47 protein-coding genes and 4 pseudogenes (1 of these 51 only partly in view) are annotated in these 56724 nt (G+C 70.3%); 27 read left to right on the forward strand and 24 right to left on the reverse strand.

The window, feature by feature from the left end:
• From treS to glgB, 3 genes are all read left to right on the forward strand, one after another.
• Positions 1–1601: maltose alpha-D-glucosyltransferase (gene treS / locus ACFWXQ_RS38955; RefSeq protein WP_386270284.1), on the forward strand; the 1601-nt coding region annotated here is incomplete at its 5' end.
• Between the two features lie 14 nt (positions 1602–1615).
• On the forward strand, positions 1616–3034 hold the full coding sequence (locus tag ACFWXQ_RS38960; protein ID WP_383956816.1) for a maltokinase: 1419 nt from the start codon (positions 1616–1618) through the stop codon (positions 3032–3034).
• An 85-nt stretch (positions 3035–3119) separates the two neighbouring features.
• Entirely contained in the window at positions 3120–5294 is a 2175-nt protein-coding gene (gene glgB / locus ACFWXQ_RS38965) for a 1,4-alpha-glucan branching enzyme (protein WP_383956819.1), read from the forward strand.
• 225 nt (positions 5295–5519) lie between these two features.
• Here the strand turns inward: glgB and ACFWXQ_RS38970 are convergent, their stop codons facing one another.
• Positions 5520–6899, reverse strand: a complete 1380-nt coding sequence (locus tag ACFWXQ_RS38970) for an MFS transporter (RefSeq protein ID WP_386270285.1) — start codon at positions 6897–6899, stop codon at positions 5520–5522.
• Between the two features lie 132 nt (positions 6900–7031).
• Entirely contained in the window at positions 7032–7691 is a 660-nt protein-coding gene (locus tag ACFWXQ_RS38975) for a TetR/AcrR family transcriptional regulator (RefSeq protein ID WP_383957041.1), read from the reverse strand.
• 91 nt (positions 7692–7782) lie between these two features.
• Here ACFWXQ_RS38975 and ACFWXQ_RS38980 point away from each other — a divergent pair, with 91 nt between their 5' ends.
• On the forward strand, positions 7783–8763 hold the full coding sequence (locus ACFWXQ_RS38980; RefSeq protein WP_383957038.1) for a DMT family transporter: 981 nt from the start codon (positions 7783–7785) through the stop codon (positions 8761–8763).
• Here the strand turns inward: ACFWXQ_RS38980 and ACFWXQ_RS38985 are convergent.
• Positions 8741–8908, reverse strand: a pseudogene (locus ACFWXQ_RS38985) (LysE family transporter); the annotation flags it as partial. The gene ACFWXQ_RS38980 and the pseudogene ACFWXQ_RS38985 overlap by 23 nt on opposite strands.
• Here ACFWXQ_RS38985 and ACFWXQ_RS38990 point away from each other — a divergent pair.
• Positions 8906–9217: pseudogene (locus ACFWXQ_RS38990) on the forward strand (ArgP/LysG family DNA-binding transcriptional regulator); the annotation flags it as partial. The pseudogenes ACFWXQ_RS38985 and ACFWXQ_RS38990 overlap by 3 nt on opposite strands.
• 33 nt (positions 9218–9250) lie before the next feature.
• On the opposite strand, the gene ACFWXQ_RS38995 reads toward ACFWXQ_RS38990, so the two are convergent.
• Positions 9251–9784, reverse strand: a complete 534-nt coding sequence (locus tag ACFWXQ_RS38995; RefSeq protein WP_386270286.1) for a hypothetical protein — start codon at positions 9782–9784, stop codon at positions 9251–9253.
• 512 nt (positions 9785–10296) lie between these two features.
• On the opposite strand from ACFWXQ_RS38995, the gene ACFWXQ_RS39000 reads away from it, so the two are divergent.
• The 3 genes from ACFWXQ_RS39000 to ACFWXQ_RS39010 all read left to right on the forward strand — a co-directional run bounded on the left by ACFWXQ_RS39000 (position 10297) and on the right by ACFWXQ_RS39010 (position 13713).
• Positions 10297–10707: a DUF485 domain-containing protein gene (locus ACFWXQ_RS39000; RefSeq protein ID WP_383956620.1), complete on the forward strand. Its 411-nt coding sequence runs from the start codon at positions 10297–10299 to the stop codon at positions 10705–10707.
• The gene (locus ACFWXQ_RS39005; RefSeq protein ID WP_383956617.1) at positions 10701–12338 is read left to right on the forward strand and encodes a cation acetate symporter; all 1638 of its coding nucleotides are present in this window, start codon (positions 10701–10703) and stop codon (positions 12336–12338) included. Before ACFWXQ_RS39000 ends, ACFWXQ_RS39005 begins: the two co-directional genes overlap by 7 nt.
• A 124-nt stretch (positions 12339–12462) precedes the next feature.
• On the forward strand, positions 12463–13713 hold the full coding sequence (locus tag ACFWXQ_RS39010) for a DUF4032 domain-containing protein (protein WP_383956614.1): 1251 nt from the start codon (positions 12463–12465) through the stop codon (positions 13711–13713).
• A gap of 9 nt (positions 13714–13722) precedes the next feature.
• Here the strand turns inward: ACFWXQ_RS39010 and ACFWXQ_RS39015 are convergent, their stop codons facing one another.
• The 6 genes from ACFWXQ_RS39015 to ACFWXQ_RS39040 all read right to left on the reverse strand — a co-directional run bounded on the left by ACFWXQ_RS39015 (position 13723) and on the right by ACFWXQ_RS39040 (position 22682).
• The gene (locus ACFWXQ_RS39015) at positions 13723–14571 is read right to left on the reverse strand and encodes a universal stress protein (RefSeq protein ID WP_386270287.1); all 849 of its coding nucleotides are present in this window, start codon (positions 14569–14571) and stop codon (positions 13723–13725) included.
• 73 nt (positions 14572–14644) lie between these two features.
• Positions 14645–15775 (reverse strand): glycoside hydrolase family 88 protein, encoded by a 1131-nt coding sequence (locus tag ACFWXQ_RS39020; RefSeq protein WP_383954493.1) that lies wholly within the window; start codon positions 15773–15775, stop codon positions 14645–14647.
• A gap of 83 nt (positions 15776–15858) precedes the next feature.
• Positions 15859–17100 (reverse strand): SGNH/GDSL hydrolase family protein, encoded by a 1242-nt coding sequence (locus ACFWXQ_RS39025; protein WP_383954491.1) that lies wholly within the window; start codon positions 17098–17100, stop codon positions 15859–15861.
• Positions 17097–19469, reverse strand: coding sequence for a glycoside hydrolase N-terminal domain-containing protein (locus ACFWXQ_RS39030; RefSeq protein WP_383954490.1), 2373 nt, complete (start codon positions 19467–19469; stop codon positions 17097–17099). Before ACFWXQ_RS39030 ends, ACFWXQ_RS39025 begins: the two co-directional genes overlap by 4 nt.
• Before the next feature lie 30 nt (positions 19470–19499).
• A complete protein-coding gene (locus tag ACFWXQ_RS39035) occupies positions 19500–21362 on the reverse strand; it encodes an alpha-galactosidase D (protein ID WP_383954488.1) in 1863 nt (620 codons plus the stop codon).
• A 135-nt stretch (positions 21363–21497) separates the two neighbouring features.
• A complete protein-coding gene (locus tag ACFWXQ_RS39040) occupies positions 21498–22682 on the reverse strand; it encodes an ROK family protein (RefSeq protein ID WP_383954486.1) in 1185 nt (394 codons plus the stop codon).
• A 180-nt stretch (positions 22683–22862) separates the two neighbouring features.
• Between ACFWXQ_RS39040 and ACFWXQ_RS39045 the strand changes: the two genes are divergently transcribed.
• Positions 22863–24581, forward strand: coding sequence for an ATP-binding cassette domain-containing protein (locus ACFWXQ_RS39045; RefSeq protein ID WP_383954484.1), 1719 nt, complete (start codon positions 22863–22865; stop codon positions 24579–24581).
• Positions 24582–24600: 19 nt separating this feature from the next.
• On the opposite strand, the gene ACFWXQ_RS39050 is transcribed toward ACFWXQ_RS39045, so the two are convergent.
• The 4 genes from ACFWXQ_RS39050 to ACFWXQ_RS39065 form a co-directional block, all read right to left on the reverse strand.
• Positions 24601–26079, reverse strand: coding sequence for an aminotransferase class V-fold PLP-dependent enzyme (locus tag ACFWXQ_RS39050; protein ID WP_386270288.1), 1479 nt, complete (start codon positions 26077–26079; stop codon positions 24601–24603).
• 143 nt (positions 26080–26222) lie between these two features.
• A complete protein-coding gene (locus ACFWXQ_RS39055) occupies positions 26223–27008 on the reverse strand; it encodes a DeoR/GlpR family DNA-binding transcription regulator (RefSeq protein ID WP_383383151.1) in 786 nt (261 codons plus the stop codon).
• Between the two features lie 52 nt (positions 27009–27060).
• A complete protein-coding gene (gene pdxA, locus ACFWXQ_RS39060) occupies positions 27061–28116 on the reverse strand; it encodes a 4-hydroxythreonine-4-phosphate dehydrogenase PdxA (RefSeq protein ID WP_383952092.1) in 1056 nt (351 codons plus the stop codon).
• Positions 28113–29606, reverse strand: coding sequence for a four-carbon acid sugar kinase family protein (locus tag ACFWXQ_RS39065; protein WP_386270289.1), 1494 nt, complete (start codon positions 29604–29606; stop codon positions 28113–28115). The genes pdxA and ACFWXQ_RS39065 overlap by 4 nt, the downstream gene beginning before the upstream one ends.
• A 211-nt stretch (positions 29607–29817) precedes the next feature.
• Here ACFWXQ_RS39065 and ACFWXQ_RS39070 point away from each other — a divergent pair, with 211 nt between their 5' ends.
• The 11 genes from ACFWXQ_RS39070 to ligD all read left to right on the forward strand — a co-directional run bounded on the left by ACFWXQ_RS39070 (position 29818) and on the right by ligD (position 41923).
• Positions 29818–31404, forward strand: coding sequence for an ABC transporter substrate-binding protein (locus ACFWXQ_RS39070; protein ID WP_383952088.1), 1587 nt, complete (start codon positions 29818–29820; stop codon positions 31402–31404).
• Between the two features lie 9 nt (positions 31405–31413).
• Positions 31414–32337: an ABC transporter permease gene (locus tag ACFWXQ_RS39075; protein ID WP_383952097.1), complete on the forward strand. Its 924-nt coding sequence runs from the start codon at positions 31414–31416 to the stop codon at positions 32335–32337.
• A gap of 3 nt (positions 32338–32340) precedes the next feature.
• Complete coding sequence (locus ACFWXQ_RS39080; protein ID WP_383952086.1) at positions 32341–33252, forward strand: ABC transporter permease; 912 nt, start codon at positions 32341–32343, stop codon at positions 33250–33252.
• Positions 33253–33255: 3 nt separating this feature from the next.
• Positions 33256–34164 (forward strand): ABC transporter ATP-binding protein, encoded by a 909-nt coding sequence (locus tag ACFWXQ_RS39085; protein WP_383952084.1) that lies wholly within the window; start codon positions 33256–33258, stop codon positions 34162–34164.
• The gene (locus tag ACFWXQ_RS39090; RefSeq protein WP_383952082.1) at positions 34161–35135 is read left to right on the forward strand and encodes an ATP-binding cassette domain-containing protein; all 975 of its coding nucleotides are present in this window, start codon (positions 34161–34163) and stop codon (positions 35133–35135) included. Before ACFWXQ_RS39085 ends, ACFWXQ_RS39090 begins: the two co-directional genes overlap by 4 nt.
• Positions 35132–36112 (forward strand): aldo/keto reductase, encoded by a 981-nt coding sequence (locus ACFWXQ_RS39095; RefSeq protein ID WP_383952080.1) that lies wholly within the window; start codon positions 35132–35134, stop codon positions 36110–36112. The genes ACFWXQ_RS39090 and ACFWXQ_RS39095 overlap by 4 nt, the downstream gene beginning before the upstream one ends.
• A gap of 146 nt (positions 36113–36258) precedes the next feature.
• Entirely contained in the window at positions 36259–37056 is a 798-nt protein-coding gene (locus ACFWXQ_RS39100; RefSeq protein ID WP_383952078.1) for an HpcH/HpaI aldolase/citrate lyase family protein, read from the forward strand.
• On the forward strand, positions 37053–38270 hold the full coding sequence (locus ACFWXQ_RS39105) for an exo-alpha-sialidase (protein WP_383952076.1): 1218 nt from the start codon (positions 37053–37055) through the stop codon (positions 38268–38270). Before ACFWXQ_RS39100 ends, ACFWXQ_RS39105 begins: the two co-directional genes overlap by 4 nt.
• Entirely contained in the window at positions 38267–39217 is a 951-nt protein-coding gene (locus ACFWXQ_RS39110; RefSeq protein ID WP_383952074.1) for a phosphoglycerate dehydrogenase, read from the forward strand. The genes ACFWXQ_RS39105 and ACFWXQ_RS39110 overlap by 4 nt, the downstream gene beginning before the upstream one ends.
• Positions 39218–39337: 120 nt before the next feature.
• Positions 39338–40768, forward strand: coding sequence for an Nramp family divalent metal transporter (locus ACFWXQ_RS39115; RefSeq protein WP_383952072.1), 1431 nt, complete (start codon positions 39338–39340; stop codon positions 40766–40768).
• A 144-nt stretch (positions 40769–40912) separates the two neighbouring features.
• Complete coding sequence (gene ligD, locus ACFWXQ_RS39120) at positions 40913–41923, forward strand: non-homologous end-joining DNA ligase (RefSeq protein WP_383952070.1); 1011 nt, start codon at positions 40913–40915, stop codon at positions 41921–41923.
• 104 nt (positions 41924–42027) lie between these two features.
• Here the strand turns inward: ligD and ACFWXQ_RS39125 are convergent, their stop codons facing one another.
• On the reverse strand, positions 42028–42201 hold the full coding sequence (locus tag ACFWXQ_RS39125) for a CsbD family protein (RefSeq protein WP_383954999.1): 174 nt from the start codon (positions 42199–42201) through the stop codon (positions 42028–42030).
• A 243-nt stretch (positions 42202–42444) separates the two neighbouring features.
• Here ACFWXQ_RS39125 and ACFWXQ_RS39130 point away from each other — a divergent pair, with 243 nt between their 5' ends.
• On the forward strand, positions 42445–42825 hold the full coding sequence (locus tag ACFWXQ_RS39130; protein ID WP_383954997.1) for an ANTAR domain-containing protein: 381 nt from the start codon (positions 42445–42447) through the stop codon (positions 42823–42825).
• A 221-nt stretch (positions 42826–43046) separates the two neighbouring features.
• Here the strand turns inward: ACFWXQ_RS39130 and ACFWXQ_RS39135 are convergent.
• Positions 43047–43832, reverse strand: a pseudogene (locus ACFWXQ_RS39135) (RNA polymerase sigma factor SigF); the annotation flags it as partial.
• Positions 43833–44262: 430 nt separating this feature from the next.
• Here ACFWXQ_RS39135 and ACFWXQ_RS39140 point away from each other — a divergent pair.
• Together ACFWXQ_RS39140 and ACFWXQ_RS39145 are read left to right on the forward strand one after the other, a co-directional pair.
• Positions 44263–44637: a DUF6479 family protein gene (locus tag ACFWXQ_RS39140; protein WP_383954995.1), complete on the forward strand. Its 375-nt coding sequence runs from the start codon at positions 44263–44265 to the stop codon at positions 44635–44637.
• An 87-nt stretch (positions 44638–44724) separates the two neighbouring features.
• Positions 44725–45093 carry a VOC family protein gene (locus ACFWXQ_RS39145; protein ID WP_383954993.1) on the forward strand — a complete coding sequence of 123 codons (369 nt, stop codon included), beginning with the start codon at positions 44725–44727 and terminating at the stop codon, positions 45091–45093.
• Between the two features lie 65 nt (positions 45094–45158).
• Here ACFWXQ_RS39145 and ACFWXQ_RS39150 read toward each other — a convergent pair whose 3' ends face one another.
• The 3 genes from ACFWXQ_RS39150 to ACFWXQ_RS39160 all read right to left on the reverse strand — a co-directional run bounded on the left by ACFWXQ_RS39150 (position 45159) and on the right by ACFWXQ_RS39160 (position 48146).
• A complete protein-coding gene (locus tag ACFWXQ_RS39150) occupies positions 45159–46340 on the reverse strand; it encodes a DNA gyrase subunit B (protein WP_383954991.1) in 1182 nt (393 codons plus the stop codon).
• Between the two features lie 281 nt (positions 46341–46621).
• Positions 46622–47362 carry a DUF1963 domain-containing protein gene (locus tag ACFWXQ_RS39155; RefSeq protein WP_383954989.1) on the reverse strand — a complete coding sequence of 247 codons (741 nt, stop codon included), beginning with the start codon at positions 47360–47362 and terminating at the stop codon, positions 46622–46624.
• A gap of 172 nt (positions 47363–47534) precedes the next feature.
• Positions 47535–48146: a dihydrofolate reductase family protein gene (locus ACFWXQ_RS39160; protein WP_383954987.1), complete on the reverse strand. Its 612-nt coding sequence runs from the start codon at positions 48144–48146 to the stop codon at positions 47535–47537.
• Positions 48147–48286: 140 nt separating this feature from the next.
• Here ACFWXQ_RS39160 and ACFWXQ_RS39165 point away from each other — a divergent pair, with 140 nt between their 5' ends.
• Positions 48287–48913 (forward strand): alpha-ketoglutarate-dependent dioxygenase AlkB, encoded by a 627-nt coding sequence (locus ACFWXQ_RS39165; protein ID WP_383954985.1) that lies wholly within the window; start codon positions 48287–48289, stop codon positions 48911–48913.
• A 40-nt stretch (positions 48914–48953) separates the two neighbouring features.
• On the opposite strand, the gene ACFWXQ_RS39170 is transcribed toward ACFWXQ_RS39165, so the two are convergent.
• Together ACFWXQ_RS39170 and ACFWXQ_RS39175 are read right to left on the reverse strand one after the other, a co-directional pair.
• A complete protein-coding gene (locus ACFWXQ_RS39170; protein WP_383954983.1) occupies positions 48954–49349 on the reverse strand; it encodes a DUF6114 domain-containing protein in 396 nt (131 codons plus the stop codon).
• On the reverse strand, positions 49349–50041 hold the full coding sequence (locus ACFWXQ_RS39175) for a DUF6230 family protein (protein WP_383954981.1): 693 nt from the start codon (positions 50039–50041) through the stop codon (positions 49349–49351). The genes ACFWXQ_RS39170 and ACFWXQ_RS39175 overlap by 1 nt, the downstream gene beginning before the upstream one ends.
• Positions 50042–50727: 686 nt before the next feature.
• Between ACFWXQ_RS39175 and ACFWXQ_RS39180 the strand changes: the two genes are divergently transcribed.
• Positions 50728–51393: a Tat pathway signal sequence domain protein gene (locus tag ACFWXQ_RS39180; protein WP_386270290.1), complete on the forward strand. Its 666-nt coding sequence runs from the start codon at positions 50728–50730 to the stop codon at positions 51391–51393.
• Positions 51394–51480: 87 nt separating this feature from the next.
• Here ACFWXQ_RS39180 and chvE read toward each other — a convergent pair whose 3' ends face one another.
• Positions 51481–52572 (reverse strand): multiple monosaccharide ABC transporter substrate-binding protein, encoded by a 1092-nt coding sequence (gene chvE, locus ACFWXQ_RS39185; protein ID WP_383956914.1) that lies wholly within the window; start codon positions 52570–52572, stop codon positions 51481–51483.
• A gap of 617 nt (positions 52573–53189) precedes the next feature.
• Positions 53190–53409, reverse strand: a pseudogene (locus ACFWXQ_RS39190) (DUF4111 domain-containing protein); the annotation flags it as partial.
• A gap of 362 nt (positions 53410–53771) precedes the next feature.
• On the opposite strand from ACFWXQ_RS39190, the gene ACFWXQ_RS39195 reads away from it, so the two are divergent.
• Both ACFWXQ_RS39195 and ACFWXQ_RS39200 read left to right on the forward strand, forming a co-directional pair.
• Positions 53772–54143: a tyrosinase cofactor gene (locus ACFWXQ_RS39195; RefSeq protein WP_383956917.1), complete on the forward strand. Its 372-nt coding sequence runs from the start codon at positions 53772–53774 to the stop codon at positions 54141–54143.
• 27 nt (positions 54144–54170) lie between these two features.
• Positions 54171–54995, forward strand: coding sequence for a tyrosinase family protein (locus ACFWXQ_RS39200; protein ID WP_383956920.1), 825 nt, complete (start codon positions 54171–54173; stop codon positions 54993–54995).
• 66 nt (positions 54996–55061) lie between these two features.
• Here the strand turns inward: ACFWXQ_RS39200 and ACFWXQ_RS39205 are convergent, their stop codons facing one another.
• Positions 55062–56724 carry the 3' portion of an amidohydrolase family protein gene (locus ACFWXQ_RS39205; protein WP_386270291.1) on the reverse strand. It continues 1550 nt past the right edge of the window, so the window shows 1663 of its 3213 coding nt (coding positions 1551–3213); the start codon falls outside the window, past its right edge — the gene reads right to left on this strand; its stop codon occupies positions 55062–55064.

A 56724-nucleotide genomic window follows, 5' to 3' on the forward strand; every position in this document is an offset into this window, starting at 1 on the left:
GCATCGGCGACCTCAAAGGCCTCACCGCCAAACTCGACTACCTGCAATGGCTCGGCGTCGACTGCCTCTGGCTCCCCCCCTTCTTCAAATCACCACTGAAAGACGGCGGCTACGACGTCTCCGACTACACCGCCGTCCTCCCCGAATTCGGCGACCTCGCCGACTTCGTCGAATTCGTCGACGCCGCCCACCAACGCGGCATGCGCGTCATCATCGACTTCGTCATGAACCACACCAGCGACCAGCACCCCTGGTTCCAACAGTCCCGCAACGACCCCACCGGACCGTACGGCGACTACTACATGTGGGCCGACGACGACAAGCAATACCCCGACGCCCGCATCATCTTCGTCGACACCGAAGCCTCCAACTGGACCTTCGACCCCGTCCGCAAGCAGTACTACTGGCACCGCTTCTTCTCCCACCAGCCCGATCTCAACTTCGAGAACCCGGCGGTGCAGGAGGAGATCGTCTCCGCGCTGCGGTTCTGGCTCGACCTGGGCATCGACGGCTTCCGCCTGGATGCCGTGCCGTATCTGTTCGCGGAGGAGGGCACCGACTGCGAGAACCTGCCCGCCACGCATGAGGTGCTGAAGCGGGTGCGGGCGGAGATCGACGCCCACTACCCCGACACCGTCCTGCTCGCCGAGGCCAACCAATGGCCCGAGGACGTCGTCGACTACTTCGGCGACTACAGCGCCGGCGGCGACGAATGCCACATGGCCTTTCATTTCCCGGTCATGCCGCGCATCTTCATGGCTGTCCGCCGCGAATCCCGCTACCCGGTCTCGGAAATCCTGGCGAAGACCCCGGCGATCCCGTCCGGCTGCCAGTGGGGCATCTTCCTGCGCAACCACGACGAGCTCACCCTCGAAATGGTCACCGACGAAGAACGCGACTACATGTACGCGGAATACGCCAAAGACCCCCGCATGCGCGCCAACATCGGCATCCGCCGCCGGCTCGCCACCCTCCTGGACAACGACCGCAACCAGATCGAACTCTTCACCGCCCTGCTGCTCTCCCTGCCCGGCTCGCCGATCCTGTACTACGGCGACGAGATCGGCATGGGCGACAACATCTGGCTCGGCGACCGCGACGCGGTACGCACCCCCATGCAGTGGACCCCGGACCGCAACGCCGGCTTCTCCTCCTGCGACCCCGGACGGCTGTATCTGCCCACCATCATGGATCCGGTCTACGGCTACCAGGTCACCAACGTCGAAGCCTCCATGAGCTCACCCTCGTCGCTGCTGCACTGGACCCGGCGCATGATCGAGATCCGCAAACAGAACCCCGCCTTCGGCCTCGGCTCCTACACCGAACTGCCCTCCTCCAACCCCGCCGTCATCGCCTTCCTGCGCGAACACGGCGACGACCTCGTCCTGTGCGTCCACAACTTCTCCCGCTTCGCCCAGCCCACCGAACTCGACCTCCAGGCCTTCAACGGACGCCACCCCGTCGAACTCATCGGCGGCGTCCGCTTCCCCGCCATCGGCGAACTCCCCTACCTCCTCACCCTCGCCGGCCACGGCTTCTACTGGTTCCGACTCCGCGCGGTAGCTCCCCACACCAAACAGCGATTGATGGTGTGCGCCTGAAAGGACGGGTCGCCATGCGCAAGGTCGTCTCACCCCGCCCCAGCAGCCACAGTCCGGCTCTTCTGCTGACGTCGCTCGCCGGACTGCTGCGGACGTGGTTGCCGGAGCAGCGCTGGTTCGCGGGCAAGGGCCGGCGGGTCACCGAGCTGGCTCTGCTGTCGGTGACCGAGCTGCATCCGGGATGCCTGCATCTCCTGGTCAGTACGCGGCACGACACATCCGCTCATCTGCCCGGGGACTGCTACCAGTTGCTTCTCGGTGTCCGGGAGGTCCTGCCACCACGGCTGGCCCACACCTGTATCGGCCGGGCGAGCGAGGGACCGCTGGCCGGAATGATGGTGTACGACGCCCTTCAGGAGCCCCGGTCGGCGGACCTGCTCCTGGAGCGGCTGCGCACTCCTGGGACAGTGGGCCCGCTGCGGTTCGAGCGCGAGGCGCATGTGGCGATCCCCGCCGGTCTCACCCCGCGTCTCCTCGACGCGGAGCAGTCCAACTCCTCGCTGGTGTACGGGGATTCGTACATCCTGAAGATTTTCCGGCGCGTCCAGCCGGGCATCAACCCGGATCTCGAAGTGCCGTGGGCGCTGGCCCGGCAGGGCTGCACCCGCGTACCCGCACCGGTGGCGTGGTTCCGGACGTCGCAGCCGCAGGCGGCGACGCTCGGTGTGCTGCAGCCGTTCCTGCGCGATGCCGACGACGGGTGGACCCTGGCACTCGAATCGATCGCCGAGGGACGGGACTTCACTGACGAGGCGTACGAACTGGGGAAGGCGACGGCCGAGGTGCATCTCGCGCTGGCCGGTGCGTTCGCCCTCGGCGTCCCGGTCGGGCGCCGGAGCCGACGGCTCGCGGCCTCGATGAACGAGCGGCTGGACGCCACGAGCCGGTCGGTGCCGGACCTCCTGCCGTACGTGGACGGACTGCGGGGTGCCTTCGACGCGCTGGCCGCTCTCGACTCGGGCCGTCCGGTGCAGCGGATCCATGGCGATCTCCACCTCGGTCAGGTGCTGCGGGCCGGGAAGCGGTGGTTCGTCATCGACTTCGAGGGCGAACCGGCCCGCCCGATCGCCGAGCGCCGGCACCCGCAGCCTCCCGTACGCGATGTCGCGGGCATGCTCCGCTCCTTCGACTACGCCGCCCGCAGTCGTCGCCCGTGGCGTCCGGAGTGGGCGCGGCGCTGCCGGGACGCGTACTGCGCGGGGTACGCGACCCAGGCCCGCTGGGACCCGCGCGCCGAGCCCGAGCTGCTGCGCGCGTACGAGACGGACCGGGCCGTGTACGAGGTGCTGTACGAGGCCCGGCACCGGCCCGACTGGCTGCCCGTGCCGATGGCGGCGATTGCCCGCCTCGCCGAGCGCGCCCCCGCACCCGCACCCTCCGGATCCGGTACACAGAAGCCGGTCCCGTCCTTTCACAGTGCTCAAGGAGGCTGAACCCGTGGCCCGCAACATCACCGCAGCCGTGACTCTTCCGGTGTCCGAGGACGTCCGGCCCGCAGCGCGGCCGCCGGCGGCGCCCATGGACGCGATGGATCGGGAGCGCCTGTTGTCGGGCGCCCACCACGATCCGCATGCGCTGCTGGGAGCCCATCCCGTGCCGGGCGGGGTCGTCTTCCGCGCGTTGCGGCCGTTCGCCACGGCCGTGGCGGTGTTGTCGGCGGACGGGCGGCGCATGGAGCTGAGCAGCGAGGGTGACGGTCTCTTCTCGGGTGTGCTGCCTGGTGTGCTGCCGCTCGAATCGATTCCCGAGTACACGTTGCTGGTGAGATACGAGGGCGGCGGCGAGCTGGAGGTGCAGGATCCTTACCGGTTCCTGCCGTCGCTCGGCGATTTCGATCTGCATCTGTTCGGGGAAGGGCGCCACGAACAGCTGTGGACTGCGCTCGGTGCCGAGCCGATGGCCCATCAGGGCGTGGCCGGCACCCGCTTCACCGTCTGGGCACCCAACGCGCGGGGCGTCCGGGTGGCAGGGGACTTCAGCCACTGGGACGGGACCGCGTTCCCGATGCGGTCTCTCGGATCTTCCGGCGTGTGGGAACTGTTCCTGCCGGGCATCGGGGAGGGCGCGCGGTACAAATTCGAGATCACCTCACGGCACGGCCACCGGTTCCTCAAGGCCGACCCGATGGCACGCCGGACCGAGGTGCCGCCCGCGACAGCATCGATCGTGACGGCGTCCCACCACGAGTGGGGCGACCAGGAGTGGCTGGCGCACCGCGGCGACATCGCCGTGCACGAGGCGCCGTTCTCCGTGTACGAGATCCATCTGCCCTCCTGGCGACGGGGACTGACGTACCGTCAACTGGCCGAGGAACTCCCGGCATACGTCAAGGACCTCGGCTTCACACATGTTCAGCTGATGCCGGTGGCGGAGCACCCTTTCGGCGGTTCATGGGGCTACCAGGTAACAGGCTTCTACGCCCCAACTGCTCGGCTGGGGACGCCGGACGACTTCAAGTACCTGGTCGACGCGCTACACCGGGCCGGGATCGGCGTGATCATGGACTGGGTGCCCGCCCACTTCCCGAAGGACGACTGGGCGCTGGCCCGCTTCGACGGAGAGCCCCTGTACGAGCCGGGCGACTCGCGCCGAGCCGAGCATCCCGACTGGGGGACCTACGAGTTCGACTACGGTCGCACCGAGGTGCGCAACTTCCTGGTCGCCAACGCGGTGTACTGGTGCGAGGAGTTCCACATCGACGGCCTCCGGGTGGACGCGGTGGCGTCCATGCTGTACCTCGACTACTCGCGCGAGCCCGGGCAGTGGGCGCCCAACATCCATGGCGGGCGGGAGGACCTCGCCGCGGTCGCGTTCCTCCAGGAGATGAACGCGACGGTGTACCGGCGGGTGCCGGGCGTCATGACCATCGCCGAGGAGTCGACCGCCTGGGAGGGGGTGACCCGCCCCACCGACAGCGGCGGTCTGGGGTTCGGTCTGAAGTGGAACATGGGCTGGATGCACGACTCGCTCGAGTACATCGCGCACGAGCCCGTCCACCGCAAGTACCACCACAACGAGATGACGTTCTCGATGGTGTACGCGTACAGCGAGAACTACGTCCTGCCGATCTCCCACGACGAAGTCGTCCACGGGAAGCAGTCGTTGGTGTCCAAGATGCCGGGCGACTGGTGGCAGCAGCGGGCCACGCACCGGGCGTATCTCGGCTTCATGTGGGCGCACCCCGGCAAGCAACTCCTCTTCATGGGGCAGGAGTTCGCGCAGGGCGCCGAGTGGTCCGAGGCGCATGGGCCCGACTGGTGGCTGCTCGATCCGTCGTACGGGGCCGCCGCGGATCACCAGGGTGTGCGTGATCTCGTCCGGAAGCTCAACTCCGTCTACCGGACGACCGGTGCGCTCTGGGAGCGGGATTGCGATCCCTCCGGGTTCGCCTGGGTCGCCGGGGGTGCGGCGGAGGACAACGTCTTCGCGTTCCTGCGGTTCGGTGCGGATGGGGATCCGTTGTTGTCCGTCTCCAACTTCTCGCCTGTGGTGCGGCACGAGTACCGGCTCGGTGTTCCTGATGACGTGCCCGCGTGGGGGGAGGTGCTGAACACCGATGCCTTGGGCTTCGGGGGGAGCGGTGTGACTGGTTCCGGCCCGGTCAAGGCTGAGGCTCAGGGGGAGCAGGGGTGGGCGGCGAGCCTCCGACTCACCCTGCCACCACTGGCGACGGTGTGGCTGCGCCCGGCTTAGCTTTTCCTCGCCCCCGCCGCCCCTACCCATTCCCGTCCCTGACTCAGGGGCTACGCCCCCGAACCCCCAAAAGATTGCGCAGTTCCCCGCGCCCCTAGGTTTTTAGGGGCGCGGGGAACTGCGCGAGCAACCCACGACGACCCGCAGCCAAAAACGAACCCCACGGGGTCTGGGGCGGAGCCCCAGGGGACGGGAATGGGTAAGGGCGGCGGGGGCGAAAAAGGTCTACGCACTCCCCCGGTACCGCCGCAACGCCGGCATCGTCGCCGCCAGGACCAGCATCGTGGCGACCACAAGCAGACCGCCACCAGCAACGGCCGTCCGGGCGCCCAGCGCGGATCCCGCCGTCCCGTGGAGGACGTCGGCCAGACGCGGACCCCCCGCGACGACGACCGTGAAGACGCCCTGCATCCGCCCGCGCAGTTCGTCAGTGACGGCCGACAGCAGGATGGCCCCGCGGAAGACCATGGAGACCATGTCCGCAACCCCGGCGGCGGCGAGGAACGCCACTCCCACCCACAGGTTGGAACTCAGCCCGAAGCCGGTGATGGCCACACCCCAGGCGACCACCGCGGCGATGACCATGAGCCCGTGCCGCCGCGCACGCGAGAACGTGCCGGACATCAGCCCGCCGAGCACCGCGCCAATGGGGATCGCCGCGAAGAGAAGCCCGAGCGCGAGACCTTCGCCGTACGGGGCGTACGTCTGGGCGGCGAGCTGCGGGAACAACGCCCGCGGCATGCCGAACACCATGGCGATGATGTCGGCGAGGAAGGACAGCAGGAGCACCTGGTTGAGGGAGATGTAGCGGAAGCCCTCCGCGATCCCCCGCAGACCTGCCCGCCCGGCGGCCGCCGCGACGGTGCCCAGGGGCGGCAGCGCGGGAAGCCGGTAGACCGCCCATACCGTGGCGCACAGGGCCAGGGCGTCGATCAGATAGAGCTCGGCGAGGCCCACGACGGGGATGAGGGCTCCGGCCAGCAACGGGCCGGCGACGAGGCCGGTCTGCATGACGGTCGAGCCGAGCGCGTTCGCCGCGGCCAGTTCGTCCTTGGGGACCAGCCGGGCGATGGATGCCTGGCGGGCCGGGGAGTTGAGGCCGAAGAACGCCTGCTGGACGGCGAGCAGCACCATCAGGACGCCCACCGATTCGAGTCCGGTGACGGCCTGTATCCAGAAGAGGAGGGACGTGACGGCTATCCCGATGTTCGTGACGAGGAGGAGCTTGCGCCGGTCCACGCTGTCGGCGATCGCACCGCCCCACAGCGCGAAGACGACGAGGGGCAGGAGTCCCGCGAAACTCGCGTAACCGACCCAGGCCGAGGACCCCGTGATGTCGTAGATCTGCTTGGGTACGGCGACTGCCGTGAGCTGGCTGCCCACGGCCGTGACGATGGTCGAGGACCAGAGGCGGCGGTAGGCGGGTCGGCGCAGTGGCCGGGTGTCCATGGCCCAGCGACGCCAGCCGCCGCTTCTCTTCGGTTCCGCCGGGTCGGCCGCGTCGGCCGTCTCCGATACCCCGGTCTCCGATTCCGCACTGTGTTCTGTGCTGTGTTCTGTGCTGTATTCCGCGTTGTTTTCCGCACCGCTCTTGCTCGTGTCCACGCCCGTCCTGGTTCCTCGACCTGGTTCCTCGACCTGAATGCTCGATACATCTTTCGATTCGAGGATCACTATCGCCGATACGGGGCCGCCTTCGCCCGGCGGGACCGATCCATGGACGGGACGCAGGCGGCGTCAGTCCGTCGTGCGCGAGCCCTCGGCCGTCGTCAGCAACGACTCCGCCTGCTCGCGGGCGTGGTCGAGGGCGCCGGGAAAGATACGCAGACCGTGGGCGACGAGGGCGCCCTCGTGGAGCAGCATCAGGGTGCGGCCCAGCAAGTCGGCCGAGGCGGGCGCCAGGGGGCGTACGAGGTCGATGAAGAGGGCGAGCATCCACTGCTTCTGGCCGGTGATGATCGCGTACGCCGGATGCGAGGTGTCGTCGATCTCCGCATGGGCGTTGACCATGCTGCACCCCCGCGGGCTGCACGCGTCCATCCAGTCGCGTGAGGCCTCGAACACGGCGAGGACGCGGTCGTGCGGGGTGTGGGCCGCGTCGAGGCGGGGGGCAAGGAAGGCCCGCCAGCGCTCGTCGCGGTCGGCTAGGTACTCGACGACGATCTGGTCCTTCGAGCCGAACCGGTCGTAGAGCGTCTTCTTCGTGACACCGGCCTCGGCGGCGATGAGGTCGACGCCGACGGCGTGGATACCGCGGTCGTAGAACAACCGCCCGGCCGCTTCCAGTGCCCGGCGAGCGCCGGGGGTCAGAGGCACCCGGCGCGGCCCGTTCGAGGTGGTCGACGTGCTCGACGCCCCCGAGGTGCGCGATGCGCCCTGCGTCTTCGAGGTGCTCATTTCCCCATAGTAGACCGATCTGTATACTCGATGCCAGGTATACAGATCGGTCTACTCCTGTCGGCCGCCCCCCTTGGAGGTGTGTGGTGCCGTGAACATCCTGTTGTCGATCGCGTTCGTCGGGGCCTGGAGCTCCGGTTTCATCGGGGCCAAGCTCGGGTCGGGCAGCGCTCCGGCCGTCACGCTTCTCATGTGGCGCTTTCTGCCACTGGCCCTCGTCCTGGGCATCGTCGCGCTCATCGCGACGCGGGCGTCGTGGCGTGGGCTCACGCCCCGCGATCTGGTCCGGCAGGCCGCCGTGGGGGCGCTGTCGCAGAGCGGCTATCTGCTGACGGTCTACTACGCGATCGAGCTGGGCGTCTCCAGCGGAACCACGGCCCTCATCGACGGCACGCAGCCCCTGGTGGCCGGGGCGCTGGCCGGGCCCCTGCTGGGCCTGCGGGTGTCACGTACGCAGTGGCTCGGACTGGGGCTGGGCGTGGCCGGTGTCGCCGTCGTCACCGTGGCCGACGCGGGCGCCGGGACGGGCGTCGCGTGGTGGGCGTATCTCGTGCCGTTCCTCGGCATGCTGTCCCTGGTGGCGGCGACCTTCCTGGACCGCCGGTCCCGTACGGACGTCCGCCCGATGGTGTCGATGACGGTCCATGCCGTCACAAGTGCCGTCATCTTCACGGCACTTGCCGCCGCCACCGGGGCGGTGGCACCGCCCGCGAGCGGCTCCTTCTGGACCGCGGTGGTGTGGCTCGTCGTGCTCTCCACCTTCGGCGGGTACGGGCTGTACTGGCTGATCCTGCGGCGGTCGGGGGTGACCAAGGTCAACACCCTGATGTTCCTGATGGCCCCCGTCACGGCCGTGTGGGGTGCGCTGATGTTCGGTGAACCCTTCGGGACACAGACGGTGGCGGGACTGGCACTCGGCCTCCTGGCCGTCGCCGTCGTCCATCGAGGAGACCGCCACGTCCACCACAGCCGTCATGACCATCACGACCAGGGCCACGACCACAACCGCGGCGCCCCGGACTGCCGCCAGCCTGCGGACCCGGAAGCCTTCACGCCCCGGCGATCAGCGTGACTCCGAGCGCGATCATCATCGCGGCGACCAGGGCGTCCAGTACGCGCCATGCCGACGGCCTGACCAGGAAGCGGCTGAGCAGCCGGGCGCCGAAGCCCAGCGCGGCGAACCGGACCAGGCCGGCGAGGACGGCCCCGAGGCCGAACTCCAGGACGCGTTCGTCCGGGGGCTCGGGCGCGGTCGTGGCGCGGCGAGTTCGCTGCGGCATCTCGTGCCGGCCTCGGAGGGGTTCGTCGACGCCGTCGCGGCCGGGATGGAGTGGGGCATGGCGCCCGAGGTGCAGACGGCGCCGCTGCTCGACGCGGGGCGGCTCGTCAATCTCGCGCCGGACTCGAAGTCTGCGTTCCCGTGCTACTGGCAGCAGTGGAAGCTCGACTTCCCGGCGCTCGCCGCCGTGTCCGAGGCTGTCGCGGTGGCCGCCGCCGAGGCCCTGGAGCCGGGGCGAGGCGGCTGAGCCTCGGCGGGGGCGGCCCTGCCTCTGCGACCGTCAGGAAGCCGGGCCCGGGCCCGCTTCCTTCTCCAGGAAGCTGATCACCTGGGCGGCGAGACCGTCCGCGGCGGATTCGGGACGGGCACCGACGCCGACCGCCGGCTCGTGCAGGCCGATGCCACCGGACCAGAGGTAGCGTTCGGTCCACCCGTCGTCGACCTTCAACTGGACCTGGATGTCCACGTGGGACAGGCCGCTTTCGGGCGCGGCGGCGAACAGGACCGCGGTGGCCCGGCGCAGCGGATAGACGTCGAAGCCCTCGATGAACTGCGAGTTGCGCCAGTCCAGAAACGCGCTCTCGCCGTCGGTTCCGATACGGATGTCGAGCTGACCGTCTTCCAGATGAATGCCGAAATGCTCGGTCGTCCGGTTTTCGACGGTCACCCGGAATCGGAAGTAGATCAGGCCCTCGGCCGCGTCGTCACGCCCGCGCGGCGGCTCCGCCTTCTCCAAGCCATGGACGCGAATGCGCAGGCCGGCATGCTCGTCGTCGTACTCCTGCCAGTCCCCGACCACATTCGGCTCGTACACGGTTCACCTCTCGACCTCAGAGGGCTGCTGTCTATCCCTGAGCGCGACGAGGTGTCAAATGAGCAGAATGGGCTTTGGCCAGGGATTTTACCCGGCTTGATCGCTGATCAAGCCGTGCCCAGCCAGAACCCCTCCCACAGGTGTCACGCCCACCGCCCCGGCGTGCTGCACATCACGTCCCCCGGCTCCGGCCTCCGCCGCGGCGCCCGGCGGTGCCCGTGCCGGCTCCGGCGCCCGATGCTGTGCGGTGCATTTGAGCCAGCCCAGCCGGCTTCGCAGGCCGAATAAGGCCGCTCGCATTTCCCTCACATTTTCACTGTTGATTATTGAATCGATTGAATGCCAGAATCCGTTCAGTCTCGCCGACATACCCCATCGGCCGGACCGCCCCGGGTCGACCGGGTGAGGATTTCAGCGGCAATTCGGGCCGATTCCCGAACCGCTCGATCCGGAAACTTGAGCCGCGTTCAGCAATGCCTCTTGAGCTGCCCTCTTATTTGACAAGGCACGGTATGCCACAACACCCAAGCCCGTACTACGGTTCCCCTCCGGACAGCGCGCAGTCCGGACCCGTGGCCCGGAACATGATCGGTTCGCGTCCCGACTTCCGCTCCATCCGCGGCGCCCACCGCAGATTCGGGGCGGTGGCGCTGTCGATCTCGGCGGGCGGGTTCCTGCTCTTCGTACTGCTGTCGAGTTTCCTGCCCGACGTGCTCAACCGGCCGCTGTTCGGTCATGTGACGCTGGGACTCGCGGGCGGGGTGGGTCAGTTCGCCGTGATGGCCCTCACCGCCTGGCGGTACACGGTGCACATGGAGCGGCGGGTCGACCCGGCCGCCGATCACCTGCGCGCCGAGTTGCGTCGCGACGCGGCCGCACGGGCCCGGGTCCCCCAGCAGCAGAGGCGGTTCGGCGGATGGTGACTCTCCCCCAGGACCACCTGGTCACTCTCTCCGCCGGTGTCGTCGGCGGCTTCAGTCTGAAGCTGACCTTCATCCTGTTCGTGTCGGTCGTCGTGGTCAGCATGTTCACCGCGCTCATCATCGCGCCGCAGGGTGACGAGATCAGCGAGTTCTATCTCGGCGACCGCACGATGACGCCACTGCGCAACGGCCTGGCGATGTGCGGGGACTACCTCTCCGCCGCCACGCTGCTCGGCAGCACCGGTCTGGTCGCACTGACCGGGTACGACGGCCTGCTGTACCTCGTGGGCACCAGCGTGGCCTGGATGATGGTGCTGCTGCTGATCGCCGAACCCCTGCGCAATTCCGGCAGGTTCACGCTCGGCGACACCCTGGCACTGCGTCTGCCGCGCAACCAGCGCTCCGTCCGACTGGCGCTCGCCTTCTGCACGCTGACCGTCACCGTGCTCTATCTCGTCGCCCAACTGGTCGGCAGCGTCGCCCTGTTGACACAGTTCCTCGGCGAACCGTCCAGCGCCACCCGCACCCTGTGCATCGTGGCCATCGGCACCCTGGTCGTGCTGTACGTGGCGCTCGGCGGTATGCCCGGTGCGACCTTCATCCAGATCGTCAAGGCCGTCATGCTGGTCGTCGGTGTCGCCGTGACCGCCGTCATGGTGCTGCACCGCTACAACTGGAACGTCGACGACCTGCTGGGCGGAGCCGCCTCGGGCAGCGGGATCGGCCAGCGGTTCCTGGAGCCAGGGCTGCGCTACGGCGGCAGCACGACCAGCAAGCTCGACTTCTTCAGCCTCCAGATCGCCATCGTGCTGGGGCTGGCCGCACTCCCCCACGTGATGATGCGGCTGCTGGCCCCGAGCGCCACCCGGGTGCTGCGGCGCTCCATCCTGTGGGCCATGGGCCTGGTCGGTTTCGTGTGCCTGGCCGCGGGCGTGCTCGGCCTCGGCGCGACCGCGATCGTCGGCCGGGACGTCATCGCCGACATCGACGCGAAGGGCGACGCCGCGGTGCTGCTGCTCGCCCAGGACATCGGCGGCGCCCTGCTCACCGCGCTCATCTCCTGTCTGGCGTTCGTCACGCTGCTGGCCGTGGCCGCGGGCCTCACCCTCGCGGCCGCCTCCTCCCTCGCGCACGACCTGTACGGAGAGGTGGTCCGCAAGGGCCGGGCGAGCCAGCGGGAGGAGCTGACCGTGGCCCGTCTTTCCGCCGTCGTGATCGGCGTCCTCGGGATGCTGCTCGCGCTCGTCTCCTGGGGGACGAACACCGCCACCCTGGCCTTCCTGGCCTTCGCCATCGCCGCGTCCGCGATCCTGCCGACGATGGTCTACAGCCTGTTCTGGCACCGCTTCAACGCGCGCGGGGCCTTGCTCAGCCTGTACGGCGGCCTCATCACGTCCGTACTGCTGGTCGTCTGCTCGCCCGTCGTGTCCTCCAGGCCCGCCTCGTTCTACCCGGACGCGGACTTCGCCTTCTTCCCGCTGCAGAACCCCGGCATCGTCTCCGTACCGGCCGGGTTCCTGCTGGGCTGGCTGGGCACCGTCATGGCCTCCCGTCCCAAGGACAGCGAGCCGGCCGAGACGTACGAGAAGTTCGAGGTCCGCGCGGTGCTGGGGGTGGATCAGCCGGTCTGAGCCGAGGAGCGGGCGCATCTCCCACCGGGTGACGAAACGGACGTCCATGTTGACGAAGGGGACGTCCAGGTGCGGAGATGCTCCTGCGACATGACGGCCGACCGTGAGGCAGGGCAAGCGAGCGATGGCATTGCAGATCAGCGCCACCAACCCGGAGCATCCCGCGCTCCTGCTCGACCTGCCGTGGCAACTGCCCCTGGAGGAGTGGCCGGAGCACTACCTGGTGCCGCTGCCGCGGGGCATCTCGCGGCACGTGGTGCGTTACGCGCGCGCCGGCACGGAGGTCGTGGCGGTCAAGGAGCTCGCCGAGCGGCCCGCCCTGCGGGAGTACGAGCTGCTGCGCAGTCTCGACCGGCTGAACATCCCGTCGGTGGACCCGCTCGCCGTCGTCACCGGCCGCACCGACGAGGGCGGCGACCCGCTGGAATCCGTACTGATCACCCGCCATCTGGGCGGCTCGATGCCCTACCGGTCGATGTTCGAGACGACCATGCGACCGGCCACCATGCACCGGCTCATGGACGCGCTGGCCGTGCTGCTCGTCCGGCTCCATCTGGCCGGGTTCGCCTGGGGCGACTGCTCGCTGTCCAACACGCTGTTCCGGCGGGACGCGGGCGCGTACGCCGCGTATCTCGTCGACGCCGAGACCGGGGAGCTGCATCCGCAACTGAGTCCCGGGCAGCGGGAGTACGACCTCGATCTCGCGCGCGTGAACATCAGCGGGGAGCTGCTGGACCTGGAGGCGTCCGGCGCCCTCCACCCGTCGGTGGACCCGATCGAGTTCGGCATGGAGATCTGCGCGCGCTACAACCGGCTGTGGGAGGAACTCACCCGCACGTCCGTGTATCCGGCGGGCAAGCACCACTACATCGACCGCCGTATCCGCCGCCTGAACGACCTCGGTTTCGACGTCGCCGAGATGCAGATCGCGCACTCCTCGAACGGTGACACCGTGACGTTCGTGCCGAAGGTCGTCGACGCGGGCCATCACCAGCGCCAGTTGCTGCGGCTGACCGGGCTGGACGCCGAGGAGAACCAGGCGCGGCGGCTGCTGAACGACCTGGAGGCCTGGATGGCCACCCAGGACGACTACGCGCCAGGCGACCCCCTCGCCGCCCGCCCGGAGGTGCTGGCCCACCGCTGGGTGCGGGACGTCTTCCGGCCGACCGTGCGCGCCATTCCCCGCGAGCTGCGCGGCGCGATGGATCCGGCCGAGCTCTACCACGGGCTCCTCGAACACCGCTGGTACCTGTCCGAGCGGGCCCAGCACGACATCGGCCTGGACACGGCGGTCGAGGACTACGTCAAGAACATCCTGCCCGCGATGCGTGACGCGCTGCCGCCGCCGACGGACGATCCGGCGCCGTCCGTCTGAGGCGGGCGGTCAGGCGGGCGGGACGACCGCCACCGGACAGGGCGCGTGGTGCATGGCCGCATGGGCCACCGAGCCCACCCGGGTACCGACGGCGGAGCGGTGCGCACGCCGGCCCACCACCAGCAGCTGGGCCGGCGCGGCCGCCGTGAGCAGCACCTCGCCCGCGCTGCCCATCTCGACGTGCTGTGTCACTCGCACCTCGGGGAACCGCTCCTCCCAGGGGCGCAGGGCCTCCGCGAGCGCCTTCCTCTCGTACTGCTCCAGTCCCCCGGCCTCGTCGGCGAGCCTCAGCGAGCCGGGGCTGAAGGTGAAGACGGTGGGCAGGCTCCACGCGCGTACGACGCGTACGGCGGCGCCGCGCGCTGCCGCCGTCTCGAACGCGAACCCCAGTGCCGCCGCGCTGTCGTCCGGGCCGCCCTGCTGCCCGACGACGATCTCGCGGCCGGCCGCTTCGGACTCGGCAAGATCCCCGGCGCGTACGAGGACGACGGGCCGCGCGGACTCGGCGACCACCTGCTGCCCGACGGAACCGAGCAGGAAGCCGACGATCGCTCCGTGCCCACGGGTGCCGAGCACCAGCGTCTCGGCGTCCGCCGCCGCGGCGACCAGCGCGTCGACCCGGTCGCCTTCGAGGAGGTCGGTGTTCACCGGCAGGTCCGGGTGCCGGCCGGTGACCTCGCGTGCGGTCTCCGCCAGCGCCTCCCGCACGTCCCCGGTCCGGTCCTCGCCGTCGGACTTCTCCCAGGCGTGCACCACACGCAGTGCCAGTGAACGGCGTACCGCCTCCCTGGCCGCCCAGTGCACTGCGGCCAGGGATTCGGCGGAACCGTCTACTCCCACGGTGATCGGGCGGGTCATGTGACAGCCTCCGTCGCGTTGGTTGATGTGCCCACGCTACAGAGCCATTACGCCGGCCCGCACGGTGGTGCTGTCAGCTCGTCAGAAGGGCGAGTTCGGTACCCCCCAGCAGGAAGGCACCCACGCCGAAGTCCGAGGTGCTGTCGTAGGTGACGGGCTGGCTGGACTCCGGGCGGTCGCCCACCTTCTGTACGTAGCCGAGGAAGCCGTCGGGATGGACGGCCGTGGTGACGAGGCCCTGCCATGCCCGGTCCGCCACCGGCAGGAAGGCCGACCTGCGGACGAGGCCGGCACGGATCGCGTAGGCCGTCCCGTAGAGGAAGAAGGAGGTACCGCTCGTCTCGGGGCCGGGCAGATGTGCCGCGTCGGCGAGGTTGACGTTCCAGAAGCCGTCCGTGCGCTGTGCGGCGGGCAGGGCGGTGACCAGCCGGGTCAGGGTCTCCCGGTACTCGGCGGTGTGCCGCTCCGACCGGGGCAGGGCCTTGAGGGTCTTGACGTGTCCGCCCGCCACCCAGCCGTTGCCGCGCGACCAGACCACCGGTTTGCCCGTGGGCGAGACGATCGCGCCGGGCAGGAACCGCTTGTCGCGGTACCACAGGCCGGTGCCCGGATCGAGGAGACCGGGCCCGCCCTCCACGCGCTTGGTGTGGCCGTAGAGGGCGTACAGCTTCTCCCAGTACCGCGGGTCCTTGCGCAGAACGCCGAGGCGGGCGAACGGCGGCATGCCCATGTGGAGGGCGTCGTCCCACCACCAGTCGTCGTTCTTGCCCGGCTGGTCCGTGTGGACCATGCGGTGCAGGGACTCCTCGATCGCGGCGAGTTTCCGCTGCTCCGGCTCGATCTCGTAGAGGTCTAGATAGGCCTGTCCCGCGTTGTGGTTGTCGGCGTGACGGGTCGTCACACCGCCCCGCAGGCCGTACGCGTGCTTCTCGGCCCAGCCGCGCGCGTACGCGAGGTAGCGGGGGTCGCCGGTCAGCCGGTGCAGCGCGAGCAGGCCGCTGAAGAACGTCGCGTTGGCCCAGCCGTTGTCGCCCGGGTCCGCGTGCGTGGCGATCCAGTGGTCGGCGACCCGGCGCAGGACGGCGAGGATCTCGGCTCTCGGCGGAAGGGCCCGGGCCGTGCGGGCGGTCGCGGTCGGGGTGGTGAGGAGGGTGGCGGAGGCCGCGAGCGCGGTCCCGCCGGTGAGTAAGCGACGTCGGTTCATTGGGTCAACTCCTCTGTGTGTGGGGCACATTGGGGCCACGTGTCAGCGGGATGCGTCATCTGTGCGTCGCCTCAGCTCGGTGCTCACGCGGTGCATTCGAGGCTCTTGAGGTCGACGGCGTCGGCCATCGCCTGCATGCCCTTGTCGTTGGGGTGCAGTCGGTCGCCGCCGTCGAAGACGGGGAGGATGCGTTCGTGGTCGTAGGGGCTGCGGAGGATGCGGTCGAAGTCGGTGACGGCGTCGAACTCCCCGCTGTCCCGGATGAATTGGTTGATCTCCACGCGTACGGACTCGGCGGCGGCGTCCCACTCGTACCAGCCCTTGAAGGGCGCGACGGTGGCTCCGACGACGCACTTCCCGGCCTCGTGGGCGCGGGCGATGATCTCGCGATAGCCCTTGATCATGTCCTGGGCCGTGACGCCGGAGTGGGCCTTGATGTCGTTGACGCCCTCGAAGAGGAACACCGTGCGGACGCCCGGCAGGGAGAGGACGTCACGGTCCAGCCGGTTGAGTGCGCTCTGCCCTGCGCCGTCCGCGAGGACCTTGTTCCCGGAGATGCCCTCGTTGGCAACTCCCTTGACCTGTCCGGGCGTTGCCTTCAGCCGACGGGCGAGGTAGTCGGGCCAGCGGCGGTTGAGATCGCTCGTGGACTGCCAGCCGTCCGTGATGGAGTCGCCGAGCGCGACCACGGCCCCGGTGGCCGAACTCGTCCGTACGGACACGGCGTCGAGGTAGAACCAGGAGCCGATCGGCTGGGTCCAGGAGGCGGCGGCCTCCTCGCCCGCGTGGTCGCCGTCCGCCGCGTAGGAGGTCTGCATGGCCATGGAGTGACCGGTGGCCGTGCCGCTCGCCTCGCTGGTGTGGAGGCTGATGGCCAGGTCGGTCGCGGCGGGCACCCTGCCGGGGAGCGGGTCGCTGTAGGCGGTGGCGCCGGCGGGGACCGTGACGGACCGGGAGCCGCCGAAGGTCAGCCGCCGGTTGGTGCCGCGGACCACGGTGGCGCCCTCCTTCCGAGTGCCGGCGTAGACGCTGTCGAAGGTCAGCGGCCGGTCGCCGAAGGCGTTGGAGAGCCGGATGCGCAGGTCGTCCCCGGCGACGCTGGTGCGCACGATCAGGCGGTAGCTGCGGTCGTTGACGGCGTCGCCGATGCGGTCCGCGCTCGCGCCCCAGGTGACCACGTCGTGCCGCTGCTCGGCGGCAGCGGCCTGGGCCGTGGGCGCGTGCGTGTCGGCCGGCCGCGCCGCCGCGGGCGTCACCTGGAGGGCCGCGGCGATCAGCAGCAGGGCGGCCAGGCGGCCGCCCGCACGGGCGAGTAGGGACGTCATCGGGCGAAGTCCCGCAGCGTGACGGACCCGCCGGGCTTCAGCGTCACCGTCCGGGAGGTGTTGCCGTACGCCACTGTCGTGGTCCGGCCGCCGACACTGTGGATCCGGGCCTCGGTGGGCTTCCCGTCGCGCCAGCGCAGGTCGACGGTGAAGCCGCCGCGGACACCGACTCCCGTGACAGAGCCCGACTTCGCCCAGGCGCCGGGGAGGGCCGGGAGCAGTTCCAGATGGCCCGGGCGCGAGTACACGAGCATCTCGATCATCGCCGCGGGTGTGCCGAAGTTGGCCTCGATCTGGAAGATGCCGCGGCCCTTCTCCACTTCGTAGATGTCGAAGAGGTTGGGGGCCGTGCCGTTGCCGCCGTCGATCGACGGGCGGAGGTTGTTGACGATCAGCTGGTATGCCTTGTCCGCGTCCTTGAGCCTGGCCCAGCACAGACTGCGCCAGGCGTTCGCCCAGCCGAAGCTCTCCATGCCGCGCGCGGTGAGCAGGGCAGTCGCTCCCTCGACGATCTCCGGCGGGGTGGAGTCGTCGGGACGGATGCGGTCCCCGGGGAAGAGGCCGATCAGCGGGGAGAGGTGCCGGTGGGTGGTCTCGCCGAGGTTGTCGGGCGACATCCACTCCTCCAGCCAGCCCGTCTTGGGGCTGACCTTCGGCAGATACAGCCGCTTCTGGAGGCCGCCGATCTTCTTCGCGTAGGCGGAGTCCTTCTTCAACTCCTTCGACGCAGTGAGGAAGTGGTCGAACAGCACCCACACCAGTTCCTGCGCGTAGGTGATGCCCTTGGCGTCCTGCGGACCGTGCTCGGGCGACCAGTCGCTGTCGTCGATGAGCACTTCCTGCGAGGTGCCGGGGAGTGTCGTGGTGATCAGCCGCGCCTCCCAGAACTCGCAGGCACCCTTGAGGAGCGGGTAGATCCTCGCCAGATGGGAGCGCGACCGGGTGAACTCGTAGTGCTCCCACAGGGTCGTGCACAGCCAGGCGTTGCCCGCCGGATGCCACCACCAGCCGCTTCCGCCATGGATGTTGGTGGAGAAGGCGACGGCCCAGCCGGCCACCTTCCCGGTGGAGTTCCGGAAGCGGTTGCGCGGGTCGTTGTAGAGGTCGTTCGTGAGCTTCGTCCACGACGGGAACTGGGCGAGGCAGTAGTCGGTGAGCGCGTCGAAGCACTGGGACAGCCCGGCCCGGTCGGCCATCCAGTAGTTCATCTGGATGTTGATGTCCGTGTGGTAGTCGCCCATCCAGTCCGGGTCGTTGCCGTCGAGCCACAGACCCTGGAGGTTGAGCGGGAGGCTGCCGCGGGACCCGGAGATCATCAGATAGCGGCCGAACTGCAGGTAGGCGGCCTCCAGTTCGGGATCGGGCTCACCGTCCCTGGCCCTTGCCCCGAGCCGGTCCCAGGTGTCCAGGGCGCGCTGCTCGTCGGACGACGTGCCGAGCGAGATGTCCAACTGCTCGAACAGCTCGCGGTGGTCGGCGACATGGGTGCGCAGCAGGGTGTCCGCAGAGTGGTCCGCCGCGTCGCGGACCTTCGTACGGGCCAGGCGCTCGGGGTCGAGGGACGGATCGCGGTAGCCGTTGGAGGCGTCGGGCGCGTAGTTGGTGCCGCCGCTCACCACGACGGTCAGTTCCCTGCAGCCGGAGAAGTCGATCCGCGGGCCGTTCACCCGGACGCTGCCGCCGCTGCCGGTCGCCTTCACGGCCGCGCCGTAGCGCAGACCGTTCGGGAAGGCGGCACCGAAGGAGGTGCCGGTCACGCTCTCGCCGTGCGTCCCGTCGAGGGCGATGCTGCCGGTGTATCGGCCGCCGCCGCTCTGTGTGAAGTGCAGGACGATCGCGTCGTCGGGACGGCTGGCAAAGATCTGCCGCTTGTACGTCACTCCGGAGCGGACGTACGTCGTGGTCACCACGCCCTGCGCGAGGTCGAGGGTGCGGCGGTAGCCGTTCACGGCGGACAGGTCGTGGTCGGGGATGTCGACGGTGAGGCGGCCGAGGAGCGTGAAGGACCCGAAGTTCTCGCGGTCGTAGGGGAATTGGCCGTCGGAGTCGAGCTTGTCGTTGAGGCCGCCGGTCCACATGGTGGCGTCGGTGATCAGGAGGAGCTCACGGCCGGGGTCGTTGCTCGCGAGCGCGCCGAGGCGGCCGTTGCCGACGGGCAGGCCCTGTTCGATCATCGAGTGCTCGTCGCCGGGCGCCTGCCACCACAGCTGGTTGCGTGAACTCCCCTTCGGGAGCGGGGCGTCGGCGGGCCGCTGGGGTGCGGCGGATGCGGTGAAGGCGGGCAGGCCGCCAAGGGCGGTGGCGACGCCTGCCGCTGCGGCCAGGGAGAGGAGTCTTCGTCGGCTGGGCTCGGTCGGGTTGTTGTCCATGGTGCGGCTCCAGGGGGAAGAGAACGGCGGTCAGGACGACTTCGGGACGTCGATGCGGTCGATGTCCGGGGCGTAGCCGGTGCCGCTGTCGAAGGTGATGGTGTTGGCGCCGGCCTTGAGGGTGACGGGCACGCTGACGGTCTCGGCGGTTCCCCAGTCCCCGGTGGAGGGGAACTTGTGGTGCCTGGCGCCGTTGCCGTTCGCGGAGACGTCGATGGAGCGCGCGTCACCGCTGACGTAGCCGACCTTCACCATGTACGTACCGGCCTTGGCGACGACCACGTCGTTGAAGCGGAGCTTGCCGCCGACGTAGAGGTTGCCGACCTTTTTGCCGCCCGAGCAGGCGGAGCAGTCGGCGACGGAGGCGTTGCCGCTGAGGGTGTTGGTGGTCGACTCGGCCTCATAGCCGGTCGAGGCGAGAGCCGCTCCGCGCGGGGTGACGGTGAACAGCCGCGAGCCGTGGGCGGGCAGGGCCTGCGTCACCTTGTTCGTGTGCGTGCCGAGGTTCTCGCGGTTCCACAGGTCCCGGACGGAGGCCTTGCCGGTGAAGCCGAGGGTCGACCAGTCGGCGGTGACGGCGGCGGGCGCGTCGGCGAGGTTGAACAGGGCCACGGTGTAGCTGCCGTCGGCGTTCTTGGCCGCCCACACCTGCTGGGGGTCGGACGGGGTGACCGGGCGGGCGGGCGGTGTGCTGCCCTGGTTGAGGGCGATGACCTCGCGGTTGGTCAGCAGCGACACGCCGTAGGAGTCGAGCTTGGTCAGGTCGTCACCGGTGTAGAGCGGGGACTTGGCGATGGCCCACAGGGTGGCGTAGCTCTGCCGCTCCGCCTTGGTGAGGCCGTCCATCTGGCCGTTGCCGACGTCCAGGGAGTCCAGGTCGTTCCAGCCGCCCGGGCCCGCGTGGCGGGTCCAGCCGGGGGCGTCGTCCCATCGGTCGTCGACCGAGTTCTCCCAGCTGACAAGCGTGTTGCAGTAGCACTCGACGTCGGTGTCGATGCGCCAGCCGTTGGAGTACTTCTTCCAGTCGGCGACCCGGCCGATGTCGAGCGACCAGGAGATCTCCAGGTGGATCGGGCGGCCGGTGGCGGCGATGGCCTTCTGCCAGGCGGCGACGTCGGCAACGTTGTCGTACTGGTCGCCGTTCTTGCCGGAACCCGGTCCGACCCCGTCGAGCTTGAGGAAGTCGTAGCCCCAGTCGGCGAAGAGCCGGGCCTGCGAGTCGACGTACTTCTGGGCGCAGGGGTTGGAGAAGTCGAGCTTGTAGGCGCTGTCCCAGCCGTTGGTGGTGCGCAGGTCGCCGTACACGATGTCGGCGGTCGTGCAGCCCTCCGCGTTCCAGATGGGGGTCTTGCCCTCCCCGTACGCCTCCTTCTCCAGGCCGACGGGCAGGTAGATGCCCGCCTTGAGTCCCTTGCCGTGGATGTGGTCGGCGACGGGCTTCATACCGCGCGGGAAGCGGCCCGGGTCCGCCTTCTGACGGGCGTACTCGTCGAATCCGGGCTTCCAGTCCTTGGCCCGCCACCATCCGGCGTCGAGGTTGACGTACTCGTATCCGTACGGCTTGAGCTTGGCCGCCAGGGCGTCCGCCTGCTTGAGGACGTTCTTCTCGGTGAGGTAGCTGTAGTCGCCGTCGGGGTTGAGCCCGGGGTACTTCGAGGACTGCATGCTCCAACTCGACCAGCCCATGTACGGCTTGGCCGCGACCGCCTCGGCGCCGGCGGTGGACGCGGACGCGGACGTCGACGTCGACGTGGTCGTGGGAGTAGAGGCAGTGGGGGTGGCGGCCCGGGCTGCCGGGAGGGTCGTCGCCATGGCCGCGGTGAGGGCCAGGACGAGCACGGCTCTTGTTGAGCGGCGGGCGGGGGTACCGGGAGAGTACGAGGGTGACCTCATAGGTCGGACCTCCAGTGATGAGTTCGGCTCTGCGCGGGTGCGGTGATGCGTTGGTGCAGTGATGTGTCGGTGCGTTGGTGCGGGAACTTCCTTGGATGCCAAGGAGATTGACTGTTCGTGAGGAGTTGCGGCGGCTCATCCCTGGCCGCGGGTCGGACCGCCGATGAAGGACTGGATGGCGGTGGCGGCCGCGCCCCGCGCCCACTCGTCGAAGGGCAACGGACGCGTCAGCAGGTCGCATTGCGCGGCCGTGCCGAAGGCCGACGCGGTGAAGGCGTCGCGGATCTGCTCGGCGAACAGGTCGTATGCGGCGAGGCCCTCGCCGGAGATGATCACGCGTTGGGGGCCCATGAGGTTGGCGACGGTGGCGATGGCCCTGCCGATCGCCTCCCCGGCCCACGCGTACACCTCACGGGCGCCGGGGTCGCCCCGGCGGGCCAGGTCGACGGCCTGCGCGGCGTCGGCCACCGGCAGGCGGGTCGCCTCGCGCACCGCGGCGACGATCGCGGGGTCCGCGGCGATGGCCTCGGCGCACCCGCGGTTTCCGCAGTGGCAGGGCGGTCCCGTCGGATCGATGACCACGTGCCCGATCTCGCCGGCCACCCCGTGCGCGCCCGAGACGACCTTGCCGTGCACGACCAGGCCGCAGCCGATGCCCGCCCCGACCGTCACCACCGCGAAGTCGGAGAGGCCGACGCCCGCGCCGAACCACTGCTCGGCGACGGTCAGGGCCCGGACGTCGTTGTCGACGGTGACCGGCAGTCCGGTCGTCATCTCCACGAGTTCGGCGAGGGGAAGGTCGCGCCACTCAAGGAACGGCGAGAAGCGCACCTCTCCGGCGGCGCGGTCCACATCGCCGGAGACGGCTACGCCGAGCCCCTGGACCTGAACGCCGAACCCGTCGGCCTCCGCCAGGAGTTCCTGTGCGAGGGCGGCGACCGAGGCGAGCACGGCCTTCGGTTCACGGTCGGCCAGGGGCACGTGCCGGGCGACGCGGATCCGGCAGCACAGGTCCGTCAGCACGGCGATGATCTCGTCGCCGGTGATCTTCACGCCGATGAACAGGGCCCGTCCGCCGTCCACCCGCACGGGGTTGGCCGGTCGCCCCAGGGACGGTCGAACCTCGTCGCCCGCGTCCTCCACCAGGTACCCGGCCTCCATCAGCGGCCGGACCGCCTTCGTGACCGCCGCCGCCGAGAGCCCGGCCCGGCCGGCCATGTCCGACCGGGTGAGCGGGCCGTGGGACAGCACGGTGGTGAAGATCTGGGCAGCGGCCGGCGTATGTGCCGGGAACGCCTCCGTACCAGGAGTCGAGCGCATGCCCGGAACCTAGGTCCGTTCTTTTCCGCCGTCAATAAAAGAAGCAAGGATCCTTTGAAGAAGGGGGATTTGACGCTTTGGCCCTACGGATGCACCCCATCACCGGATATCGCACCGGCACTTGCCCGGCACCTTCCTCGCTCATGCTTGAACTCCATGGTCTCCTGGCATGCTGCCTCCATGCCGATACCGACAGGGCCCCGCCCGCCCGTGTCCCCGTCCCTCGCCCCGGTCGACGGTCTGCGGATCCAGGCCCGTCGGCTCACCCAGGAGGTGCGCGGAGCGGGGCGTGTACTGGACGACGTGTCCCTAGATGCCGCGCCCGGGCGGATCGTCGTGATCGCCGGCAGCAGCGGCGCGGGCAAGACGGTACTGCTGGAAACCCTCGCGGGACTGCGGTCGGTCGGCGAAGGTTCCGTACTGCACGACGGAACTCAACCGGGCGAGCCCGGGCCGGAGTTCGGGTTCGTGCCGCAGGAGGACATCCTGCACCGCGACCTGCCGCTGCACCGGACGCTGGTGTACGCGGCGGGTCTGCGCATGCCGGCGGGGACGTCGGCCGAGTCGGTCACCGCGGCCGTCGACCGGGTCCTGGACACGCTCGGGCTGGCGCACCGGGCCGGTACTCCGGTCCGCGCGCTGAGCGGCGGCGAACGCAAACGGGCGAGCATCGCCGCCGAGTTGCTCACCAGACCGCGGGCACTCTTCCTCGACGAACCCACCTCCGGGCTCGATCCGGTCACCGGGGCTGCCCTGTTGCGGACGCTGCGCGCCCTCGCCGAGCACGGCACCACCATCGTCCTGACGACCCATGTCCTCGCGGACCTCCTCCGCGGCGACCACGTCGTGTTCCTGGCCCCGGGCGGGCAGGTCGCGTACACGGGTGAACCGGGCGCCCTGTGCCGGGAGTTCGGGGTCGACACGGTCGAGGAGGTGTACGAGGCGGTGGCCGACGGGGCGCGTGTCGAACCCGCGGTGCCCCCTGGAGAGCCCGCGGAGTCCGAGGACGGCGTGGTCCGTCCTGAGCGGCCCGGGCCTCGGCCTCGCGTCGGCGCGGTACGCCAGTGGTCGCTGCTCACCCGGCGCGGAACGGCTCTGCTGCTGCACAACCGGCTCTCGGTCGCCGTGCTGGCGGGGTCGCCCGTGATGATCGTGGCGATGTTCGCGGTGCTGTTCCGCGCGGGCGCGTTCGATCCGGCGGACCCGGATCCGGGGTCGACCGCGATGATCATGTTCTGGATCGCGTTCGGCGCGTTCTTCTTCGGGCTGACGTACGGCCTGTTGCAGATCTGTACGGAACTGCCCGTGCTCCGCCGCGAGTGGCTGGCCGGACTGCGGATCGGCCCGTACGTGGCGTCCAAGCTCACCACCATGCTCCCGGTGCTGGCGGCCGCGGACGCCCTGCTTCTCGCGGTGCTGCGCGCCCTGGACCGGCTGCCCGCGGCGGGCTGGGACACGTACGTCTCGCTGTTCGTGTCGAGTGTGCTGGCCTCGGCGGCGGCGCTCGCCCTGGGGCTGCTCGCCTCCGCCGCCGTGACGGACCCGGGGCAGGCGACGCTGATGCTGCCGCTGCTCTGCTTCCCGCAGGTGCTGTTCTCGGGGGCGTTCGTGCCGGTGCCCCGGATGACGGCGGCGGGGGACGCGATCAGCTGGGCGATGACCAACCGGTGGGCGTTCGAGGCGCTGGGCAGCGGGATCGGCCTGGAGTCGCTGTGGCGCGACGGTTCCTCCCGGCTGGGGCCGCCGCTGCTGGAGTCGTACGGCGACTCGTTCGCCCATCCGGCGAGCCGGGGCTGGCTGATCCTGGCCGGGTTCGGCCTGCTGTTCCTGGCGGCGACGTGGGCGGTGCTGGTGCGCAAGTGCCGGAACGGGGTGGTGCGCGGGCGGGCGGGAAGGTGAACCGGCGCCCGTCGATCGCTCAGCAGCCCGCCCTCGCCTCCAGTCCGGCGGCCCCGGGCACCCGGTCCCGATAGGTCTCCCGTACGAACGTCAGGAACGTCTCGATGTCCCTGGGCTGTGACGACAGGCCGAGCGAGATCCGGACGGCGCCCGCCGACGGGAGGCGCAGCAGCTCCAAGTACTCCTCCAGGGACGCGACTTGGCGGCGTGCGGCCGAACGGAGTCGGCGTGGTGGCAGGGCGAACGCCGCCTCGCCCGCGCCCGGATTGCAGAAGCAGCCGGTGCGCAGCGAGATCCCGCGCCGGGCGCTGTCGCGGGTGACGACCCGTTCGTCGATGACACGTCCGTCGGCGCCCAGCAGGTTGAGCGCGACCGTTCCGCCGCGGGCCACGAGGTCGACAGGGCCGTACATCCTGACCAGCGGCGAGCCGTCGCTGTGCCGCAACTCCCGCAGGCCCGCGAGGAGTTGACCGGTCAGCGCGGTGACGTGGGCGTGCACGCGGTCCATGCCGATGCCGTCGATCCACTCCAGCCCGGCCGTCACGTCGGGGACGGACAGGAAGTTGACCGTGCCGTCCTCGAAGGCCGCCTCGTCGTCCGCGAGGACGTGCCACTGTGCCTGTGCGCTGACCGCGTAGATGGTGCCGCCGGAGAACCAGGGGCGGCGCAGCCTCGCGAGCGCGTCCCGGCGGGCGATCAGGCTGCCGACGCCGGTGGGGTGGCCGAAGACCTTGTACCAGCTGACGACCGTGAAGTCGGGGTGGTACCGGCTCAGGTCGAGGGTGTTGGCGGGCACGTACGCGGCGGCGTCCAGCAGCACGTCGTAGCCGCGTGCCTGGGCCGCCGCGATCCAGGTGAGCGGGTGCTGGACGCCGGTGAAGTTGCTCTGCGCCGGGTAGGCGAGCAGGCCGTGCGGGCGCTCACCGGCGCGGCCTCGCCGCGGGCCCGGGCCGCGTCCGAGTCGGGGGCCGCGTTCACGCGCGGGCAGGGCCGCTCTCAGCCGCTGCTCGTCCATCCGCAGCGCGGGGCCGCTCACCGGCACGTACGCGGTACTCGCGCCGCGCGAACGCGCGTACTCACGGAGGCCGTTCACCGAGTTGTGGTTGTCGAGCGACATCACGAGCCTGCTGCGGCGGGTGAAGGGGTACGCCTCGCCGACCAGACGCAGTGCGCCGGTCGCGTTGGCGGTGAAGATCACGGCGTACTCGGCCGGGTCCGCGTTGAAGTGGCGGAGCACCGCGCGGCGGGCCTGGGACAGCAGCACTCCCGAGGCGCGGGAGGCCGGGCTCTCGGAGTGCGGGTTCCCGAAGAGTCCGCCGGTGATGCGGGCTGCGCTCCCGCGCACGAGGGAGGTCGGCGGAAGACCCGCTCCCGTGTGGTCGAGGTAGGTGTGCCCACCGGCGTCGAGGTAGTCGAAGTCCGCGGCGCGTAAGTCCGCCAAATCCCCTGCGTGCGCGTCGTCTTCGGGTATGTGGCCGGTGGTCTGCGCCTTGTCCACTGATCCTCCCGCATGAGAGGCCCGGCCCGTCCCCGAGTCCTGGGCCGGGCACGGTCTCCCAACATCATGCTGCTATTCGTCCCGGTGGGAAGAGGTTGCCGGGAATCGGCGGGATCGTGCCGCTCGGGCCGGTGGCGAGTCGGTCAGAGGGTGCCGACGGGCTCGGCCAGCACGGTGGTGACTCCGCGTGTGCGCAGTTCGGCGAGGATGCCGGGGTCGGCCGTGTCGTCCGTGACCAGAGTCCAGCCCTCGGGAAGGACGGCCCAGGCGTGGAAGGGGCGGCGGCCCAGCTTGGCCGCGTGGGCGAGTACGTAGACATGGTCGGCGCGGCGGGCCATGAGTTCCTTGAGGCGGGTCTGGCGCAGATCGGCCTCGCAAATGCCGTGCTCCGGCGAGACTCCGTCGGTGCCGAGGAAGACCCGGTCGAAGGTGAGCCGTTCGAGGGCGGCCTCGGTCAACGGGCCGACAAAGCCCTGGCTGAGGGGTCGCAGGGTGCCGCCGAGGCATTCGACATGGACGGTCTCGACATCGGCGAGTTCCTGAAGCGCCGTCAGTCCGGTGGTCGCGATGGTCACGTCCTTGGCCGTACGCAGTTCATGTGCGAGCGCGCCGACCGTGGAGCCCGCGTCCAGGAGCAGGGTCTCGCCCGGCTGGACCTGGGCCGCCGCCCAGCGGGCGATGGCACGCTTGGCGTCATAGGCCTCGCCGGTGCGCTGGCGCAGCGAGGCCTCCGGGTGCGCCGACAGGGCCATCGCGCCGCCGTACGTACGGGCGAGCCGTCCGTCGGTGGTGAGCTTCGCGAGGTCGCGGCGGATGGTGGAGGCCGTGACGCCGAACAGCTGGGAGAGTTCCTCCACGCTGGTCAGGCCGGTGGTGGTGGCGAGTTGGACGATCCGGTCGCGCCGGGCCTTGGAGCCGATCGCAGACATCAGTCTCTGTCCTCTGGTGTCCTGTGGTGCCGATGGTGCCGACGGGCCGGGGTCAGCGGGCGGCGGCCGGAGCGGATGACATCTCGGCGGCCTGGCGCAGCGCCTCGACCATGCTACCGGCCTCGGCCCTGCCGGTTCCGGCGATGTCGAAGGCGGTGCCGTGGTCGACGGAGGTGCGGATGACCGGCAGGCCCACGGTGAGATTGACGCCGGCCTCGATGCCGAGGACCTTCACCGGGCCGTGGCCCTGGTCGTGGTACATGGCGACGATGAGGTCGTAGTCACCGCGCCCGGCGAGGTAGAAGGCGGTGTCGGCGGGGAGCGGGCCGCGCGCGTCGATGCCGTCGGCGCGCAGGACCTCCAGGGCGGGGACGATCTTCGTCTCCTCCTCGCCGTTGCCGAACAGTCCGTTCTCGCCGGCGTGCGGGTTGATTCCGCACACCCCGATCACGGGTGCCTCGACGCCCGCCCGGACCATCGCGTCGTGGCCGCGGCGCACGGTGCGCTCGACCAGTCCGGGCTCGATCCGGTTGACGGCGTCGATCAGACCGATGTGCGTGGTGACGTGGATGACCTTCACCCTGGGCGTGGACAGCATCATCGACACCTCCTCGACACCGGTGAGATGGGCGAGGAGTTCGGTGTGTCCGGGGTAGAGGTGCCCGGCGGCGTGCAGGGCCTCCTTGTTGAGAGGCGCGGTGCAGATGCCGTGGACATCGCCGTTCAGGGCGAGTTCGGCGGCGACCCGGATGTACTGGTACGCGGCGTCGCCGGCCTTCGCCGACAGGGCGCCCCAGGGAAGGTCGGCCGGGAGCAGGCCGAGGTCGACGACGTTGATGCGGCCGGGCGTGAACTCGGCCTGGGCGGGGCCGTCGACGGACACGATGTCGCAGGTGACGCCGAGGATGCGGGCCGCCTCGCGGAGGCGTTCGGCATCACCGATGACGACGGGGCGGCAGCCGCGCAGGGTGTCGGCGTTCAGCAGGGCCGGGATGATGACCTCCGGTCCGATACCGGCGCCGTCGCCCATGGTCACCGCGATGATCGGGAGCTGACGTCCGGCGGTGCCGGACTGCTCGGCGGGCGCGGCGGTGGGGACTGCGTTCACGTGGGTTCTCCTAGCGGGGCGGGCGGGACGGGCGGGACGACCGGCTGGTCGGAGGGCGGCGCGAGGCCGGGGCGCAGTGCGCGGGCGATGCGCAGCAGGGAGTCGGTACCGCCGTAGCTGCCGGGTCGGGTGACGACCCGACGGCCATCGGCGGTGCGGGAGCGGACGGCGCCGTGGTGGATCTGGTCGAGCGGCAGGAGTTCGCGGATGCCCAGTGCGTCGAGGACGCGGCGGGCGGTCTCGCCGCCGGTCAGGACCAGGTCGCTGTCGTGCGCCGCCGCGGCGACCGCGTGGGCCAGGCCCACGGCGAGGCCGCGGGCCGCGCCGGGGACGACGGCGTGCGTGCCGTCGATGCTGACGACGGTGATGCCGTCCGGTGTGCGGCCGGCTTCTGTACGGAAGTCCAGGGGCGGTCGGGTCGAGTGGTCGGTCAGGGTGTGCGCGGGCACCGGCACGTGGCGCGCACCGGCCGCGACGAGATGCGCGATCTGCGCAACGGCGGCGGGTTCGGCAGTGCCGACCACCACCAGCAGGGGTCTGGAGGGGGTGCCGCCGGGGGCCGGTGACACCTCGTCGGCCGGTGCGGGACCGGCCGTGTCCGTTCCGGTGGGACGGTCCCGGTCGGCTTCCGTGGAACGGTCGTGCGCGGTCCGTGTGGTCCGCGCGGAGTGGTCCGGGTCGGGGGCGGGATCGGGGTCGGCTTCCGTGTGGCGGTCCCGGGCGGCCTCGGGGGAACGGTCACCGTCCGTTCCCCGGAACCCGGCACCGGCACCGGCACCGGCACCGGCACCGAAAGCGTCCGCTCTCGCGAGCCTGCGTCCGAGTGCCGCCGCCAGCCCGCCCGTGCCCATCAGCCGTATCCCCGGGCCGAGTCGGAGTGCCGCCTCGGCGATCGCGTCGAGGTCCGCGTCCGTCTCCGCGTCGCACACCGGGTGGTACCCCTCTGCGACGAGCGCCCGCAGCCGGTCGTACAGCGCAGGCTCGGGCGCGCGCACCGTCGCCAGTGGCACCACCCGTGTCGGTACGCCGCCCAGGGCGGCCCCCACCGACACCGGCGCCGCGCCCGGCTCCGCACGCCAGGCGTCGGTCGTGTGCAGGGCGGTGCCGTGCAGGTTGACGACACCTTCACGGACGGTACGGCCGGCCACGGGCAGGGCGGGTGCGATCACGACGCCCGTGGCGCCGGTCGCGTAGGCGGCCGCCTCGGCGGCGAGGTTGCCCCGTAGCAGCGAGTCGATCTTCTTCAGGACCACGCCTCCGTCGGCGTACGCCAGCGCGGCAAGTACCGCGCTCGCCGCGTCCTCCGGTGCCAGCTGCCGGGTGTCCAGGTCCAGTACGACCGACTCGCCGTCGCGGGGCGGTGCCGTGGCGGGGCCCAGCAGGATCCGCCCGCGCAGACCGAGCGCGGCGGCGGTCTCGGCGGCGCCCGACAGGTCGTCCGCGAGGGCGAACACGCGGGGTACGAGCGCCGTGCGGGTGGTGCGGGACACGCGGACCTCCTTCGGCGGGTGCCTGTTCGGGCGGCCCGGACAGGCGGACGGCCTCGGCGCCGATGATGACACAGCTTGCGCGAAGTGCGCGAGACCTCTTGCGCACTTCGCGCAGTCGTGCCACCTTTTCCGGCGCGACACCTGTTCGTCGCCCGGTGTCGGGCGGCGTCAGCGAGAGCCGGTCGCCCTCCAGAATCCGAGAAGGTCGACGATGACCCCAACTCCTCACCTCCTTCCCCCGCCCGGACCGCCCAGCCGCCGGACCGTGCTGCGCTGGGGCGCCCTCGGCGGCACGGGCATCGCGCTCGGTCCGCTGTCCGCCTGTGCAGGACCCACCGGAGCGCCCGGCCCCGGCACACTCACGCTCGGCCTGAACCGTTCCCTGGTGAGTCTCGACAACAAGCTGAACCAGTTCGACGCCGCGGTGACCGTGCAGCGTGCCGTACGCCAGGCGCTCACCTGGATCGGCCCGGACCTGCAGCCCCGGCTCGTGCTCGCCGACCGGTTCGAGATGACCGATCCCACCGCGTGGAGCGTGCGACTGCGCGAAGGCGTCAGCTACTCGGACGGCAGCCCCGTCACCGTCGAGGACGTGGACACGGCACTGCGCATGTACTCCGAGGTCAACGGCTCGTTCCTGCTCGGCCTCTTCCCCGAGATGCCGACCGTCGAGGCCACCGGCGAGCGGACGTTCCGACTGCGCACACAGCGCCCCGTACCGGTCCTCGACCGGCTGATGGCCAACATCCACATCACCCCGGCCAAGGCCAACCGGCCCGAGGAACTCCAGTCGGGGCTCGGCTCGGGCCCGTACCGCGTCGTCAGCGCGAACGGCGGTGCGGGCGAGTACACACTGGCCCGCAACACCGAGTACTGGGGCAAGCGGCCGCCCGTCGAGAAGGTCCGGGTGCGGTTCGTGCCCGAGGAGTCCAGCCGGGTCATCGCCCTGCGCAGCGGCGAACTGGACGTCGTGGACACCCTCACCCCCGACTCGGCCGAGCAGCTCGCCGGCCTGCCCGGTGTCGCCGTCCAGGAAACCCCGGGCGTCCGGATCTGCCAGCTCTTCTACAACTTCCGCAAGCCCAAAGGGCATCCGCTGGCCGACGCCCGCGTGCGCCACGCGCTCACCTACGCGATCGACGGCGAGTCCCTGATACGTGACGTCCTCATCGACTCCGCCGAAGCGGCCGAGGGAGTCGTCCCGCTCGCACTCCAAGGGGCGGTACGCACCGGCACGTACGCCTACGACCCGCGCCGGGCCAGGGCGCTGCTCAAGTCGCTGGACGCCGAGGACCTGCGGATCACCATCATGTGGGAGTCGGGAGAGTTCGCCGGCGACACCTCCGTGATGGAGGCCGTCGTCGACATGCTCAAGGACGTCGGCGTACGCGCCTCACTGCGGCAGTTCGAGCCCGGCGGCGACATCCTGAAGTGGCGGCAGGGGCGCGGCGGCGACTGGGACGTCATCGGCAACGGGTTCCCCGGCACGACCGGCCAGGCCCTCACCTCTCTCCAGGGCATGTACGGGGGCACGGCCGAGAAGGAGCGCACCCGGGACACCTACATGGGCTACGTCATCCCGCGCATCGAGCGGCAGCTCTCCGACGCCGCGACGGAGACGGACGCCACCGAACGCGACAAGAAGCTGGCCACCCTCCAGCACGCCGTCTGGGACACCTGGCCCAGCCTGTGGGCGTTCGCGCCCAAGACGCTGCTCGCGCGCCGCGACCGCGTCCAGGGCCTGGCGCTCCAGCCGGTCAACTCCTATGACCTGACCGCCGTACGGCTGGAGGGCTGAGCCGTGCCGATGTATCTCGCCCGCCGCATCGGGCAGAGCCTGCTGACCGTGTTCCTCACGCTCACCACCGTCTTCCTGCTGGTGCGACTCGCACCCGGCGATCCCGCCTCCGCGTACGCCGCGCCCAGCGCCACCAGTGCCGATCTCGCCCGGATCCGCGAGCAGTTCGGCCTCGACGAGCCACTCTTCGTCCAGTACGGATACTTCGTCCGCGACCTGTTCACCGGGGACCTCGGTACGAGCTACTCCTTCCACTCCCCCGCGCTCGACGTGGTCCTGGACCGGATGCCGTACACGATCACGCTCGCCGTCTCCGCCATCGCGGTCACGACACTGGTCGCCGTGCCACTCGGTGTGTGGATGGCCCGCCGCGCCGACACACGCAGGGAGTTGGGCGCGAACGTGCTGACCATCGCCGGTCAGTCGATGCCCGACTTCTGGACCGGAGTGATGCTGCTGACCGTCTTCGCCGTGCTGGTGCCGGTGCTTCCCGCGTCCGGCTTCACGTCGTGGAGCGGACTGGTGCTGCCGACGGTGACCGTGGCCGTGCTCCAACTCGCCCTGATATCACGGCTGGTGCGCCGCGAGATGTCCACCGCCCTGGCTTCCTCGTACGTCACCGTCGCCCGCTCCCGGGGCGTCTCCGAGTCCGCGCTGACCTGGCGCTACGCGCTCGCGAACTCCTCGGTGCCCCTGGTCACGGCACTCGGCACGCGCTTCGCGGCCCTGTTGAACGGTGTGGTGGTGGTCGAGGTCGTCTTCGGCTGGCCGGGGGTCGGCTCCCTCGTCGTACGCGCCCTGGAGACCCGCGACTATCCGCTCATCCAGGCCACCGTGCTGGTCACCGCGACCCTCGCGATCCTCGTCCAACTCCTCGTCGACCTGGCCTATCCGCTGCTCGATCCGCGGGTACGCCTCGGAAAGGCGGCCTGAGCCATGAGTACCGCCGTAGATGTGAGTCGGCCCAGTGCCGTCACCGCCCGCGATCTCGCCCGGGCCACCGCGACCCGGCAGCGGCGCGGCGCCCGTTTCAAGCTGTGGGCCGGAAGCGTGTGCACCGCGCTCGTCGTCCTGCCCGTCGCCCTCGCCGGACTGCTGCCGCTGCCCGGGGCGAACGCCCAGGACCTCTCGCGGCGCAGGCTGCCACCGCTGAGCGAGGGCCATCTGTTCGGCACCGACCAGCTGGGCCGCGATCTGCTGTCGCGGATCCTGCACGGCGGCCAGGTCTCCCTGACCGTCGGCGTGCTCGCCGTGCTGGTCTCCGGTCTGATCGGCATCGCGGCCGGCTCGGCGGCCGGGTTCTTCGGCGGCTGGGTCGACGCGCTCGTCTCCCGGTTCCTGGAGGCCCAACTCGCCCTGCCGCTGCTGATGATGCTGCTTCTGGTGGTCGCCCTGTTCGGGCCTTCCGTCACCGTCATCACCTGTGTGATCGCGGTCGCGCAGTGGCCGGAAGTGGCCCGGCTGACCCGTTCACTCGTCCTCGTCGAGCGCGAGAAACCGTACGTCGCCGCCGCCCGCGTCCTCGGACTGCGTTCCTGGGCGGTCCTCGTACGGCATGTGATCCCGAACGTCGTGCGCCCGGCGAGCCTCGTCGTCCTGCTGCTGCTCGCGCAGGCGGTGCTGCTGGAGAGTGCGCTGAGTTTCCTGGGCGCGGGCCCGCAGCGGCCGTTCGCGACCTGGGGCCGGATCATCTCCGACGGCCAGGACTACATCACCACCTCGTGGTGGCTGGTGACGCTGCCTGGCCTTGTCATCGTGGTGCTGGTGGTCGGGGTCAACCTGCTCGGGGACGGGCTGCGGGACCGTACGCGCACCGGGTCGCGTGCCCGCCTGCGGAAGGGAGCGTGAGCCATGACCGAGGACACACCGCTGCTCGACGTGGAAGACCTGCAGGTCGAACTCATCACCGGGCAGGGCGTGGTGCGCGCGGTCGACGGGGTGACGTTCACCGTCCGCCGGGGCGAGACCGTCACCCTGATCGGCGAGTCCGGGTCGGGGAAGTCGACCACGGCGATGGGCGTGCTGCGGCTGCTGCCCGAGGGCCTCGCCGTGCTGTCGGGGAGCGCCCGGATCGCCGGGCGGGACGTCGTCGCCGATCCGGACGCCGCGCGTGCGGTGCGCGGGCGGACGGTGTCGCTGATCCCGCAGGATCCGATGACGGCCCTGAGTCCCGTACACACCATCGGCCGTCAGCTGGGCGACGCGCTGCGGTTGCGCCACCCGGAGCTGACGCGAACCGAGGCCCGGGACAAGGGAGTCGAGCTTCTCGGGCGGGTGCGCATCTCCGAGCCGGAGACCCGCTGGAAGGCGTATCCCCACCAGTTCTCCGGCGGCATGCTGCAGCGCATCCTCATCGCGACCGCGCTCGCCGCCGAACCGGAACTCCTGGTGGCGGACGAACCCACCTCCGCGCTGGACGCCACCGTGCAGGCAAGCGTCCTCGATCTCCTGATGGAGCTTCAGGAACACACCGGTATAGGCATGTTGATGATCACGCACGATCTCGGAGTGGCACGGCTCGTCTCCGACCGCATCCATGTGATGAAGGACGGGCGGTTCGTCGAGTCGGGCTCCGCCGAGGAGATCGTCGAGCGGCCGGCCGAGCCGTACACCCGCGAGCTGCTCGCCGCCGTGCCGCGCCTCGGCGCTTGGGACGAGGACGAGTACGAGTACGGGGGCAGCGACGGCGACGGGAAAGGGAACGGCGACGGCGACGGCGACGGGCGGATCGAACCCCTGGTGCAGGGAGCAACGTCATGACCGACAACACCGCAGTGAACGCCCCGACCGACGGGACCGCCACCGACAGCGCCTCGGCAGAAGCCGGGCCGCTGCTCTCCGTCGAGGACCTCGTCGTCGAGTACGCCACCGCGCGGGGGCCGTTCAAGGCTGTCGACCGGGTTGACTTCCAGGTGCCGCGCGGGGGTTCGCTCGCCGTGGTGGGCGAGTCCGGCTGCGGCAAGTCGACCCTTGCCCGGGCCCTGGTCCGGCTGCTCAAGCCGGTGAGCGGCCGGATCGTCCTGGACGGCACCGACATCGCGACGCTGCCCGAGCGGCGGCTGCGTCCGTTGCGGCGGCGGGTGCAGATGGTCTTCCAGGATCCGTACGGCTCTCTTGATCCCCATCTCACGGCTCAGCAGATCGTCGCCGAGCCACTGCGGGTGGCCGGAGTCTCCGACCGGGTCCAACGCGCCCGTCGTGCAGCCGAGTTGATCGACCGGGTCGGCCTGCCGTCCTCGGCCCTGGAACGGCGGCCACCCGAGTTCTCCGGCGGCCAGCGGCAGCGCATCGGCATCGCGCGGGCCCTCGCGTCCCGGCCCGACCTCCTTGTCTGCGACGAGGCGACCTCCGCCCTCGATGTCTCCGTACAGGCCCAAGTACTGGATCTGTTGCGGGAGTTGCAGGCGGACACCGGCATCGCCTATCTCGTCATCGCCCACAACCTCGGTGTCGTCCGGGAGATCAGCACCGACGTGGTGGTGATGCGCGCGGGCCGGGTCGTCGAGAGAGGACCGACGGCCGCCGTGCTCGCCTCACCCGCCGACCCGTACACCCGCGCGCTGCGGCGCGCTTCCCTCGACCCGACCACGATCCGGGGCGTGAAGCCACGGGCGCTTCTGTCCGCCCGGGCGGCCCTGTCTGCCGCGCCCGACGTGTCTTCCCCGTCTGCTTCACCTGCTGCCTCCCCTGTGGCATCTGCTTCTCCCGCATCGGAAGGAAACCGCTCGTGACCACCGGCATCACCCTGCCGAACATCCCCGTCCCGCTCTCCCGGCTCGTCCTCGGCACCATGACGTTCGGCGACACCGTGGACGCCGCCGGAGCGGCGGCCATGCTCGATGCCGCACTCGACGCCGGCATCACCGGCGTCGACACGGCCAACGGCTACGCGGGCGGTGAGAGCGAGCGCATCCTCGCCGGGCTCCTGCCGGGGCGCCGTGACCGTATCGTCCTGGCGACCAAGGCCGGGATCCCGCACCCCGACCAGGGCGAGCACGCCCCGCTCTCCGCCGCCGGACTGCGGGCCGCCCTGGAGGGCAGCCTCAAGCGGCTCGGCACCGACTCGGTCGACCTCTTCTATCTCCACCAGCCCGACCGTGCGACACCTCTCGCCGAAACCCTCGCCACCGTGGCCGAGTTCGTCGCCGAGGGCAAGATCCGCGCCCTCGGCGTCTCCAACTACGCGGCCTGGCAGATCGCCGAACTCGTGCGCGTCGCCGAGGAGGTGGGCGCGCCGCGTCCCGTCGTCGCCCAGCAGCTGCACAACCTGCTCGCACGCCGCATCGAGGAGGAGTACGTCGAGTACGCCGCCGTCAGCGGCCTGCGCACGATGGTCTACAACCCGCTCGGCGGGGGTCTGCTCACCGGCCGTCACCGGTTCGAACAGGCCCCGGAATCAGGCCGGTTCGGGGATTCCCGGGTCGCCGCGATGTACCGGGAGCGCTACTGGGACGAGCGCCTCTTCTCCGCGGTCGACCGGCTCGCCGCCATCGCGGACGCCGCGGGCATGCCGCTCACCGACCTCGCGCTGCGCTGGCTCCTGGACCGCGACTCCACCGACGCGTTGCTGCTCGGTGGGTCGAGGACCTCGCATCTGCTCGCCAACATCGCCGCGGCGGGGGCCGGTCCGTTGCCGGCCGATGTGATGGCGGCGTGTGACGAGGTCGGGGTGGGGTTGCGTGGGCCCATGCCCGCGTACAACCGGTGACCTGGGCAGCACTTCTGGCGCGGGCAGCACTTCTGGCGCGCGCCGTCCGTGGCTGGTCGCGCAGTTCCCCGCGCCCCCTACGGGGCACAGCCCACTCCGCAGCCGCCTAGAACACTTAAACCGTACGAACCCTCAAGGAGCCCGCCATGCCCCCCGCCTCCCCCGGTACCCCCGCCGCGTTCGCGGCCGCACTGCGTGCCCGTGAACCGCTTGTCGGTTACTGGTCCGTCCTCGACTCGCCGGTCTCGACCGAGCGCATCGCCCGTCTCGGGTACGACTACGTGGCGCTGGACGCCCAGCACGGGCTGTTGGAGTACGCGGGCGTGCTCGCCTCGCTGACCGCGATCGACACCAAGGGGTCGACCGCCGTCGGCCTGGTCCGGGTCGAGGCCAACGACCCGATGCCGATCGGCAAGGCGCTGGACGCGGGCGCGGCCGGTGTCATCGTCCCGCTCGTCGACACCGCGCGGGACGCCGCCGACGCGGTGGCCGCCGTACGCTATCCGCCGCTCGGCAAGCGGTCGTACGGGCCCATGCGTTCGGGCCTGCGCATCGGCCCCAACCCCGCCGACGCCCACGCGCAGACCGTGGTCCTCGCGATGATCGAGACCGCCCAGGGCCTCGCCGACGTGGACGAGATCTGCGCCACCGACGGTCTCGACGGGGTCTACATCGGCCCCTCCGACCTGCGTATCGCGCTGGGCGGGGCGACCTCCACCGACCCTGCCGTCGCTGACGAGTTCGAGGCGGCGCTGGTCAGGGTGCGGGAGGCCGCCGCGGCCGCCGGGATCGCCGTCGGCATCCACAACCCGGACGGCGCGAGCGCAGCCAAGCGGCTCGCCGAGGGCTTCACGTACGTCACCGTCGCCTGTGATCTCGTCCATCTGGAGCAGGCCGCGGGTCAGCACCTCAGCGCCGCGCGCACCTCGGGGCTGGTCCGATGACGTCGCAGCCGACGCTCGCCGACGGCGTCGTACACCCGCATCCCGCCGAACCCGGGCGCGCCGAGGCCCAGTTGTCGGCGCCTGCCGTGCAGAACCACGCCGCCAATCTCACCGTGCTGCCCGACGGCGGGCTGGGCTGTGTCTGGTTCGCGGGCACCCAGGAGGGCATCGCGGACATCTCGGTGTGGTTCTCGCGGCTCGCCCCCGATGGTGATGTGTGGTCGACACCCGTACAGCTGTCCCACGACACCGCCCGGTCCGAGCAGAATCCGGTGCTGTCCATCGACCCGTCCGGCGACTGGTGGCTGCTGCACACGGCACAACGGGCCGGGCACCAGGACACCGCCGAGGTACGCCTGCGCGTCAGCCGCGACGAGGGCCTGACGTGGGGCCCGTCCCGGACGCTCTTCGACGGCGGGGTCTTCGTCCGGCAGCCGGTGACCGTGCTGCCATCGGGCCGCCGGCTGCTCCCCGTCTTCCGCTGCGTCGCCGCGCCGGGCGAGACATGGTCCGGCGACCGGGACACCAGTTCGGTGATGGTCAGCGACGACGCCGGGGCGAGCTGGCGCGAGGTTCCGGTGCCGGGCTCGACCGGACTCGTACACATGAACATCCGCCCGCTGCCGGACGGTTCGCTCCTCGCCCTGTTCCGCAGCCGACGTGCGGATGCCGTGCACCGGAGCGTGTCGTACGACGACGGGGAGAGCTGGGCCGAGCCGCGTCCGCTGGACGTGCCGAACAACAACTCCTCGATCCAGTACGTGCCGTTGGCCGACTGCCGGCTCGCCCTCGTGCACAACCACAGCAGTGCCGCGGACGCCGTCGCGCGGCGCGTGTCGCTGTACGACGAGATAGGCGAGGAGGGACTGCGAGAGGCCGGGGATCAGGAACCCGGCGACGAAGCGGTTGGGGATCACGAACCCCCCGCAGCTGCCGCGACGGGAGCCGCGTTCTGGGGCGCACCCCGTGCCCCGCTCACCCTCTCCGTCTCCTCGGACGGCGGGCTGACCTGGCCCCTACGCAGTGACCTGGAGACCGGTGACGGCCACTGTCTGACCAACAACTCCCGCGACGGGCTCAACCGCGAGCTCTCCTACCCGTCCGTCGTCCAGACTCCGGACGGCACACTGCACATCGCGTTCACCCGGCACCGCCGCACGATCAAGTACCTCCGCCTGAGCCCGACTTGGGTGGACCGGGAGCTCCCCGTATGACGACGACGCTCATCACCACGCCCACCTTCTCCCGCCACTCCCCCGAGCCCTGGCGGATCCTGGAACGGGCGGGCGCCGGCCCGGTGCGCCCGTACGAGGAAACCGCCCTGCCGAGCAGCGAGTTGCGCGAGCGGATCGGCCGGGTCGACGCGCTGGTGGTCGGCATGGACGCCGTCACCGCCGACGTCATCGACTCGGCCGACAGGCTCAAGGTCATCGCGAAGCACGGAGTCGGCGTCGACACCATCGACGTGGCCGCCGCGAGGGCCCGAGGCATCCCCGTGGTGTGCGCGCCCGGCAGCAACTCCCGGGCGGTCGCCGAGTTCACCTTCGGGCTCATCCTGGACTCCAACCGCCGCATCACCGCGTCCCACCAGCGGGTGGCGCACGGGGAATGGCCCAAGCTGTTCGGGCCCGAACTCGCCGGAAAGACCCTGGCCGTGGTGGGCTTCGGCCGCATCGGACGCCTGCTCACCACCTACGCCCTCGCCTTCGGCATGACGGTGCTCGCGCACGATCCGTACGTCGACGACGCGGACATCCGCGCGCTCGACGCCTCGCCCGCCCCGCTGGACGACTGCCTGGCCCGTGCCGACGTCGTCAGCCTGCATCTGCCCGCAACTCCCGGCACGGGTCCGCTCCTTGACCGCCGTCGGCTCGCCGCCATGAAGCCGGGCGCCTTGCTGGTCAACGCCGCCCGGGGCGGGCTCGTCGACGAGGAGGCACTCGCGGCGCTCCTCGTCGAAGGCCACCTGGGCGGAGCCGCGCTCGACGCCTTCGCTCACGAGCCGCTGGGCGACAGCCCGTTGCGCACCGCGCCGAACGTCCTGCTCACCTCGCACATGGCGGCGTGCAGCCACGAGGCCAACCGCACGATGGGCGCGATGATCGCGGAGGACGTCGTACGGGTCCTCGCGGGCCGGCCCCCGCTGCGCCCGGCCCACTGAACCGTCCGCCCTCCCCGAAGCCCCGCAGAGCGCCTCCCCCCACTCTTCCCCAGCTCCTCCCCCCCCCTCCCCCGTCCCCGAGTCCGGGCAACGACGCCGGACACCTCGAAGGACCCCGCCATGCCTGAAACGACTGCCCGGACGGCATCCGCCGCCGTCCCGACCGAGCCCGACCCGTACGCCCTGCGCGCCGAGGACGTCCGCGAGGCGCCGACCACCTTCACCGGGCGGCTGCGCCATCTCGGCCCCGGTTTCGTCCTGTCGGCCGCCGTGGTCGGCTCCGGCGAGCTCATCGTGACCACCTCGCTCGGCGCGCGTGCCGGGTTCGTACTGCTGTGGCTGGTCGTCATCAGCACCGCGGTGAAGGTGTGGGTGCAGATGGAGCTGGCCCGCTGGACGATCCTCAACGGCCGTACCGCGCTTGAGGGTTACCGCGAGGTCGCTCCGCGGATCGGTCCCGTGAGCTGGATCAACTGGCTCTGGATCGGGATGGACTTCGCCAAGATGTTCCAGCGGGGCGGCATCATCGGCGGCACGGCCGCCGCCTGCTCCGTGATGTGGCCGATCACCGGCGAGGCACTGAGCTACCGTTCGCTCGCGGTGTGGACGGTTGTCGTCACCGCCCTCGCCGTGGTGCTGCTCAGGACGGGCAAGTACAGCGTCGTGGAGCAGCTGTGCGTGGCGTCCGTGGTCGTCTTCACCATAGCCACGGTGGCGCTGGCGCTCGGGCTTCCGCTGACCGAATTCGGTTACGGGACCGGTGAGTTGGGTGAGGGCTTCAGCTTCCTGATCCCCGCGGGCACGGCCGGGATAGCACTGGCCATGTTCGGGATCACCGGTGTCGGCGCCGACGAGATGACGACGTACACCTACTGGTGCATCGAGAAAGGCTACGCCCGCTGGACGGGTCCGGACGACGGCAGCGAGGAGCGTGCGCGGCGGGCCGAGGGGTGGCTGAAGGTGATGCGTCTGGATGTCGCCGCCGGCTGGCTGGTCTGCACGCTGTGCACCCTCTCGTTCTACGTCATCGGGGCGGCCGTGCTGCATCCGCAGAATCTGGTGCCCGAGGGCAACTCGATGATCACCACGCTGTCCCGGATCTACACCGACACGATGGGCCCGTGGGCCGAGTACCTCTTCCTCATCGGCGCGTTCACGGTGCTCTTCTCGACGCTCGTCGGGTCGACGGCCAGTGTGCCGCGGCTGTGGACCAACACGCTCGGGCTTCTCGGGGTCATCGACTGGCACGACGTCCGCGTACGGCGGCGCACGATCCAGATCCTGACCTGGTGCCTGCCGTCGGTGTGGGCGTCGTTCTTCCTGTTCGTGCAGTCACCGGTGCTGATGGTGCAGATCGGTGGCATCGGCGGCGGTGTCTTCCTGCTCGCCGTGGTGATCGCGGCGTGGCGGCTGCGGTCCACCGGCGTCGAGAAGCGCTTCCGGGGCAGCCCGTGGCTGACCGTGGCGCTCGCCGTCAGCAGCGCGGCGATCGTGTTCCTCGGCGTGTACGGCGTCCTGGACGTCTTCGGCATCAGCCTCGCGGGGTCCTGAGCCGGCCGTATCCGTACGGGCAGCGGGGGGCCCGGGGGGGACGGCCGGAGCTCCCGATGGCCGCCTCCGAGCGGGCGAAGGAGAATGGACTGGTCGGCGCCCGGCCGCGCCCCGCGGCAGGTCGCGGGAGAGAGGTGAGCGGCGATGACCGACCTCCTGGGCTCGTTGCCCGACCACCACGCACGGCTGCTGCGTGACGCGCCTCCCGGTGTGGAGCTGGCCTCCCGGCCGATGCTCGCCACGCTGAGCGACCTGCGCGACTTCCCCGGCGAGTGGCTCTTCGAACGCAAGCTGGACGGGGTCCGGGTCCTGGCGGTCCGGGAGAACGGGCGGACGCTGCTCCTCTCCCGTACCGGCAATCGCCTCAACGACACCTACCCGGAGATCGTCGAGGCGCTCGCCGCGCAGTCGTGCACGGACTTCACCGTCGACGGCGAGATCGTCGCGTTCTCCCGCGGCCGCACCGACTTCGCGCGCCTCCAGCAGCGCATGGGGCTCACCCGGCGCCGGGACATCGAGGCGAGCGGGGTCGCCGTGACGTACTACGTGTTCGATGTGCTCCGTCTGGAGGGCGCGGACCTGACACGGCTGCCGTTGCGTACGCGCAAGTCCCTGCTCCGACGGACCCTGACGTACCGCGCGCCGCTGCGCATGACGACGCATCGCAACGAGGGCGGGGCCGAGTTGCTGGCCGACGCGTGTGCCCGGGGCTGGGAGGGGCTGATCGCGAAACGGGCCAAGAGCCTCTACCAGCCCCGCCGTTCGCCGGACTGGCTCAAGCTGAAGTGTTCCCGGGCGCAGGAGTTCGTGGTCGGCGGCTTCACCGAAGGGGGCGGCACCCGGGCCGGGTTCGGCGCGCTGCTGCTCGGCCACTACGAGGCGGACCGGCTGCGATACGCGGGCAAGGTGGGCACGGGCTTCGACCGCCGTACGCTGCTCGGGCTGCGCACGGTTCTCGACGAACTCCGCGTCCCCGTATCGCCGTTCAGCGACCGGGTGCGTGAGACGGGCGCCCACTGGGTGGAGCCGAGGCTGGTCGCGCAGATCGCGTTCACGGAGTGGACCCGGGACGGCATGCTGCGGCACCCACGGTTCCTGGGGCTGCGCGACGACAAGGCGGCAGGGGACATCGTGCGCGAGCGGCCTTCCGCCTGAGCGACCGGGGGGCGTCGGGGCGGGGCGCGGGACGCCCCCGCCGGGCGCGGAGCCGGAGCCCTGCGCGACCGTCCGGGGGCGTCCCGACGCGTGGGGTCCGGGCCCTACCGCTCGGACTTCTTGACACGCTCGGAGGCCTTCGCGGCGAGCTCCTGGGCCCTGCCCGTCATCTGCTCGCCCCGGCCCTGGTTCTCCATGGGCATGTCGCCCATGGCCCGGCCGGCGGTCTCCTTCATCTTGCCCTTCATCTGCTTGGCCTTGCCCTTTGACTTACCCATGGTTTTCCGTCCTTCGATGAGGGTTGGACTGGCGTAACCACCCTGCGCCCGACACCCACCCTTCGCAATCCGTGAGTGATCCGTCACCATGTGTATCCAGGTGAATGCTGGGTAGGCGTCGCGCTGGCATGCACCCGGTCGAGTGGCGACGATGGACTGGAACCACGGAGTCACGCAGTGGAACGACACCGTGGAAACGACAACGAGAGACCGTGCAAGTGTTCCGACCTCGGAGGGGAACGAATGACCTCGGACGCCGGCTCGAAGGCGGAGGAGCCGGGTGGCGGTCCGCCGGACCAGGCCGCACCCGATGCGGACGCGCCCCGGATCGCCGAACTGCAGGAGGAGATCGGCCAGTTGAAGGAGGCCGTGACCTCTCATGCCGTCGTGGACCAGGCGATCGGCATGATGGTGGCACTCGGGCGGGTGACGCCCGACGACGGCTGGGCCGTGCTTCGGGAAGTGTCCCAGCACACCAACATCAAACTGCGGAATGTCGCGGAGATGATCCTTGTCTGGGGACAGAAGGGCGAACTCCCGCCGGATGTCCGAGCCACGCTGGAGGACACGCTCGACCGCTATGGGCCCACATCGCTTCCAGAAGATTCTCCGCCACCGCGATGAAGGTGTTTTGTTCAGCGTGCATTGGTTAGTTCGAACAGTGGCAGTTCGCTGGCCAACCGCTCCCGGGAGGGTTCGGCAGTGAGCTCGCCACTCAGCCGTCCGGCCCGGGAAGCCCCGTGACGGGCGGTTGAGTCACGGACGGTCGAGTCACCGACGCCGCCTCCATCCACCGCTACGACTTCTCCAGCGGCCACTACGACCCCTTCAGCCGCCACCACGACTTCCGAGAGCGCTTCCTCGCGCACTTTGGCGCAGCAACCGTTGAGCAGCCGGGAGACGTGCATCTGCGAAATACCGAGCTGCTCCGCGATACGGCTCTGGGTCATGCCCCGGAAGAAGCGCAGGTAGAGAATGGTTCGCTCGCGTTCAGGGAGCGCCGCCAGACACGGCTTCACCGCCTCCCGGTCGATGACGAGGTCGAACCCGGAGTCGGATTCCCCCAGGGCGTCCCCGAGCGCGTAGCCGTCGTCGCTTCCGGGCAGCTCGGCGTCCAGGGAGAGTGCGGTGAAGCTGTCGAGGGCCTCGAATCCGGCGCGTACGTCGTCCTCACTCATGTGCGCGTACGCGCAGATCTCGGCGATGGTGGGGTTGCGGCCCGGTGTTGTCTGTGACAGCTCCTTCACCGCGGCGCGGACCCGGTTGCGCAGGTCCTGGACCCGCCGCGGCACGTGGAGGACCCACATGTGGTCGCGGAAGTGGCGCTTGATCTCGCCGGTGATGGTCGGGATCGCATAGCTCTCGAACGCGTTGCCACGGTCGGGGTCGTAGCGGTCGACGGCCTTGACCAGGCCGAGAGCCGCCACCTGACCGAGATCCTCGACGGACTCGCCGCGCCCTCGGTACCGCAGGGCGATGCGGTTGGCCATGGGCAGCCAGGCCCGGACCAGCTCGTCACGCAGGGCTTGTCGCTCGGGCCCGTCGGGCAGGGCGGCGAGGCGTATGAAGTCCGCTGCCGAGTCGGGGGCGTCGTCGTGCGGGTGCTGCTTCGTTCTGACGGTGATTCGCATGGTGCGTCGCATCTCCCTCAGAGGGCGCTGACGGGACAGTCACCATGGGAGTGAGCGCGCACACGGACCGCCTCTGGACACACCCGCGATCTGGCGGAGCCAGCTCCCACGGACGTGCCTCCTGTCCGAAGCACTAGTAATCCAACTTCCCGCATTCGGACATTTCAAAACGAAGCGCCGAATATCGATGGCTCGCCGCGACAATCAATAATCAAGTGGTCACGCAAAGCGACGAGGTGAATCGAATCGATAAGCCCGCTCCTGCGAATTTGCCGCGCAGATGTCGGAAGCAGACGTCGGAAGCAGACGTCGGAAGCAGATATCCGAAGCAGCTATCGGAATCCGTTGCGGGAAGGCATGCGCTGCGCGCGTCCGGGCCTCGGGTGGACGGGGTTCCGTTTCGGTCGGCGGTGCCGGGTACCCGCCGGTCATGGACAACGACACGACACAACTGGCCCTCTCCGGCGCGGTGGTGGGCGGAGTGGTGCCGTTCCTGGTGGGCGTCGTCCTCGTCGGCGGCCTGATCTGGGCCGTGTGGTGGGGCCGTCGGATCCGTTCCCAGGAGCCCGGCCCGCCCCGCCCCGAGGACCAGCCCCGGCTGCCCGACTCGGGCCCCGTGGGCGAGGTCCGCGAGCGGCGGGAGCCCGCCGAGATGCCCCACGGCGAGCACCGGCTGACCTCCCACCGGCTTCCGGGCCACGGAAACAGCCCGACCCGCCGCGCGGCGAAGCCGGAGCCGGAGCCGCCGACCCGGAACGAGAGCGGCGACGGAGGCTACGACGGCGGAGGCCCGGGCCGAACCTGACGCGAACGACGCACACCTCACCCGCAATGGGAGGGGACACCAAAAAAGGGAGCCCTCTCATCGCCGCGCATCTGCTTCACTCGGCGCATGCTGAAGATCGGATCCGTGGTGCTGGGTGTGTGGGACGTGCGGCGTGCGACCGCATTCTGGACGGAGGCTCTCGGGTACGTCCCGCGCGACGAGCCTGGGGACGACTGGGTGGTGCTGGTACCCGCGCAAGGGACCGGCCCCCAACTGGCGCTCGGCCTCAGCGAGACACCCGTACAGGAGCATCCGCGCGTCCACCTGGACCTCTACGCCAGGGACGCGGCGGATCAGGCCGCCGAGGTCGATCGGCTCGTGTCCCTCGGCGCCCATCGGGTCGACTGGGACCTGTATCCCGAGGATCCGGACTTCGTGGTGCTGGCCGACCCCGACGGCAACCGCTTCTGCGTCATCGACACCAGCCGGGAGTGACATCCACGGCCGCTTGCCCCGCCGTGCTCGACGAGGGCCGGCCGACGCCAGGGTGGCCGAACTGCTCAGTCCTCGTGGACGCCCCGGACGATTCGGTCGACGAACTCCGCGGCCCGCTCCGGCTCCTCCTCGAACCAGTTGCCGAGGTGTTCCCGGACAGCCTCCGCCACACAGTCCCGTACCTCGGTGTTGCCCAGCAGCCCGCAGGTGGCACCGAGGAATTCGGGTTGGTCGAGCTTCACCGACACGACTGCCGTGAGGCTCCTGCAGATCCGGTCGTCGCGGGGATCAAGGTCCGCTCCCGGCAACCCCCGTTCCCGTGCGTACGCGATGACAGCGGTCGCCACTCCGTCGCGGAAGCCGTCCACGTGCGTGCCGCCCTCGCGAGTGGCCCGGCTGTTGGCGAAACCGAGTATCCGTTCCTCGCGGGAGCCGGTCCACAGCAGGGCCACTTCCATCGTCCCCGCCATCCGTGGATCCTCGCCCTCGAAGCCGGTGACGTCCGACTGGACGGCCGACCCCGTCTCCGCGTCGAGGGCGGCCACGAAGTCCCGAACTCCCTCCGGGAACCGGAACGACACCACCCGGGCCCCGCCCGCCGGGCGTTCGTCGGTCAGTGAGATCCCCAGGCCCCGGTTGAGGAAGGCCACCTGCCGGAATCGCTCCGCCAGCACGGCGAAAGAGCACCACGTCGTCGCGAAGATCTCGCTGTCGGGCCAGAAGGCGATGGTCGTCCCGCTTCCGGTCGCCGGCTCCACGGCGGCGGGCGGGGCGACCTCGACACCGCGCGCGTACGCCCGGGACCGGCGGACCCCCTCGCCCCGCACCTCGGCCGTCAGCCTGCTCGACAGGGCGTTGACGACGAAGAGCCCCGCTCTGAACTGCCCCACGTCCGTGATGCGCCGGCCACTGAGCTCGGGCCCGGCGTGGAAGCTGGTCAGCAGCGCTTCGAGGTCCGGGCCGCCGGTGTCCCCGGGGGCCTCGACGGGACGCCCCGGCCCGTCGTCGACGACCCGCACGCCACCGTCGGACGTGAGCGTGACATCGACGAAGCCGCTGCCACTGCCACTGCCGCTCCCGCCGGCCAGGACCTGGTTCACCGCCCGGCCGACGACCTCGAACACCATTTGCTGCAGGCCGCGTTCACCGGTCGAGCCGACCCACATCCCGGGCCGCTTCCGAATGGCTTCCCGCCCCTCCAGCACCTCGATGTGGGCAGCGTCGTACCCCGTGCTTTCCCCACTCACAAAGACCCCTCCCATGGCGTCCGGCTGACCTCCCCAGCCTAGGCGGAATCCAGGAAAACACCAGGTCAGAGCGGTTGCACCGAGGCCGCGGACGGGCGGGTGAGGGCCTGTCCGGAGGTGGTCGACCCAGGACCCGCTCACCATGTCCGGAACGCGCCCGAGGGGCGGGCGAAGCCGCCTACGACCCTGTTCCGGGCGCCCCTGAGGCCCTCAATTCCGATACACGGGAAGCAACTTGGAGCCCTGCAGGCCGGGGTGAACGCGCCGCGTCCGAGGCCGCCTCAACCGACCATGTCGAAGTGGGCCCGCGCCCGGTCGAAGTGGCGGCCGGCCAGGTCCTCCCGGCGAATCACCCAGTGAACGACGCCCAGGTCCCCCTCGATCACGCCGTCGCCCCCGACCTCCGCGAGCAGCACCCAATCACCAGGGCCGTGGTCGTGGTCCGTGAGGGGATCCGCGTTCCAGACCCAGGGGCAGCCGCCCATCTGCACCGGTCCGTCCGTCGTCATCTCGCCGCAGGTCTTCCACCAGACGGAGCCCAGCTCGCTGCCGTGCGGGAACTCCTCGGTGTCCGAACCGCGGTTGGGCAGCGAGGGCGTGATCGTCAGATGCAGGTCTCGGGCCGGGACGACCTCCGGCAGCCACTCGCAGCTCGAAGCGCGTTCGGAGACGGGCGTGCCGACCGGGACGTAGACGAGCCGGTGCCAGTCGTCGCCGCTCCACGGGTCCTCCGTGTCGGCGAAGAAGAGCAGCGTGCCGTCCTCGGGCAGCGGGAGGTCCGTCGCGCCCGGCGGAATGGCCGAGAGGTCGACCGAGGCGAGGAACGGCAGGTCCGGAACGGGCTCGTCATCGGGCATCGGCGGCAACCCGCCGAGCCGTCCGGCCGGCGGGTCGTCGGGCGGCGTCTCACCGGCGAGGTTCAGCATCGCGCAGCGACGGGCGGTGTCGAGCCACCGCCCGACCTCGTCCTCGGGTAAGTCACGACTGCAAGCTTCGTCGCGGAACGGATCCATCGATGTCATTCGCAGAGTATGCCAGTGCCGATCACGCCTCCTGGCGCGATGAAGTGAACCGGTCGCGGGCCCCGACAGCCGACGCCGCTCCGACCGAACTGGCCTACACCGGCGAGGTGTTGGGCCCGATCGCCGCGCGTCGGCACGAAGCCCGGTCACTCCGGTTACCCGGTCACTCCGGTCACTTCACGAGGCGGTACTTCAGGTGGGTGGCCAGTGGCGTGCCGAGCACACTGACGGGTTCGAGGCGCCGCCCGGCGCCCAGTCCCTCGAAGAGCCGCAGACCGTCTCCGAGGAGCGCGGGCACCACGTGCAGTTGCAGCTCCTCGATGAGCCCCTCCCTGAGGTACTGCTGCACCGTGCTCGCCCCGCCCGCGATGTCGACGTTCCTGTCTCCCGCGGCCGCCTTCGCCCGGTCGAGCGCGCTGTGGATACCGTCGGTGACGAAGGTGAAGGTGGTGCCGCCCTCTTTGACGAGGGTCGGCCGGGGTCGGTGGGTGAGGACGAAGACCGGGGCCCGGAACGGCGGGTTGTCGCCCCAGAACTCCTCGCCGGTGTCGTACATCATCCGGCCCATGACCACCGCTCCGGTGGCGTCGAACCACTCGCGCATCAGCTCGGAGTCGCGGTTCTCCTCCCCGCCGGTCATGCCCTGGCGCTCCCGCCAGCTCGCCAGGTTGTGGATCCACTCGAAGAGCGGTTCGGCGCCGTCGCCTCCCGGGTTGTCGATGCCGACGTCGGTGCCGGCGATGTAGCCGTCGAGGGAGATGGCCATATCCGCGGTTACGGTCACGATGCGTGCTCCTGAGTCCTGGAGGTGCTGCCTTCACCCTTGCGTCGATCGGGACCCGGCGCATTCGACAGGTCTCCGAGCTTCACCCGGCCACCATCTCGGATAGCACACACATTCGAATATGTGGGTACCCTGGAAGCATGTCCACGCACCTCCAGGGTTCCCTGTTCGACCAGACCGACGAGGTCCGCCTCGGCCCGCTCGACGGGCTGCGCCGGACCGTGCTCGGCGACGGGGCGTGGATCGATCTGCTGCCGGGCTGGCTGCACGGGGCGGACGCGCTGTTCGCGCGACTGGCCGACGAGGTGCCCTGGCGGGCCGAGCGGCGGCAGATGTACGAGCACATGGTGGACGTACCGCGGCTGCTCGCGTTCTACGGTGCCGGTGACGCGCTGCCGGACCCCGTCCTGGACGAGGCACGTGATGCCCTGTCCGCGCATTACGCCGACGAGCTGGGGGAACCGTTCACCACCGCCGGGCTCTGCTTCTACCGGGACGGCCGGGACAGCGTGGCCTGGCACGGGGACCGGATCGGCCGGGGCGCCCGCGAGGACACGATGGTCGCCATCGTCTCCGTGGGCGCTCCGCGCGACCTGCTGCTGAGGCCCAGGCGGGGCGGCACTCCGGTGCGGCGCCCGCTCGGGCACGGCGACCTGATCGTGATGGGCGGCTCGTGCCAGCGCACCTGGGAACACGCGATCCCCAAGAGCGCTCGGGCGGCGGGTCCCCGGATCAGCGTCCAGTTCCGCCCGCACGGTGTGCAGTGACCCTCCGCAGGGGCGCCGCCTGCCACGGCGCCCCGACACGCTACGGAAGAGGTACCGGCTCCTGCCGACGACGACGCCACGAGCGGGCGCGCCGCGGTTCCTGGTCCGGCAGCCAGCCGAAGGCCAGGCAGCTGCCTACGACACCGAGCACGAGCCCGATGAAGAAGCCGCCCAGGTTCGAGGTGACCCAGGTCCCCAGGGAGAGCAGGGCACCCAGGATCGAGTAGAAGAGACGTTGCGCGGGGTTGAAGAGGATCAGCAGGCCGAGAATCAGCATCAGGGTCGGCAGGAGGTAGCCGGCCAGGCCCTGCATGCCGATGTGCATGACGACCTTCAGCGACGCCTTCTCCGTGACCAGGATCTCCGCCCCGCCCAGGGCGAGCAGCAACCCGCCCCAGAAAGGACGGGCCGCGCGCCAGCGCCGGAAGGCGACCATCAGCAGCCCTTGTCGCTGAAGCTCAGCTTCAGACCGGGAAGCTTGAACACCGCGGCCGTGGTGGCGTAGTTGGTCTGCCGCAGGTTGCCGATGTGGACGGTGTCGGCCTGCTGGCTGAAGACGCCCTTCGGGCCCTGCGCATGGGACTTGTCGAGCGTGCTGGCGTCGTTGCCGATCTCGATGTTGTCGAAGGACGCGTCGCCCGACAGTTCGGTGGAGTCGGTGGTGAGGTTGACCGCGGACACCTTCTGGCTGCCCTCGCCGGCCCTGATGAGCAGGTTCGTGCCGCCGAGGTCGACGCTCTGGCAGAGCTTGGTGAGGGTCGCCTTCTTGATCGCGGAGACCACCACCAGGACCTGGCCGCCGGTCTCACCCTCGTTGGGGCTGCCCGGAGCCATCTCGTCGAGACCGCCGAACTGTGCGAAGCCCTCACCGTCGAGGTTGGTCGCGGTGACGGTGAACGGCATGCCGGAGATCGCGAACTGCACACCCAGGGCCCCCTGGGCGGTCATGATCATCAGGCCGGCCGCTACCGCGGTGGCAGGCACCGCCATCACCGCGGCGCGGCGCAGACGGACCCGCCCGCGTCTCTCGGAACCTTCGGGGCTCTCCGGGATGGAACCGCTTTCCGACGATTCGGAGGGCTCGGGGGTGGAACCGGCTGACGAGGTGGCGTCCGAGGACGAGGCCATTTTCTGCTCCCAGGGGCATGTATCAGTGCGGGTAGGGCTTCAGTGGCACGTTGTCCTGGCGCGGACAGCGCCTACGGCGTACGCCTCCTCACACCTCCCGGCGGGCGCAAGGGCTTTCTCGTTACGCAGCAGTAACCGCGACGGAAGTTACCCCCGGTAAGTGACGAGGGTCAAGCACCTTGTGGAAAAAGGAAGTCGGAGATGTGACGGAGCCGTGGAGAGCTCTCCCGCGGCACCCAGCCCAACATCAACTGCCTTGTTCTGCACGGATGTTGAATATTCGTCAACTTCCTTGCAGAACCTTGACGTTGAACATCACTCAGGTCTACAACTCTCCCTGGTTAGCACGGATCCGTGGCGCCGGATCCGTTCTGCGGCGCACGTCGACTCCCGGGCTCCATCCCGTCACACGGTCGGCAGGCCGGGCCCGTGGTCGACAGACCCGGCACACGGCCGGTCCACCGCACGTGCGGTCCGCATCCACTCCTCCATGGCACCGGCACGGTCGCATTCCCCCTCCTGGGCCGCGCCCGGTCGCCCTACCGCCGGTCCCGCGCCGGAGGCCGTCCATCGACGCCTCCGGCCAGTCTCCCGGCAGCCACCGCCGGTCCGTCGCGTACGGAGAAGGCGCGACGGGCCGGCGGCGGCCCAACTCCCCCACCCCACTCTCGGAATGAGGCACCCGCATGCGTACTCGGACTTCCCTCGCGCTGGCCGCCGCCGTCACGGCGCTCGCCCTCTCGGCGGCCGGCCCGGCCTCCGCGGCCGACGGCTCGGTCCTGACCACCGGCGGCGCCGGCGGCACGGCCGTCGCGGCCGGGGCCGTACTCAACTCCTCGCTGGCCGCCGGCACCAGCGCCACGCTCTACTCCAGCAGCACGGGCACGAGCGGCCTCTCCTGCACGTCGTCGAAGTTCGTCGCCACGGTCGTCGACAACCCGACGGCGCCCGGCACGGCCACCGAGTCGGTCACCGAGCACACCTTCGACAGCAGCAGTTGCACCAGCAATGTCATCGGCGTGCTCGGCGTCACCAGCATCAAGGTCGACAACCTGCCCTACACCTCGGCCGTGGGCTCCGACGGCTCGGTCACCATCACACCCGCCGACGGCTCGTCCATCCAGACAACCGTCGTACTGCGCACGCTTCTCGGCAGCATCACCTGTGTCTACCGCGCGCCCAGCCTGTCCGGCACGGCCGACAACGCCGACAACAGCATCTCGTTCAGCAAGCAGCAGTTCACGAAGTTCTCCGGCTCGTCGCTGTGCTTCAGCAACGGCTTCTTCACCGCCAAGTACGCCCCGGTCACCGACACGACACAGACCGGCAGCCCGGCGGTCTTCGTCAACTGACGCCGACCGCAACTCCGTACGAACGCCTGTGGGGCGGGGAGAGATCTCCCCGCCCCACAGGCGTTCACGGTTCACTTCAGGCACGGGTCACTTCAGGTCGCTCTTCTTCATGTAGCCCGAGTCGATGAGCACCTGCTCGTAGTTGCCCTTGTCGACGCTGACCGGCTCCAGGAGGTACGCGGGCACGACCTTCTTGCCGTTGTCGTACGTCCTGGTGTCGTTGACCGCCGGCTTCTTGTCGTGGACGACGGAGTTGACCATGTAGGAGGTGACGAGTGCCAGCTCGCGGGTGTCCTTGTAGACGGTCTGGGTCTGCTCGCCCTCCACGATCGACTTGATGGAGGGCGCCTCGGCGTCCTGGCCGGTGACGATGGGCAGCGGCTTCCCCGCGCCTCCGTACCCGTGCTCCTTCAGCGCCTTGAGGATGCCGAGGGACATTCCGTCGTACGGCGAGAGGACCGCGTCGATGGTCTGGCCGTTGTACTTCGAGTCGAGAATCTTGTTCATGCGCTTCTCCGCCGTGGGGCCGTCCCAGCGGAGAGTGGTCACCTGATCGAGGTCGGTCTCGCCGGATCTGACGATCAGGTCGCCGTTCTGGATGTATGGCTCCAGCACTTCCATCGAGGCGTCGAAGAAGTAGCGCGTGTTGTTGTCGTCGGACGAACCCGCGAAGAGCTCGATGGTGAACGGGCCCTTGCGGCTGCCGTTGACGAGCCCCAGCGTCTCGACGATGAAGTCGGCCTGTTGCGAGCCGACCTTCACGTTGTCGAAGGACGCGTAGTAGTTGACGGCGTCACTGCCGAGGATCAGCCGGTCGTAGGAGATCACGGGGATGCCGGCGTCCTTCGCCTTGCTCAGGACGCCGGTGAAGGCGCGTCCGTCGACAGAGGCGATCACCAGGGCGTCCACGCCGTCGTCGATCATGGCCTCCACCTGCGCGACCTGGTTCTTCGGGTCGTTGTCGGCGTACTTCAAGGTGGTGTTGTATCCGAACCCCTTGAGCTCGTCGACCATGTTCCGACCGTCGTCGATCCACCGCTGGGACGTCTTCGTCGGCATGGCGATGCCCACGGATGCGGTCCCGTCACCGCTGCCGGCGTCGGAACCCTCACCGCATGAGGCGAGAGAGAGGGTCAGGACCGTGGATATGGCCGCAGCTACGGTGGTGCGGGCGCGCATGCTCATTGTTCCTCACTGGGTGACAGGCAGTCGGTGGGACTCGGCGGCCGTGTGTGCGCCCGGCGGCCGACGGCCGTCGTCCACGCCCGGCCGGAACGGCAGATCGTGAGGGAGACGTCCGCAGCGCACGGTTCCAGGGCGGAGGCCGTTGTGCGTTGTTCGGTGCCGAGGTCGCGCCGAGGCTGCCTTGACAAGGGGGTTCGGGGCGCCGCACCGGAAGGGTTCGTACTACTCGTACGTACCGGTGGCGGACGCCAAGGTTGGCCGGTGCCCGGGCGCGTGGAGCCTTCCGGGATCGGCTGATCTCACCGGGTCGCGGTGAGGGGTGGAGCGTCAGACCGGACGGTATGTCTCTCGCGTTCGGGCCCCGCTGAACCCGCACACGACCAGGCCGGGGATGACCGGCCCCCACGGGCGCGGACTCGAACGTGGGTGCGCGGGGAGCGTATCCCGGCGTACGCCCCCCGTGGCGCTCTTTCATCACATTAGTTGCGACGGCGCACGATCGGCCTGGCCAGGGCGATCGTCACTTGCGGCCTTATCCGGACGATCCGGTTCCTAGCGCCTGCCCCGCACGGCTAGTTGCTCGATCGCGCGGACAACGACACCGACGAGCGCACGGGCCGGTGCCGGTCCGGGAGGCGATCGAGCACCCAGGATGCCGCCGCGTCCTTGGAGGTGATGGCGCCGGTCGCGAGGGTCGTTCCAGACGCGGGCGAGGGTCAGCAGGACATTGCGGGTGTCCGACGCGAGGTCGGTCGGCAGTTCCGGCACTCCGGCGACGATCACGCACCGCAGGTCGCCGTGCGGCACGGGGTCGAGGAGGCGCGCGGGCGGACGTCACCCTGGGCGACGCCGATCAGCTCGGATCGTAGGTGGACCGACGGAGGCATTCACGTCAGTTTCCGGGGGTGATCGACACCACGGGATGGATGGGAACCCCGGAAGATCATCGCCACGAGCCGCTCCGAGAAGCGAAGTTCCCTGGCACGGGCCTCCGCGAGCCCTCTCCGCAGCAAGATCACCCTTGTTCAACCTTGTATGACATGTAGTCAATTGTCCGGATCACGGCCAACCAGGTCGCTGCGGTTTCCCCGCTCCCCCAAGGGCCCGATAGGCATACGAATCGTCAATTGACCCAATTCCGGCGGCATATGCGACAACCCATGCCGTCGGACCGAGTACAAGGACGTATCCGCATGCCCGATCTCACTCGCCGCCGCGCCATGCAAGGCGCGGCCGGACTGGCCGTCGCCGCCGGCACGTTCACCGCGGTCTCCCCTTCGCCGACCTCCGCCGCGGACCACCACGGCGGGCCCACCCCCGCGCCCTTCGACTTCGACGAGGTCTACCGGGGCCGTCGAATACAGGGCCGGCCGTCCGGCGGCGGACATCATCACGGCGCCGATTACGCGGTGTTCGTCGACGGCGTCGAGCTGCACGTGATGCGCAACGCCGACGGGACCTGGATCAGCGTGGTGAGCCACTACGACCCGGTGCCGAGCCCGCGCGCGGCGGCCCGTGCCGCCGTGCAGGAGCTCCAGGGCGCTCCCCTCGTCCCGTTCAACTGACCCACACAGCCACGGAGTTCACCCGCAATGACCGTACGCAAGAACCAGGCGAACCTGACCGCCGACGAGAAGCGCAGGCTGGTCGCCGCGCTCATCGAACTGAAGCGGACCGGCCGGTACGACGGCTTCGTCACGACCCACAACGCGTTCATCCTCGGCGACACGGACACCGGCGAACGGGTCGGCCACCGTTCGCCCTCCTTCCTGCCCTGGCACCGCAGATTCCTCCTGGAGTTCGAGCGGGCACTGCAGTCGGTGGACGCCTCGGTGGCGCTGCCGTACTGGGACTGGAGCGCCGACCGCACGACCCGGGCCGCCCTGTGGGGACCCGACTTCCTCGGCGGCACAGGCCGCTCCGTCGACGGACGGGTGACGGACGGCCCGTTCGCCGCGTCCACCGGCAACTGGCCCATATCCGTACGCGTCGACACCCGCACGTATCTTCGCCGCTCGCTAGGCGGCAGCAGCCGGCCACTGCCCACCCCCGCAGAGGTCGAGTCCGTACTCGCCATGTCCACCTACGACATGGCGCCGTGGAACAGCGCGTCCGACGGCTTCCGCAACCACCTGGAGGGGTGGCGGGGCGTCAACCTCCACAACCGCGTCCATGTGTGGGTAGGCGGGCAGATGGCCACCGGCGTCTCCCCGAACGACCCGGTCTTCTGGCTGCACCACGCGTACGTGGACAAGCTGTGGGCCGAGTGGCAGCGCAGACACCCGGACTCCGGCTATCTGCCCCTCGCGGGCACACCGGACGTCGTCGACCGCGGCGAGACCATGAAGCCGTGGAACGACTCCACGCCCGCCGATCTGCTGGACCACACGAGGCACTACACGTTCGACACGGCCTGACCGCCGGGGCCTGACGACAGCGGGCCCGCCCCAGGCCTCACGGCACGGGCGGGCCCGCCGCGTCGCTCAGACGCCCGGGGCGCAGCACCCGTCCCTGCGCATCAGGCGTCCCACCTCCAGCCAGTCGTCCTCGCCCGCCGCGTGGCGTGCCGCGCGCTCGGGGACCGGCTCGTACGCGGCGACGAGCTCGTCGGTCGTGTACGGCACCCCGCCCCGGAGCACGGCGACGGTTCGTACGAGCGTGTCGAAGTCCTCGAACGGGTCGCCGTCCACGATGGTCAGGTCGGCGAGTTTGCCGGGCTCGACCGTGCCGAGGTCGTCGTCGACGCCGAAGAGCCGGGCGGGCAGCACGGTCACCGTACGCAGGGCCGCCGCGGGGGACAGACCTCCCCTGTGCAGTGCGCGCAGGCCGATGTGGAGGGAGAGGCCGACGGCGACGAGCGGCTGGTCGGTGCCGAGGGCGACGATGCCTCCGGCGGCCAGGATCCGCCGGTAGATGTCGGTCTCCGTGCGCAGCGTGGCGAGTTGGGCCGGGGTCGGTGGCACGCCGGCTCCCTGCCGGACCAGCGCGGCGTCCCAGGGCGGCATCACGGCGGTGACCCGGGGGTCGTCGGCGAGCCCGGGGTCCGCGCCGAGGAGCGGCGCCGAGGTGAACGGCGTGGCGATCAGGCCGAAGCTGACGCCTCGTGCCGTGTAGATCTCCAGGAGGTCCTGGTAGGCGCGCCCGGAGGCGGTGATGGCGTGCCCTGACTCGTAGCGCTGGGTGGCCTGCAGATGGGTCGTCAGATCCTGGCCCAACTGCACACCGGGCGAGAGCAGATGGCTGCCCGAGCGCACACCGAGCCGCTCGTGTCCGTACCGGGCCGCCTCCTCCATCACCCAACTCGGCGCCCGTACATAGGTCTTGACGAAGTCCCAGTCCAGCGCGGCGCCCCGTTCCAGTGAGCGCCGCAGCCCGTCCCTGGTGCGGTGGGCGCGCCCCATGCTGTACGCGACCCGGGAGCCGTCGAGCAGTTCGCCGGTGGTCAGGAGGCGGGGCCCGGCGAGCTGACCGGACGTCACCGCCTCGCGGATGCGGGCCTGTTCGTAGGCGAATCCGCCGAGGGACACGGCGGTCGTGATGCCGTAGGTGAGCTGGCCGACGGTCTGCCGGCCGCCGTAGGTGACCTGCCAGGGGTGGGTGTGGGTGTCCCACAGCCCGGGCACGACGGTCCGTTCGGAGGCGTCGATCAGCCGAAGTGCCGTGCGTCGGCGGTGCGGTTCGACGGCGGTGACGCGGCCGCCGCGTACGACGATGTCGACGTCGTCCCGTACGGACTCGCCGGTGCCGTCCCACAGCCGCCCGGCGTGCACCACCGTGTCGGCCGGTGCGGGTCTGCGCTGGTCGAGCGGCACGCGGACGGTACGGGCCGGGCCACCGTCGACCCCGATGAGCCGCAGCCGGGTGCCGGACAGGTACAGCAGGGTCTTCGAGTCGCCGGACCAGGACGGATGGTCGGCCGGTTCGGTCGTGAGGGTGCGCAGGGCGCCGCGCGGGGTGCCGTCGGGTCCGACGGGCAGCAGGCACAGCGCTGACTCGACGATCACCGCCATCCAGCGCCCGTCGGGCGACCAGACGGGCCCCGAGTCGTACCGGTCGGAGATCGAGACATGCGACGCGACCGTGTGCAGTCGGTCCGTGTCGGTCGTGGTGTCGACGACGCGTACGAGGTTGTAGCCCTCCCGGAAG

This window comes from Streptomyces sp. NPDC058697 (assembly GCF_042715345.1).
Classification (GTDB): domain Bacteria; phylum Actinomycetota; class Actinomycetes; order Streptomycetales; family Streptomycetaceae; genus Streptomyces; species Streptomyces liliifuscus.

Bases quoted from the DNA above. Each gene is read 5' to 3' on its own strand.
- ACFWXQ_RS38960 (WP_383956816.1), top strand. From the start codon at position 1,616: ATGCGCAAGGTCGTCTCACCCCGCCCCAGCAGCCACAGTCCGGCTCTT.
- ACFWXQ_RS39170 (WP_383954983.1), bottom strand. From the start codon at position 49,349: ATGGTCGCCTTCCGGCGCTGGCGCGCGGCCCGTCCTTTCTGGGGCGGG.
- ACFWXQ_RS39010 (WP_383956614.1), top strand. From the start codon at position 12,463: ATGGCATTGCAGATCAGCGCCACCAACCCGGAGCATCCCGCGCTCCTG.
- ACFWXQ_RS39155 (WP_383954989.1), bottom strand. From the start codon at position 47,362: ATGACATCGATGGATCCGTTCCGCGACGAAGCTTGCAGTCGTGACTTA.
- ACFWXQ_RS39105 (WP_383952076.1), top strand. From the start codon at position 37,053: ATGACGTCGCAGCCGACGCTCGCCGACGGCGTCGTACACCCGCATCCC.
- ACFWXQ_RS39200 (WP_383956920.1), top strand. From the start codon at position 54,171: ATGACCGTACGCAAGAACCAGGCGAACCTGACCGCCGACGAGAAGCGC.
- ACFWXQ_RS39195 (WP_383956917.1), top strand. From the start codon at position 53,772: ATGCCCGATCTCACTCGCCGCCGCGCCATGCAAGGCGCGGCCGGACTG.
- ACFWXQ_RS39115 (WP_383952072.1), top strand. From the start codon at position 39,338: ATGCCTGAAACGACTGCCCGGACGGCATCCGCCGCCGTCCCGACCGAG.
- ACFWXQ_RS39005 (WP_383956617.1), top strand. From the start codon at position 10,701: ATGGTGACTCTCCCCCAGGACCACCTGGTCACTCTCTCCGCCGGTGTC.
- ACFWXQ_RS39020 (WP_383954493.1), bottom strand. From the start codon at position 15,775: ATGAACCGACGTCGCTTACTCACCGGCGGGACCGCGCTCGCGGCCTCC.
- ACFWXQ_RS39045 (WP_383954484.1), top strand. From the start codon at position 22,863: ATGCCGATACCGACAGGGCCCCGCCCGCCCGTGTCCCCGTCCCTCGCC.
- ACFWXQ_RS39110 (WP_383952074.1), top strand. From the start codon at position 38,267: ATGACGACGACGCTCATCACCACGCCCACCTTCTCCCGCCACTCCCCC.
- ACFWXQ_RS39180 (WP_386270290.1), top strand. From the start codon at position 50,728: ATGCGTACTCGGACTTCCCTCGCGCTGGCCGCCGCCGTCACGGCGCTC.
- ACFWXQ_RS39070 (WP_383952088.1), top strand. From the start codon at position 29,818: ATGACCCCAACTCCTCACCTCCTTCCCCCGCCCGGACCGCCCAGCCGC.
- ACFWXQ_RS39140 (WP_383954995.1), top strand. From the start codon at position 44,263: ATGGACAACGACACGACACAACTGGCCCTCTCCGGCGCGGTGGTGGGC.
- ACFWXQ_RS39125 (WP_383954999.1), bottom strand. From the start codon at position 42,201: ATGGGTAAGTCAAAGGGCAAGGCCAAGCAGATGAAGGGCAAGATGAAG.
- ACFWXQ_RS39080 (WP_383952086.1), top strand. From the start codon at position 32,341: ATGAGTACCGCCGTAGATGTGAGTCGGCCCAGTGCCGTCACCGCCCGC.
- ACFWXQ_RS39085 (WP_383952084.1), top strand. From the start codon at position 33,256: ATGACCGAGGACACACCGCTGCTCGACGTGGAAGACCTGCAGGTCGAA.
- ACFWXQ_RS39175 (WP_383954981.1), bottom strand. From the start codon at position 50,041: ATGGCCTCGTCCTCGGACGCCACCTCGTCAGCCGGTTCCACCCCCGAG.
- ACFWXQ_RS39035 (WP_383954488.1), bottom strand. From the start codon at position 21,362: ATGAGGTCACCCTCGTACTCTCCCGGTACCCCCGCCCGCCGCTCAACA.
- ACFWXQ_RS39040 (WP_383954486.1), bottom strand. From the start codon at position 22,682: ATGCGCTCGACTCCTGGTACGGAGGCGTTCCCGGCACATACGCCGGCC.
- ACFWXQ_RS39130 (WP_383954997.1), top strand. From the start codon at position 42,445: ATGACCTCGGACGCCGGCTCGAAGGCGGAGGAGCCGGGTGGCGGTCCG.
- ACFWXQ_RS39075 (WP_383952097.1), top strand. From the start codon at position 31,414: ATGTATCTCGCCCGCCGCATCGGGCAGAGCCTGCTGACCGTGTTCCTC.
- ACFWXQ_RS39145 (WP_383954993.1), top strand. From the start codon at position 44,725: ATGCTGAAGATCGGATCCGTGGTGCTGGGTGTGTGGGACGTGCGGCGT.
- ACFWXQ_RS39055 (WP_383383151.1), bottom strand. From the start codon at position 27,008: ATGTCTGCGATCGGCTCCAAGGCCCGGCGCGACCGGATCGTCCAACTC.
- chvE (WP_383956914.1), bottom strand. From the start codon at position 52,572: ATGCGCGCCCGCACCACCGTAGCTGCGGCCATATCCACGGTCCTGACC.
- glgB (WP_383956819.1), top strand. From the start codon at position 3,120: ATGGACGCGATGGATCGGGAGCGCCTGTTGTCGGGCGCCCACCACGAT.
- ACFWXQ_RS39090 (WP_383952082.1), top strand. From the start codon at position 34,161: ATGACCGACAACACCGCAGTGAACGCCCCGACCGACGGGACCGCCACC.
- ACFWXQ_RS38975 (WP_383957041.1), bottom strand. From the start codon at position 7,691: ATGAGCACCTCGAAGACGCAGGGCGCATCGCGCACCTCGGGGGCGTCG.
- ACFWXQ_RS39000 (WP_383956620.1), top strand. From the start codon at position 10,297: ATGCCACAACACCCAAGCCCGTACTACGGTTCCCCTCCGGACAGCGCG.
- ligD (WP_383952070.1), top strand. From the start codon at position 40,913: ATGACCGACCTCCTGGGCTCGTTGCCCGACCACCACGCACGGCTGCTG.
- ACFWXQ_RS39030 (WP_383954490.1), bottom strand. From the start codon at position 19,469: ATGGACAACAACCCGACCGAGCCCAGCCGACGAAGACTCCTCTCCCTG.
- ACFWXQ_RS39025 (WP_383954491.1), bottom strand. From the start codon at position 17,100: ATGACGTCCCTACTCGCCCGTGCGGGCGGCCGCCTGGCCGCCCTGCTG.
- ACFWXQ_RS39100 (WP_383952078.1), top strand. From the start codon at position 36,259: ATGCCCCCCGCCTCCCCCGGTACCCCCGCCGCGTTCGCGGCCGCACTG.
- ACFWXQ_RS39015 (WP_386270287.1), bottom strand. From the start codon at position 14,571: ATGACCCGCCCGATCACCGTGGGAGTAGACGGTTCCGCCGAATCCCTG.
- ACFWXQ_RS39165 (WP_383954985.1), top strand. From the start codon at position 48,287: ATGTCCACGCACCTCCAGGGTTCCCTGTTCGACCAGACCGACGAGGTC.